The sequence below is a fragment of the uncultured Rhodococcus sp. genome (genome assembly GCF_963525155.1).
Taxonomy (GTDB): domain Bacteria; phylum Actinomycetota; class Actinomycetes; order Mycobacteriales; family Mycobacteriaceae; genus Rhodococcus_F; species Rhodococcus_F qingshengii.
Window position 1 is genome coordinate 1 of the sequence record NZ_CAURKP010000019.1, and the last position, 54,701, is coordinate 54,701.

General features: G+C 61.4%; 42 protein-coding genes, 1 tRNA gene, 1 other RNA gene and 1 pseudogene. 28 read left to right on the forward strand and 17 right to left on the reverse strand.

The window, feature by feature from the left end; translation table 11 throughout:
• A pseudogene (locus tag RWT78_RS06820) lies at positions 1 to 299 on the reverse strand (sensor domain-containing diguanylate cyclase); the annotation flags it as partial.
• A 250-nt stretch (positions 300 to 549) separates the two neighbouring features.
• On the opposite strand from RWT78_RS06820, the gene RWT78_RS06825 reads away from it, so the two are divergent.
• From RWT78_RS06825 to tgt, 6 genes are all read left to right on the forward strand, one after another.
• The gene (locus tag RWT78_RS06825; RefSeq protein WP_003943912.1) at positions 550 to 1,179 is read left to right on the forward strand and encodes a TetR/AcrR family transcriptional regulator; all 630 of its coding nucleotides are present in this window, start codon (positions 550 to 552) and stop codon (positions 1,177 to 1,179) included.
• Between the two features lie 71 nt (positions 1,180 to 1,250).
• Positions 1,251 to 3,572, forward strand: coding sequence for an MMPL family transporter (locus RWT78_RS06830; RefSeq protein ID WP_314674869.1), 2,322 nt, complete (start codon positions 1,251 to 1,253; stop codon positions 3,570 to 3,572).
• A gap of 147 nt (positions 3,573 to 3,719) precedes the next feature.
• Complete coding sequence (locus RWT78_RS06835; RefSeq protein ID WP_208689944.1) at positions 3,720 to 5,453, forward strand: ABC transporter ATP-binding protein; 1,734 nt, start codon at positions 3,720 to 3,722, stop codon at positions 5,451 to 5,453.
• Positions 5,450 to 7,381: an ABC transporter ATP-binding protein gene (locus RWT78_RS06840; protein ID WP_113683486.1), complete on the forward strand. Its 1,932-nt coding sequence runs from the start codon at positions 5,450 to 5,452 to the stop codon at positions 7,379 to 7,381. The genes RWT78_RS06835 and RWT78_RS06840 overlap by 4 nt, the downstream gene beginning before the upstream one ends.
• 22 nt (positions 7,382 to 7,403) lie before the next feature.
• Positions 7,404 to 8,072, forward strand: coding sequence for a GPP34 family phosphoprotein (locus RWT78_RS06845; RefSeq protein WP_314674873.1), 669 nt, complete (start codon positions 7,404 to 7,406; stop codon positions 8,070 to 8,072).
• Between the two features lie 55 nt (positions 8,073 to 8,127).
• The gene (gene tgt / locus RWT78_RS06850) at positions 8,128 to 9,417 is read left to right on the forward strand and encodes a tRNA guanosine(34) transglycosylase Tgt (RefSeq protein ID WP_003943982.1); all 1,290 of its coding nucleotides are present in this window, start codon (positions 8,128 to 8,130) and stop codon (positions 9,415 to 9,417) included.
• On the opposite strand, the gene RWT78_RS06855 is transcribed toward tgt, so the two are convergent.
• From RWT78_RS06855 to RWT78_RS06865, 3 genes are all read right to left on the reverse strand, one after another.
• Positions 9,408 to 10,142 carry a queuosine precursor transporter gene (locus RWT78_RS06855; RefSeq protein ID WP_314674877.1) on the reverse strand — a complete coding sequence of 245 codons (735 nt, stop codon included), beginning with the start codon at positions 10,140 to 10,142 and terminating at the stop codon, positions 9,408 to 9,410. The two genes, tgt and RWT78_RS06855, sit on opposite strands and share 10 nt — an antisense overlap.
• A gap of 117 nt (positions 10,143 to 10,259) precedes the next feature.
• On the reverse strand, positions 10,260 to 11,225 hold the full coding sequence (locus RWT78_RS06860; protein ID WP_223304518.1) for a hypothetical protein: 966 nt from the start codon (positions 11,223 to 11,225) through the stop codon (positions 10,260 to 10,262).
• An 8-nt stretch (positions 11,226 to 11,233) separates the two neighbouring features.
• Positions 11,234 to 11,953, reverse strand: a complete 720-nt coding sequence (locus RWT78_RS06865) for an RDD family protein (protein WP_314674882.1) — start codon at positions 11,951 to 11,953, stop codon at positions 11,234 to 11,236.
• A gap of 130 nt (positions 11,954 to 12,083) precedes the next feature.
• Here RWT78_RS06865 and RWT78_RS06870 point away from each other — a divergent pair, with 130 nt between their 5' ends.
• Positions 12,084 to 12,737 carry a DUF4190 domain-containing protein gene (locus RWT78_RS06870; RefSeq protein WP_047271551.1) on the forward strand — a complete coding sequence of 218 codons (654 nt, stop codon included), beginning with the start codon at positions 12,084 to 12,086 and terminating at the stop codon, positions 12,735 to 12,737.
• A gap of 28 nt (positions 12,738 to 12,765) precedes the next feature.
• On the opposite strand, the gene RWT78_RS06875 is transcribed toward RWT78_RS06870, so the two are convergent.
• The 5 genes from RWT78_RS06875 to RWT78_RS06895 form a co-directional block, all read right to left on the reverse strand.
• Entirely contained in the window at positions 12,766 to 13,506 is a 741-nt protein-coding gene (locus RWT78_RS06875; RefSeq protein ID WP_003943863.1) for an EAL domain-containing protein, read from the reverse strand.
• A gap of 255 nt (positions 13,507 to 13,761) precedes the next feature.
• A complete protein-coding gene (gene gluQRS, locus RWT78_RS06880; RefSeq protein ID WP_042447725.1) occupies positions 13,762 to 14,658 on the reverse strand; it encodes a tRNA glutamyl-Q(34) synthetase GluQRS in 897 nt (298 codons plus the stop codon).
• 1 nt (position 14,659) lies between these two features.
• A complete protein-coding gene (locus tag RWT78_RS06885) occupies positions 14,660 to 15,268 on the reverse strand; it encodes a TetR/AcrR family transcriptional regulator (RefSeq protein ID WP_019746515.1) in 609 nt (202 codons plus the stop codon).
• A gap of 51 nt (positions 15,269 to 15,319) precedes the next feature.
• Entirely contained in the window at positions 15,320 to 15,880 is a 561-nt protein-coding gene (locus RWT78_RS06890) for a TIGR03086 family metal-binding protein (RefSeq protein WP_314674888.1), read from the reverse strand.
• Between the two features lie 51 nt (positions 15,881 to 15,931).
• Complete coding sequence (locus RWT78_RS06895; protein WP_064073653.1) at positions 15,932 to 16,999, reverse strand: Lrp/AsnC family transcriptional regulator; 1,068 nt, start codon at positions 16,997 to 16,999, stop codon at positions 15,932 to 15,934.
• Between the two features lie 111 nt (positions 17,000 to 17,110).
• Here RWT78_RS06895 and argE point away from each other — a divergent pair, with 111 nt between their 5' ends.
• Positions 17,111 to 18,298, forward strand: coding sequence for an acetylornithine deacetylase (argE, locus tag RWT78_RS06900; RefSeq protein ID WP_314674889.1), 1,188 nt, complete (start codon positions 17,111 to 17,113; stop codon positions 18,296 to 18,298).
• Positions 18,299 to 18,322: 24 nt separating this feature from the next.
• Positions 18,323 to 19,612: an MFS transporter gene (locus RWT78_RS06905; RefSeq protein WP_003943831.1), complete on the forward strand. Its 1,290-nt coding sequence runs from the start codon at positions 18,323 to 18,325 to the stop codon at positions 19,610 to 19,612.
• Between the two features lie 22 nt (positions 19,613 to 19,634).
• Here RWT78_RS06905 and RWT78_RS06910 read toward each other — a convergent pair whose 3' ends face one another.
• Positions 19,635 to 20,414: a helix-turn-helix domain-containing protein gene (locus RWT78_RS06910; protein WP_003943809.1), complete on the reverse strand. Its 780-nt coding sequence runs from the start codon at positions 20,412 to 20,414 to the stop codon at positions 19,635 to 19,637.
• A 39-nt stretch (positions 20,415 to 20,453) separates the two neighbouring features.
• Positions 20,454 to 21,125: a response regulator transcription factor gene (locus RWT78_RS06915; RefSeq protein WP_314674893.1), complete on the reverse strand. Its 672-nt coding sequence runs from the start codon at positions 21,123 to 21,125 to the stop codon at positions 20,454 to 20,456.
• Positions 21,126 to 21,261: 136 nt separating this feature from the next.
• On the opposite strand from RWT78_RS06915, the gene RWT78_RS06920 reads away from it, so the two are divergent.
• Positions 21,262 to 21,570 (forward strand): DUF6191 domain-containing protein, encoded by a 309-nt coding sequence (locus tag RWT78_RS06920; RefSeq protein ID WP_314674895.1) that lies wholly within the window; start codon positions 21,262 to 21,264, stop codon positions 21,568 to 21,570.
• 76 nt (positions 21,571 to 21,646) lie between these two features.
• On the opposite strand, the gene RWT78_RS06925 is transcribed toward RWT78_RS06920, so the two are convergent.
• The 3 genes from RWT78_RS06925 to RWT78_RS06935 form a co-directional block, all read right to left on the reverse strand.
• Positions 21,647 to 22,465, reverse strand: coding sequence for a pentapeptide repeat-containing protein (locus RWT78_RS06925; RefSeq protein ID WP_054825630.1), 819 nt, complete (start codon positions 22,463 to 22,465; stop codon positions 21,647 to 21,649).
• 56 nt (positions 22,466 to 22,521) lie between these two features.
• The gene (locus tag RWT78_RS06930; RefSeq protein WP_314674898.1) at positions 22,522 to 22,962 is read right to left on the reverse strand and encodes a hypothetical protein; all 441 of its coding nucleotides are present in this window, start codon (positions 22,960 to 22,962) and stop codon (positions 22,522 to 22,524) included.
• Between the two features lie 77 nt (positions 22,963 to 23,039).
• Positions 23,040 to 23,127: transfer RNA gene (locus RWT78_RS06935), tRNA-Ser, on the reverse strand.
• A 136-nt stretch (positions 23,128 to 23,263) separates the two neighbouring features.
• Between RWT78_RS06935 and ffs the strand changes: the two genes are divergently transcribed.
• The 4 genes from ffs (at position 23,264) to RWT78_RS06955 (ending at position 26,752) form a co-directional block, all read left to right on the forward strand.
• Positions 23,264 to 23,363, forward strand: an RNA gene (ffs, locus tag RWT78_RS06940) — signal recognition particle sRNA small type.
• Between the two features lie 42 nt (positions 23,364 to 23,405).
• The gene (locus RWT78_RS06945) at positions 23,406 to 24,698 is read left to right on the forward strand and encodes an aminotransferase class I/II-fold pyridoxal phosphate-dependent enzyme (RefSeq protein ID WP_003943985.1); all 1,293 of its coding nucleotides are present in this window, start codon (positions 23,406 to 23,408) and stop codon (positions 24,696 to 24,698) included.
• A gap of 98 nt (positions 24,699 to 24,796) precedes the next feature.
• Positions 24,797 to 26,152: a glycosyltransferase 87 family protein gene (locus RWT78_RS06950; RefSeq protein ID WP_073512844.1), complete on the forward strand. Its 1,356-nt coding sequence runs from the start codon at positions 24,797 to 24,799 to the stop codon at positions 26,150 to 26,152.
• Positions 26,153 to 26,170: 18 nt separating this feature from the next.
• The gene (locus tag RWT78_RS06955; RefSeq protein WP_003943868.1) at positions 26,171 to 26,752 is read left to right on the forward strand and encodes an HhH-GPD-type base excision DNA repair protein; all 582 of its coding nucleotides are present in this window, start codon (positions 26,171 to 26,173) and stop codon (positions 26,750 to 26,752) included.
• Positions 26,753 to 26,759: 7 nt separating this feature from the next.
• Here RWT78_RS06955 and RWT78_RS06960 read toward each other — a convergent pair whose 3' ends face one another.
• On the reverse strand, positions 26,760 to 27,668 hold the full coding sequence (locus RWT78_RS06960) for a LysR family transcriptional regulator (protein ID WP_003943906.1): 909 nt from the start codon (positions 27,666 to 27,668) through the stop codon (positions 26,760 to 26,762).
• A gap of 101 nt (positions 27,669 to 27,769) precedes the next feature.
• On the opposite strand from RWT78_RS06960, the gene RWT78_RS06965 reads away from it, so the two are divergent.
• Positions 27,770 to 28,816, forward strand: coding sequence for a YeiH family protein (locus RWT78_RS06965; RefSeq protein WP_007731571.1), 1,047 nt, complete (start codon positions 27,770 to 27,772; stop codon positions 28,814 to 28,816).
• Here the strand turns inward: RWT78_RS06965 and RWT78_RS06970 are convergent.
• Positions 28,809 to 29,813 carry an AraC family transcriptional regulator gene (locus RWT78_RS06970; RefSeq protein WP_007731570.1) on the reverse strand — a complete coding sequence of 335 codons (1,005 nt, stop codon included), beginning with the start codon at positions 29,811 to 29,813 and terminating at the stop codon, positions 28,809 to 28,811. The two genes, RWT78_RS06965 and RWT78_RS06970, sit on opposite strands and share 8 nt — an antisense overlap.
• A 200-nt stretch (positions 29,814 to 30,013) precedes the next feature.
• Here RWT78_RS06970 and RWT78_RS06975 point away from each other — a divergent pair, with 200 nt between their 5' ends.
• The 7 genes from RWT78_RS06975 (at position 30,014) to RWT78_RS07005 (ending at position 37,067) form a co-directional block, all read left to right on the forward strand.
• Entirely contained in the window at positions 30,014 to 30,988 is a 975-nt protein-coding gene (locus RWT78_RS06975) for a quinone oxidoreductase (RefSeq protein ID WP_003943928.1), read from the forward strand.
• A gap of 30 nt (positions 30,989 to 31,018) precedes the next feature.
• A complete protein-coding gene (locus tag RWT78_RS06980; RefSeq protein ID WP_007731564.1) occupies positions 31,019 to 31,918 on the forward strand; it encodes a TauD/TfdA family dioxygenase in 900 nt (299 codons plus the stop codon).
• A 52-nt stretch (positions 31,919 to 31,970) separates the two neighbouring features.
• Complete coding sequence (locus RWT78_RS06985) at positions 31,971 to 33,023, forward strand: 3-keto-5-aminohexanoate cleavage protein (RefSeq protein ID WP_003943988.1); 1,053 nt, start codon at positions 31,971 to 31,973, stop codon at positions 33,021 to 33,023.
• A 97-nt stretch (positions 33,024 to 33,120) separates the two neighbouring features.
• Positions 33,121 to 34,482 carry an MFS transporter gene (locus tag RWT78_RS06990; RefSeq protein WP_003943898.1) on the forward strand — a complete coding sequence of 454 codons (1,362 nt, stop codon included), beginning with the start codon at positions 33,121 to 33,123 and terminating at the stop codon, positions 34,480 to 34,482.
• Positions 34,482 to 35,105, forward strand: a complete 624-nt coding sequence (locus tag RWT78_RS06995; RefSeq protein ID WP_314674909.1) for an alpha/beta hydrolase — start codon at positions 34,482 to 34,484, stop codon at positions 35,103 to 35,105. The genes RWT78_RS06990 and RWT78_RS06995 overlap by 1 nt, the downstream gene beginning before the upstream one ends.
• Positions 35,098 to 36,687: a long-chain fatty acid--CoA ligase gene (locus RWT78_RS07000; RefSeq protein WP_314674911.1), complete on the forward strand. Its 1,590-nt coding sequence runs from the start codon at positions 35,098 to 35,100 to the stop codon at positions 36,685 to 36,687. Before RWT78_RS06995 ends, RWT78_RS07000 begins: the two co-directional genes overlap by 8 nt.
• A gap of 8 nt (positions 36,688 to 36,695) precedes the next feature.
• Positions 36,696 to 37,067 carry a carboxymuconolactone decarboxylase family protein gene (locus tag RWT78_RS07005; RefSeq protein WP_003943892.1) on the forward strand — a complete coding sequence of 124 codons (372 nt, stop codon included), beginning with the start codon at positions 36,696 to 36,698 and terminating at the stop codon, positions 37,065 to 37,067.
• 6 nt (positions 37,068 to 37,073) lie between these two features.
• On the opposite strand, the gene RWT78_RS07010 is transcribed toward RWT78_RS07005, so the two are convergent.
• On the reverse strand, positions 37,074 to 38,387 hold the full coding sequence (locus RWT78_RS07010; RefSeq protein ID WP_003943791.1) for an ammonium transporter: 1,314 nt from the start codon (positions 38,385 to 38,387) through the stop codon (positions 37,074 to 37,076).
• A gap of 162 nt (positions 38,388 to 38,549) precedes the next feature.
• On the opposite strand from RWT78_RS07010, the gene RWT78_RS07015 reads away from it, so the two are divergent.
• From RWT78_RS07015 to RWT78_RS07040, 6 genes are all read left to right on the forward strand, one after another.
• Positions 38,550 to 40,730, forward strand: a complete 2,181-nt coding sequence (locus RWT78_RS07015; RefSeq protein ID WP_314674914.1) for a DNA polymerase III subunit gamma and tau — start codon at positions 38,550 to 38,552, stop codon at positions 40,728 to 40,730.
• A 676-nt stretch (positions 40,731 to 41,406) separates the two neighbouring features.
• Positions 41,407 to 47,526: an SDR family NAD(P)-dependent oxidoreductase gene (locus tag RWT78_RS07020; RefSeq protein WP_314674916.1), complete on the forward strand. Its 6,120-nt coding sequence runs from the start codon at positions 41,407 to 41,409 to the stop codon at positions 47,524 to 47,526.
• Positions 47,523 to 49,079, forward strand: coding sequence for a hypothetical protein (locus tag RWT78_RS07025; protein WP_314674918.1), 1,557 nt, complete (start codon positions 47,523 to 47,525; stop codon positions 49,077 to 49,079). The genes RWT78_RS07020 and RWT78_RS07025 overlap by 4 nt, the downstream gene beginning before the upstream one ends.
• An 88-nt stretch (positions 49,080 to 49,167) precedes the next feature.
• A complete protein-coding gene (locus tag RWT78_RS07030) occupies positions 49,168 to 50,979 on the forward strand; it encodes a multicopper oxidase domain-containing protein (protein ID WP_314674920.1) in 1,812 nt (603 codons plus the stop codon).
• 222 nt (positions 50,980 to 51,201) lie between these two features.
• Positions 51,202 to 52,416 carry an acetyl-CoA C-acetyltransferase gene (locus tag RWT78_RS07035; RefSeq protein WP_003943886.1) on the forward strand — a complete coding sequence of 405 codons (1,215 nt, stop codon included), beginning with the start codon at positions 51,202 to 51,204 and terminating at the stop codon, positions 52,414 to 52,416.
• A gap of 45 nt (positions 52,417 to 52,461) precedes the next feature.
• Positions 52,462 to 54,603 carry a 3-hydroxyacyl-CoA dehydrogenase NAD-binding domain-containing protein gene (locus tag RWT78_RS07040; protein WP_003943799.1) on the forward strand — a complete coding sequence of 714 codons (2,142 nt, stop codon included), beginning with the start codon at positions 52,462 to 52,464 and terminating at the stop codon, positions 54,601 to 54,603.
• Positions 54,604 to 54,701: the final 98 nt, after the last annotated feature.

The window sequence follows — 54,701 nt, forward strand, 5'->3', positions numbered from 1 at the left end:
GTTCCGAGATCCGCCCACAGACCGTAGAGCTTGAGCATGCGTGAACCTCTGATTCGGCCGACAAACCAGAGAATCGTGGGGATCAGGTTGACGGTCGCAATGCCGACGAGCCAACTGCGCGCAAACGGTCCGTCCGGGCCCTCCCCGCTAAGGAGAAACAGGAACGCCACGATCGAGAAATTGAGTGAGCAGAATCCGATGGTGAGACGGACGAGACGTAGTACGGAGCCTCGTCCGGACTTCGATCCCCACAGCATCACCGTGGACGAAACCGGCCAGGTATGCAGGAGCGGGTCCATCAGATTCCTTCGCCGAGCAAATTGCGGTTAATTCACCGCAAAGTATGTCAGGCCATGTTGATTCACGCGTCAACTTGGCAGGGGGCGTCACGCGGTGGAGTTGCCCGCAACTCTCTCTGTCGCACTGTTCAGGCATTTGCCGTGCGTGAGTGTGAGGTACGCCTCGAGTTTCCGTGCCGTGTGTTCGATCGCACAATATTGCAGACCTCTGCAAAGTTGCAGAGCTCTGCAAGTTCGGTACCGTGTTGGGGTGATCATCGAACAAGGCCTTCGTGACCGCAAGAAGGCAGCAACCCGTGCCGCACTCAGCGGCGCGGCAGCACGGCTCGCTCGTGCGCTGGGAATCGAATGCGTCACCGCTGACGCAATCGCCTCCGAGGCCGGAGTGTCGACGAGGACGTTCCACAACTACTTCTCCAGCAAGGAGGAGGCAGTGCTCGCCAGTTTCGAGGAATCGGTGACTTTGTGGATCGAGGCGCTTGCGTCACGGCCCGCGGACGAACCTATTCTCGATGTCCTTGAAGAGCTTGTGGTCGAAATCGTGAACGACTCAGGTCCGAGTGGGAGTGAGAAGGCAAGTATCTGGCTGCTGTCGGATTCGAGTCCCGCGCTCTACCGGGATGCCGCAGACATGCATCAGCGGATCAACCGTGCAGTAGTTCAGGCATTGGCGGAACGCACCGGCACCGACGCCGAGAAGGACCTGTACCCGACGCTCCTCCTGGGAGCGGTGGGCGGAGCCGCTAAATCGGTGATCGACGTCTGGACTGGCGGAAAGTCGGAGGCTTCCAGTCCGGAAGAGTTGGTTCACGACGCTTTTCGGCAGATTCGTGCCGGGTTGCCCGCGCCGCCGCCTGCCCCTGAGATGTCGCGTCCCTGAGATGTCTCGTCTCTGAGCCCCACACGTAATACCTGTCCACGTACACGCACCGAAACAGCAAGGAGCCCGTCGTGGCCACCTATCTTTATCGGATCGGCAAGTTCGCCTACCGGCGAAAAGGCGCGGTCCTCAGCGTTTGGCTGATAATCCTGGTCCTGATGGGCGTCGGGGCAGCGACTCTGTCCGGCCCCACCAAGGATTCGTTCTCCATTCCGGGAACCCCGGCGCAGCAGGCGCAAGACCTGATGGCGGAGCGTTTTCCCGACGCGCCCAATCCTATGGATTCGCTGAGCGCGCGATACGTAGTGCAAGCTCCGGCAGGCACGACGCTGGCCGATCCGGCGAACGTCAAGGCCATGGACGACATGCTCGCGAGTATTCGTGGCATCGACAAGGTCGCCGACTCTGCCAAGGTGGACCCGGCGACTGCCACTCCGGAACAGGCCGCGAAGGCGTTGGTCAATCCGGTTACCGGCAACGACTCCATGGTTGCGATGTTCAAGGAAAAGGCTGCTGCGGCTGGAACTTCCGAGACACAGGCCGTGGACGACGCGCGTGCGTTGTCGCCGCTCAGTGCCGACGGCACAGTCGGGTACGTCGAGGTTCCGTTCAGCGGTGACTTCGCCGATCTCGATCAGGCGTTGCGTGATTCGATCAACTCCGCAGCCGATGTCGGTCGGGCCGAGGGACTCAACGTCCAGGTCAGTGGTTCTGCTGCTCAGGAAGCGGAGATGCCCGGTGGTGTCACCGAGCTGATCGGTATCGCCGTTGCCGCTGTCGTTCTGGCCATCACGTTCGGTTCGCTTGTGGCCGCGGGGCTTCCGCTCCTCACCGCGATCATCGGTATCGCTATCGGCAGCCTCGGAATCACGGTTGCCACCGGATTCATGGATCTCAGTTCGATGACTCCGACGCTGGCGATCATGATCGGTCTGGCCGTGGCGATCGACTACTCGCTGTTCATCATGTCCAGGTTCAGGCATGAGCTCACCCTTACCGACAACCGTGCCGAAGCAGCAGGTCGCGCCGTCGGAACCGCCGGTTCCGCAGTGGTATTCGCTGGTTTGACGGTCATCATCGCGCTGGTTGCCTTGCGAGTCGTCGGCATCCCGTTCCTCTCCGATATGGGTGCGGCAGCGGCCTTTACCGTGCTGATCGCGGTTCTGATCGCCTTGACCTTGCTGCCTGCGATCCTGGGTATGTTCGGACGCAAGGCTTTTGCCGGCAAGATTCCCTTCCTCAGCAAGCGCGCAGAGGAGTCCGAAGACGAAGATTCGGGCAAGCCGAAGTTGGCTCTGCGCTTCATCAGTGCCGTCGTCCGTCGTCCGCTCGTGCCGCTGATCGGTGGAGTAGTGCTTCTGGGCGCATTGGCTCTGCCCGCAACGGGATTGAGCCTGGCACTGCCGTCGGAGGCCACCGGTGACCCGGCGACCAGTGCGCGTCAGGCATACGACCTGATCGACGAGGGCTTCGGTGACGGTCGCAACGGACCGCTCATCGCCGTTGTCGACGCGAAGGGGGCCAGCGTTCCCGCCGGGGAGGCCTTTGCGGAGGTCGTCTCGACCATCTCGGGCTTCGATGACGTCCAGAACGCACAGGTCGTCGGGGTCAACGAGGCCGGCGACACCGCGCAGGTACTGATCACTCCGAAGAGTGGTCCGACCGACCCCGCCACGATGGATCTGGTGTCCAGCCTTCGTGGAGCCGAAGGCGGACTCAACGATTCGATCGGCGTCAGCTACGGCATCACCGGTCAGACCGCACTCGAAGGCGACGTTTCGGACACGCTGAAGGATGCGTTGGTGCCCTACCTGGCCGTCGTCGTCGGCCTTGCATTCATCTTGTTGCTCTTGGTGTTCCGTTCGATCCTGGTTCCGCTGACGGCGACGCTCGGCTTCCTGCTCAGCGTGCTCGCGACATTCGGTGCGACGGTGGCGATCTTCCAGCACGGTTGGTTGGGCATCATCTCGAACCCGCAACCACTCGTGAGTTTCATGCCGATCTTCCTGATCGGTGTGGTGTTCGGACTCGCGATGGACTACCAGGTGTTCCTCGTGACGCGTATGCGTGAGGAGTACGTCCACGGCGCGAGCGCGAAGGAGGCCGTGACCATCGGCTTCAACCATGGCGCCCGGGTCGTCAGTGCGGCCGCGGTCATCATGATCTCCGTGTTCGGTGCCTTCATCGCGGAACCGAACTCGTTCATCAAGTCGATCGGCTTCGCGCTTGCCGCGGCGGTGTTCTTCGACGCCTTCATCGTGCGCATGGTGATCATCCCGTCCGTCATGGCACTGCTCGGCGACAAGGCGTGGTGGTTGCCGAAGTGGCTGGACAAGATTCTGCCGAACGTCGACATCGAGGGTGAGAAGCTCAGCAAGGCCCTCCTTGAATAAAAGGAAGCGCAGCTTCAGTCCGAATCTGCTTGAACTCTGGTGTGCGCATTTATTAACCCCCCGCGTTTAAAAATGGCGCACAGCAGTTTTTGTGTATCGAAATATCCAGCGGCACATGTCGGCCAGGATTGGTAACCTTCGCTCACTATGCTGATCAGGCTGCTGCGCACTTATCTGACGCCGTACCGGGGTGAACTCACGGGCGTTGTCGTCCTGCAGTTTATTTCGACTATGGCGGCCCTTTACCTTCCGAGTCTCAACGCCGACATCATCGACAACGGCGTGACCAAAGGCGACACCGGCTACATCCTCTCCACCGGCGGGATGATGCTGATGGTCACGCTCACGCAGATCCTGTGCTCGGTGGGTGCCGTCTTCTTCGGTGCGCGAGTCGCCATGGGCGTCGGACGCGATCTCCGGGCGTCGGTGCTGCATCAGGTCGGGACGTTTTCGGCCCGAGAGGTCGGGCACTTCGGTGCGCCTTCGCTGATCACCCGCAACACCAACGACGTCCAGCAAGTGCAGATGATGGTCGTGATGAGTTGCACCATCCTCGTCATGGCGCCGATCATGTGCGTCGGCGGCATCATCATGGCTCTGCGCCAGGACCTGAATCTGTCCTGGATCCTGGGGATCAGCGTGCCGCTTCTCGTAGTCTCGATGGGTTTCCTGATTGCCCGGATGGTCCCCGGATTCAGGGTCATGCAGGGCCGCCTCGACGCCGTCAACCGTGTTCTTCGCGAACAGATCACGGGCATCCGTGTCGTCCGAGCGTTTGTACGGGAACCGTACGAGGTAGAGCGTTTCGGCGACGCCAACCGTGAGCTGACGGAGACTGCACTCGGCGTCGGCCGCCTCATGGCACTGATGTTCCCGCTCGTGATGCTGATCAGCAATGTCACCAGCGTCGCGGTCATCTGGTTCGGTGGCCATCAGATCAACGAGGGCTCGATGCAGATCGGCTCGCTCACCGCGATGCTCAGCTACATCATGCAGATCCTGATGGCCGTCATGATGGCCACCTTCATGGCGGTGATGCTGCCGCGTGCGTCGGTGTGCGCCGAACGTATCTCCGAAGTACTCGACACGGATTCGTCGGTGATTCCGCCCGAGAACCCGGTCCGAGAACTGAAGGACCCGGGAGTCGTCGAACTTCGTGGCGCTCAGTTCCAGTTCCCCGGTGCCGAGGAACCTGTATTGCGCGACATCACGTTCCGTGCCGAACCCGGCAAGACGACGGCGATCATCGGCGGCACCGGATCGGGAAAGACCACTCTGCTCAACCTGATTCCGCGATTGATCGACTCCACCTCCGGATCGGTATCGGTGGGAGGAGTCAACGTCCGCGACATCGACACGGAACTGCTCTGCTCGGTGATCGGTCTGGTCCCGCAGAAGCCGTATCTGTTCTCGGGCACTGTCGCCACCAATCTCCGCTACGGAAACCCCGAAGCTACCGACGAATGGCTGTGGGAGTGCCTCGAGATCGCCCAAGCTGCCGACTTCGTCCGCGCCATGCCCGAAGGCCTGGACACACCGGTGGCACAAGGCGGTACGACGGTATCGGGCGGCCAGCGTCAGAGACTCGCCATCGCCAGAGCGTTGGTGCGTAAGCCACAGATCTATCTGTTCGACGATTCCTTCTCGGCACTCGACCTCACTACTGATGCGAGGCTGCGTGCGGCGCTCCGGCCGGTCACGCAAGACGCCTGCATCGTCGTTGTCGCGCAGCGTATTTCCACCATCGTGGAAGCCGATCAGATCATCGTGCTCGACGACGGCGCCATCGTGGGGATCGGCACGCACGACGAACTCGTGGTCAGTTGTCCCACCTACGGCGAAATCGTCGCCTCTCAGCTAGCCGTACAGGACGCATCATGAGCAATCGGCCGACTTCCTCGCCTCCCATCGGCCCGCCCGGCGGCGGTGATCCCACAAAGAAGGCCATGAACTTCGGCCCTTCGCTCAAACGTCTCCTTGGACGCTTGAGCCCCGACAAGCCGATCGTCATCCTGATCTTCGCTTTGGTGACGGCAAGCGTCGTACTTTCCTCGATCGCGCCGAAGATCCTGGGAAACGCCACCAACCTGATCTTCGACGGCATCGTCAGCAAGCAACTCCAGCCGGGGACGACAAAGGAACAGGCTGTCGAAGGATTGCGCGCTTCGGGGCAGGGTCAGCTCGCCGACATGGTGTCCGGCATGGCAGTTGTGCCTGGAACCGGAATCGATTTCGACGCAGTCGGCAAGGTCTTGATGATCGTGCTGCTGCTGTTCGTCTGCGCGTCGCTGTTCAGTTGGCTGCAGGCGTATCTGCTCAACATCGTGGTCCAGCGAACCGTTCGTCGTCTGCGTGAGGACGTCGAGCAGAAGATTCACCGACTTCCCTTGCGGTACTTCGATACCCATGCCCGCGGTGATGTTCTCTCACGCGTGACCAATGACATCGACAACGTCGCGCAGAGCTTGCAGCAGACGCTCAGTCAGTTGGTCATGTCGGTGATGACCGTCCTGGGCATTCTGGTGATGATGCTGTGGATCTCGCCGCTACTCGCCCTGATTGCGGTGGCAACCGTTCCGCTGTCGATCATGGTCACGGCTTTCATCGCGAAGCGTTCACAAAAACACTTCGTCGCCCAGTGGAAGAGCACCGGCGGAATCAACGCGCAGGTCGAGGAAGCATTCAGCGGCCACGAGTTGGTCAAGGTGTTCGGTCGCCAGCAGGAGGTCGAGGAGCGCTTCCGCAAGCAGAACGAGGATCTGTACGAGTCCAGCTTCAAGGCGCAGTTCATCTCCGGTCTGGTCATGCCGGCCGTGATGTTCCTGGGCAACCTCAACTACGTCGCCATCGCAGTGGTGGGTGGCATGCGCGTCGCATCCGGAACGATGACCCTCGGCGACGTGCAAGCGTTCATCCAGTACTCGCGGCAGTTCACCCAGCCGCTCACGCAGATCGCGTCGATGACCAATCTGCTGCAGTCCGGTGTCGCTTCGGCCGAGCGGGTCTTCGCGCTGCTCGACCAAGAGGAGCAGTCGGAGGACCCGAAGAGTGCGAAGTCGCCCACGGTCGACAAGGGTCGCGTCAAGTTCGAAAACGTCACCTTCAGTTACAAGCCGGAACAGCCGCTGATCGAGGACCTGTCCCTGACTGCCGAGCCGGGTCAGATGGTTGCGATCGTCGGACCCACCGGCGCCGGCAAGACCACCCTCGTCAACCTCATCCTGCGGTTCTACGAACTCAATTCGGGCCGAATCACTTTGGACGGCATCGACATCGCCGACATGACGCGAGACGATCTGCGCTCACGGATCGGCATGGTTCTGCAGGACGCATGGCTGTTCGGTGGAACCATCCGCGAGAACATCGCCTACGGCAAGCCTGGTGCCACCGACGAGGAGATTCGTCGTGCGGCCGAGATGAGCTACGTCGACAAGTTCGTGCACTCTCTGCCTGAGGGTTACGACACGGTCATCGACGAGGAAGGCAGCAACGTCAGTGCGGGCGAGAAGCAGCTCATCACTATCGCCCGCGCCTTCATCTCGCAGCCGTCCATCCTGATCCTCGACGAGGCGACCAGTTCGGTGGACACACGCACCGAACTGCTGGTCCAGAGCGCCACCGCGGTTCTGCGCAACGACCGCACCAGCTTTGTCATCGCGCACCGTCTTTCGACAATTCGTGATGCGAACCTGATCGTGGTGATGGAGGAAGGCCGGATCGTGGAGCAGGGGAGCCATGAGGCTCTGCTCGAATCCCGCGGCGCGTACTTCCGTCTGTACAACAGCCAATTCGTGGGCGCGGAGATCTGATCGCACTACTACGGTGGTGAGCATGCTGATTGCCGAGGATCTGCTGTTGCTCGCCACCGACGACGTCAGCGGAAAGCTACTGCGTTCGTCGTCCTACGTCGATGTTGCGCTCGGAGGCGCCTTGTTGGTCGAGCTTGTGCTTGCCGACCGCGTCCACCTCGACGGCGCCGGATGGCGGGCGCGGGCAGTCGTCATCGACAATCGGCCACTCGCGGATCCCACTCTCAACGCTGCATTGGCACGGCTGGCCGAGAAGCCACCGGCCCGGCCGACTGCGGTGGTGAACCGACTTGCGAAGGGCGCAAGGAAGGCGCTCTACGCGGGTATGGGAGCGCGCGGAATTGTGACGGCCGTGGAACATCAAGTGCTCGGGATCTTTCCGAACGTCAGATGGCCGGCGACCAATCCGCGGTACGAGGATCAACTGCGCCTCGTGCTGCGTGAGATTCTGCTGGGGGTCCGCCAACCCACCCCCACCGAAGGTGCATTGGTGTCGATCTTGGCAGGCGCGAACATGCTCAAGGTGGTTGTTCCGGCCGATCAGTTCAAGGCGGCGAAAGCGCGAGCGAAAGTGCTGTCGCAAGGAAACTGGGCGAGCGAGGCAGTGCGGCAGTCGATCGCGGCGACGCAGGCAGCCACCACTGCGGCGCTCACCGCAACGATTGCAGCGTCGGCATCCTCGGGATCGTGAACGTAGCGATACTGCACGACGTGCCCCTTTCTGCGGCTGTGACAGGATTGAACCCGTGACTTCTGCAGTACCGACACCGCCCGCGCCCTCCGTCGACAAGCGTCCCGAGTCGATTTTCACCATTGGGACCAGGCTCGAGGACCGGCTCGGACGCACCGGCACCATCCACACACCGCACGGTGATATCGCGACGCCGTCGTTCGTGGCCGTCGGAACCAAGGCCACGGTCAAGGCCGTGCTGCCCGAGTCCATGAAGGAACTCGGTGCGCAGTCGTTGCTCGCCAATGCTTACCACCTGTACCTGCAGCCGGGCCCCGACATCGTCGACGAGGCCGGCGGGCTGGGCAAGTTCATGAACTGGGACGGGCCCACCTTCACCGACAGCGGTGGCTTCCAGGTGATGTCTCTTGGCGTCGGGTTCAAGAAGGTGCTCGCGATGGAGGCCGTCGGCGTGCAGTCCGACGACGTCATCGCAAAGGGCAAAGAGCGTCTCGCGACGGTCGACGACGAGGGCGTGACCTTCAAATCGCACCTCGACGGCAGCAAGCATCGCTTCACCCCCGAGGTGTCGATGCAGATTCAGCATCAGCTCGGCGCCGACATCATGTTCGCGTTCGACGAGCTCACCACGCTGCTCAACACCCGCGGCTATCAGGAGCGATCGGTCGAGCGCACGCAGGCCTGGGCGATCCGCTGTATCAATGAACACGAGAAGCTCACCGCCGAACGCGCTGGCAAGCCGTATCAGGCTCTCTTCGGCGTGATCCAAGGCGCGCAGTACGAAGATCTGCGACGTCAAGCCTGCCGCGGACTCGAGTCGATCGAAGGCGAGAACGGATACGGCTTCGACGGCTACGGCATCGGCGGCGCCCTCGAGAAGCAGAACCTCGGAACGATCGTGCGTTGGTGTAACGAGGAACTACCCGAGAACAAGCCGCGTCATATGCTCGGCATCAGTGAACCGGACGACTTCTTCGTCGCAATCGAGAACGGCGCGGACACTTTCGACTGCGTCAACCCGTCGCGTGTTGCTCGCAATGCTGCGATTTACGTCCGCTCCGGCAGGTTCAACATCAACACCAGCCGATTCCGTCGTGACTTCACGCCTATCGACGACGAGTGCGACTGCTACACGTGCGCCAATTACACCCGCGCGTACATCCATCACCTCTTCAAGGCGAAGGAAATGCTCGCGTCGACGCTTTGCACCATCCACAACGAGCGATTCACCGTGAAGTTGGTCGACGATATCCGAGCCAGCATCGAAGGTGGGTATTTCCACGACTTCAAGGCAGACATGCTCGGAAAGTTCTACGCGGCGAAGACGCCTGCACCTCAGGCGTAGGTCGGTTCGCGCTTCTTCACGTATGCGATGACGCGGTAGGTGATCGGCATGACCAGTACCTCGACAAGCGTCTTCCACAGGAAGCCGACCAGCACGTAGTTGATGAAGTCTTCCCATGTGCTGATGCCGATGACACCGGCCGCGATGGAACAGAAGATGAGGGTATCGGCGAATTCGCCGACGACGGTCGAGCCGATCAGTCGCGCCCACAGATGCTTCTCCTGCATGCGCTTTTTCATCATGACCAGAACCAGTGAGTTCAGTAGCTGTCCGACGAGGTAGGCGGCCAAGCCTGCGACCAGTAGCCGGGGAATGACACCGACCACGGTTTCGAGGGCGGTCTGGTTCTCGTAGAACTCTGCCGACGGGAGTTGCACTGCAATCCAGAAGCACGCAGCGGCAAGAATCAGTGCGCCGAAGCCCAGGTAGATCGCGCGTCGGGTCGCTTTGAAGCCGTAGACCTCGCTGAGCACGTCACCGAGGACGTAGGCGAGCGGGAACAAGAAGAATCCACCATCGGTGATGATGGGCAGAATCTGCAAGGGACCGAGCGAGAAGTCGGAATCCGCAAAGAAGGCGACCCCCTTGGTCGCCGCCACGTTCGAGATCAGCAGCGTTGCGGTGAAGAGCGCGACGATCGTCGGGTAATAACCCCGGCTGACGTGCGCAAATTTGGTTTCGTGGGTCGATTCGTCTTGCTGATCCTGAGCTGTCACGTCCGTCATCCAAGCACCACAAGGCGCTCGGATGCGAGTTGGCGACCGTCCAGTTGCGCAGAACACACCGAAGGCCCTGCGGTTTCACGTGGAACCGCAGGGCCTTCGGTGATGCAAACGAACGGATCAGGCAGCTACATGGCCGCCGGTCAGCACGCGGTATGCGTAGGTGCTGGCGATCAACGCGACGGGTGCCGTCACCAGAAGACCGATTCCACACAGCAGCGCACCGACGATGTTGATACCGATCAGAGCGAGCGCCAGCAGGACCAACGTTCCGACGTTCGACGAGGTCAACGCGTAACTCGATTTGATGCCCGAAATCGCATCCTGGTTCTTGTCCACGATGAAGGTCAGCGTGTAGTAGAGCAGGAACGCCGCGATGATGCCGGGAATGATGCAGAGAGCCAAACCGACGTAAGTGGCTACGGCTACGAGGAAACCGCCGAGAACAACTGCGCCGATGTTGGTGAATTGGAAGAAGGTGCCGAAGGCCGGCTTGATTCCATCCAATTCGCTCAATGCTCCGCGGAGGAATGCGGCTTGGATGATGTAGCCGACGATAGCGGTGACCAATCCACCCACAATGGACAGCGCGCTGAACTCTGTGTTGGTGTAGTCGAAACCGTTGAAAGCGCCCTGGATCAGTCCGGCGATCAAGAACGCGATGATCGAGATTCCGATCCAAACCAATGCGTTGTCTTTGAACTTGTTCCAGCCGTAGGTAATTGCCGCACCCACGGAAAGCTGCGGTCCACCGAATCCTGCGCCGTAGTCGTTGGCGGGCGGCGGTGGGAAGTTACCGCCTCCGGGAGGTGGCGGGTATCCACCGGGCGGTGGGTAGTTGCCACCGGGAGGGGGATAGCTTCCGCCCTGAGGCGGCGGCGGATATCCACCTGGCGGCGGGTAATTGCCACCTTGAGGAGGTGGGGGGTATCCACCAGGCGGCGGGTAGCTTCCGCCCTGCGGAGGCCCCGCCGGCGGAGGATAGCTCCCAGGAGGAGGCGTTCCCTGCTGGCCGTAGGGATCCTGGGGCGGGAATTGCTTTCCGTCCTCGGGATTCTGGTTGGGGTCGTGCCCACCGGTTGTCATATGCGCACCTAACCCTTGACTACCTGAGTTCCACCAGCGAGCTCGTCATGCTTGCCCTGCTTGGTGGGGCTGTTGTTGATCGTGACCGCGATGACGATGTAGGCGATGAGCGCGAGAAGGCTACCTACGATCGGAATGATCGAGAGCAACGTGAAGGCGTTGCGAATCGCAGACTGCTGGACTGAGGGGCGCGGTGCGCCGCCCGGACCGTGTACGGAAAGGCCCAGAATCATCTTTCCCAGAGTTCGACCCTGCGATACCTCCATTGCGACGAAGTACGCGAAGGTCAGAATTCCGGAGAACAGTCCGGAGATCAGGATCAAACTGTCGGAGTCACTGACCAATAGAGCCAGAATCGTCGCGATGATGCCGACGATGATGCCGTCGATGATGCGGGCGCCGAGTCGAATCCACAGATCGCCCGGCTGAGCACCCGAAGGCAGCCGGTTTCCTCCGCCGTACGCACCTTGGTCGTTGAACTGCGGAGGCGGCGGGAAGTTTCCGCCCTGGGGCGGCGGCGGGTATCCACCGGGAGGCGGGTAGTTGCCACCCTGAGGGGGCGGGAAGTTTCCGCCCTGCGGGGGCGGGTAGCTTCCGCCTTGCGGGGGGCCGGCGGGAGGGGGGTAACTTCCGGGAGGAGGTGTTCCCTGCTGGCCATATGGATCCTGGGGTGGGAATTGCTTCCCGCCTTCTGGATTCTGGTTGGGGTCGTACCCACCGGTTGTCATGTGTTCCCCTCAGTCGTAAATATCGCGCTCGAGTGTGACAGTGGATATGACCCTACTGGGATCAAAGAGCGATGTGGATGACATCTGCTCACTTGGATTCGGAGGTCACCTGTGGTTTAGGCTGCGTTGTATGACGAGTTCCGGGGGCAACAACGACGATTCTTCGAGCGATTACCAGGCAAAACCTGGGTACGGAGAATTTCCGAGCCTGCCTCCTGAGGGGTACGGCGTGTCCCCGTCCGAAACGCAGTCTTCACCTGAAGTTCCCGGATATACCACTCCCAACGAGCAGTACCCGGGTTATCCACCGCCGTCGTACAACCCGCCCGGTAATAACCCCCAGCCGGGCGGAATCGGTGAACCGAACCCGTACCTGCCGCCGCAGAATTTCGGACCGCAGAATCAATATCAGCAGAATCAATATCAGCAATCCGGACAATACGGACAAGCTCAATACGGACAGCCTCAGTACGGCCAACCTCCGAACCCGTACGGTCAACCGAATCAATTCGCGGGTGGGTACGCACCGCCGATGCAGCCGGTCGGCACCAATGGTCTCGCAATTGCATCGCTGGTTGTATCGCTTGCGGGTGGTTGCTTCTACAGTCTCGGCGGAATCGTCGGAATCATTCTGGGAATTGTCGCGCTCAATCAGATCAAGCAGACAGGTCAACAGGGGCGCGGGCTTGCGATAGCCGGAATTGCGGTCGGTGCGGCCTTCTTGGCAATTTTTGCCGTGATTCTCGTGGTCGCACTCATAGCGAGTGCATCGTCGTCGTACTGAAGTGTCGTCGTGCTGAAGTGGCGAGCGCTCACACGGGAGTGACGACGGACGACGCAGGAAGTGGCTTGCCGAAGTAATAGCCCTGGCCCATGTCGCAGCCGGCCCGCAAGACGTTGGCTGCGTGTTCCGCGGTTTCGACGCCCTCTGCGATCGAATCAAGCCCTAGCTTTCGAGCGATGTCGGCGATGGACTCCATGACCATGAAGGCACGGTCTCCAGCACGACCCGCTGCGCTGACGGCCCAGGTCAAGGATTGGTCGATCTTGAGAATGTCGAGCGGCAATTCCGACAATGCGGAGAAAGACGCGAAGCCCGCCCCGAAATCATCCAGCGCGATTCGAATTCCCTCGTTGTGCAAGACGTGAAGAGTCTCGGCGGCATGCCGGCCTACGACGCCGAGTTCGGTGACTTCCACGATTATTCTGCTCAGTGGCGTTTGTGAACTGTCGAGCGCTCCGAGGATCTCGTGAGCGGCGTGCGGGGTAGCGAGTTGGCGAGGCGAAAAGTTGACCGCGACCATCATGTGCTCAGGCCACGACGCTGTTTGGGCACAAATCATTTCCAGAGCTTGTAGCCCGATGGGAATGATGAGCCCAGAGGATTCGGCGGAGCGCATGAAATCTTGAGGTTCGATCAACCCTCGCAGCGGATGGCGCCAACGCAAAAGAGCTTCATAGCTGATAATTGCTGACGAGTTCAGATTGACCTGGGGTTGATACAACACCTCGAATTGATGGTCGTCGAGTGCCTCGCGAAGCTCGCGGACCATGCGTATTCCTTTTCGTCCTGAGTCGCCCGTGCCGCACGTGCGTGTCAGCGTGGATGCTGCAAGTGGGTACTGTGGTCGGATTCCAGGTTCAGATCCCGGGCGTGGTTTTGCAGGAACAACTCGCCCTGAATTTCCTTCGCCAGTCTCGACCGTACTTCACTATTCGAGAATTGCCAACGAATAGCTATTGCGGACGGCTTTGTCATATCGGACAATCGTAGTTTTGTTCCGACGAGGCACCGATTGATACGTCACTTACTTCGCCGGGAAAATCCACGGGGTCCGGGGGATCTTGCGAGAGTCGAATCGATCCGCCAATTGGGGTGGTGTGACAACCTCGCCGGGTTCGGCGAGACCGATGCTCGACGCGATCATCGTCAGAACCTGCTCGGTACTGCGTCCGGCCTCGAGTTGATCTGCCAGAGTCACTGCGCCGTCGCGCTTCGCGAGTCGCTTGCCTTCACTGTTCAAGGCAAGAGGAACGTGGGCGTACGACGGTGGTTCGATGTCGAGCAGCTGGGCAAGGTATGCCTGACGTGGAGCCGAGGTCAGGAGGTCGTCGCCGCGAACCACCTGGTCGATGTTCTGTGCACCGTCGTCGACGACAACGGCAAGGTTGTAAGCGGGCACCCCGTCTCCGCGGAGCAGGACGACGTCGTCGACTGGTCCCGTCACCTCGCCGAACAGTTCGTCATGGACGGTGAACGAGTCGATGCCGGCCCGTAGCCTCAGCGCGGGAGATCGGCCACTTGCCGATTTCTCGGCGCGTTCGGCCTCCGAAAGGTTCCGACACGTGCCGGGGTAGGCGCCGTCTGGAGCATGGGGCGCTGACGGTGCCTGCAGGATCTCCTTGCGTGTGCAGAAGCAGGGATAGGTCAGGTCACGCTCGCGCAATTGGTCGATAGCCTTGTGGTACAAGGGAAGACGGTGTGACTGCAATACGACTGGGCCGTCCCACGTGAGGCCGAGCCTGCGCAGATCGTCGAGTTGTCGTTCCATCGCGCCGGGGCGGACACGGTCGAGATCCTCTACCCGAATGAGGAAGTCGCGCCCGCTGGTGCGGGCGAACAGCCAGGCCAGGAGGGCAGTCCGGAGGTTTCCCAGATGGAGATCGCCGGACGGGCTCGGCGCGAAACGCCCTGCTCCTTCCACGTCAGCTGGCGAGCCCGACGGAGGCGAGCGGGTTCTCGGCGTCGTGCAGGGTGAGGCGGATCTGGGTTTCCAAAGCGTGATCGAGGTACTGCGGCGGATACATGGCGGGGCTTCCGAGTGCGTCGAGTGCCAATCCATTGACGGTTGAAAGCAGAAGTGCCGCTCTGGTTTCCGCTTCCGGAGTTCCGATGCCGATCAGAACTGTCGAGATGCCGGTGCGGATTGTGAACAGGGTTGTCCGGCGAATTTCGGAGAGTGACTCACTGGTTGCGGCGCGCACGGCAAACGCGGCGAGCACATGCGCCTCACGCGTGCGTTGCTCGTCGAGGGGCAGGAGTTGCGAGAGCGCCTGGAACAGGGCGGTATGCGGGTCCGCGTCGGCGGACGATTCGGCCAGTCGCGTCAACAATCGATCGACGAGTGTTCGCAGTGCGAATGCGAACATCTCGTCCTTGGTCGAGAAATGATGTTGCACTGCGCCGATCGAGACACCCGCCCGTTTTGCGACCTCGCGAACGCTGGCATTTTCCAGTCCGGATTCCGCGGCGACATCGAACAATGCCGCCGCAAGCAGGTCTGGACTCGTGGAGGATTTTCGGCGTTCCGGCATACCGCGACATTACATGCGTATGGAAGCAATGCCCACGTCAGGGGTGCTTTTTCACGCCTTCCGGCCGAGGAAGGCAAGGAGTTTCGTCGCTTTGTCAGCGTTGTCCGGAACCTGTATTTCCGGGCCGCACACACCGCTCATGCGGATCGACTCGCCCAGGCCCGCGGCGATCTCCGACACCCACTCCACGTCCGCGTCTCGCATCGTCGTATCGGTGCCGGTTGCGGCCGCGAGGTCCCAACCGTGGATGACCAGATCGAAACACAAGAACCCTTCGACCGTGGCCCCGAGGTTGGTCCTGCCGAAGTGCCCGTCGTATTCCAGGGTGGACTCTGCCGGATCGTCCAGAATTTCCTGCATCGAATCGCGGACGGCCGCCCAGGCTGCCGACGGGTCGTCGTCGACCGACGGGCCGGGTGCCAATTCCAGGCCGACTACCTTGACCATGTCTCGTTCGCTGTCGAGCACGTGTCTCACCACGTCGCGGGCGGTCCAGCCCTCGCAGGGGGAAGCGTCGTCCCAGCGGTCGGCGGGTACGGCGTCGATCCGGGCCGTGAATCCGGCGGCCAGATCCCGATAACGCTGGGCGGGGGAGATCTCTGTTGAAGTCATGACAGCAATCCTTCTCCACCGCGGCGCGTCATGATTGATTATTTCGGACATTCACTCGATCTCCGGGGCTTCCGCCCAGATGTCCATCGGTACAACCCCGGCACTCTTGCCTTCGTCATCGAGAAGTCGGCCCACCCTCTTCATCGATCGCAGCACCACTGACCTGTTCAGCACCACCAGGCCCGGTGCCTCTTGTGCGAGTTGTACTTCGGTAATGGGAGTTTCGCGAAGGGAGTGTGCGGCGATCGCGAGCAGTGTGTTGGCGCGCCCACCGGATATCCGCATGCACACTCGTGTTCCAGGCACTCGTTCCACCAGCGCACGAATCGTCGACCGGTCCGTGGGATCGACATATCCCCACACCCAGGTCACGAGGGGCCAGCCGGACAGCGGTAGAGACACGTCGCAGCGGAACACGATCTGGTTGCGCGACGTCAGTTCGGCAAGTCGCCGCCTGACCGTACTTTCGCTGAGGCCGGTACCGACCGTGAGCTCGGCAATCGAGGATCGACCGTCCTCGCCCAGCTTCAATATCAATTGGCGGTCGACCGCGTCGAAGGTCTTCCCGTGATGGCGCTGATCCGTCGGAGCATATTTGTAGCGCACAGGCCGGTCTGTCATCGTCGCCCGCTGCGCGGCATCGAGTACCTGCAATTTCCAGTCGTCTCCGATCGCGAAGACCTCGGTGACGAGGTGTGCACGCGAACTGACGATCCCGGGCACCGACGCGAGTGAGCGAAGCAGGAAACGCGACAGGAAAGCCATGTCTCTGACCTCGACGAGAAGAGTCAAGTCGCCTGGGCCGCTTGTGTGTTCGACGCTCAGCACGTGCGGCCAGCGGGCAAGTCGTTCTGCAATCGTCAACGCGTTCGAAGTCGTGCAGTCGACTTCGACAAAAGCCAGACACGATTCCGGACGGCCATGGCCGGTTGCCCTGGCAGAGACCCAGGCGGTGCCGGAATCCTGTAACCGCTGCCAGCGGCGAGCCACGGTAACCGGATCTACTTTGAGCGCGTCGCCAACCGTGCGCCACGACGCTCGCGGGTCGAGTTGCAGGCAATTGATCAGGGCGAGGTCGACGTCGTCCAGTACGGCGGAATCCTGCGTTTCTTCGATCATGGTGCAAGTATCGTGCATCTTCATTGTGTCTGGGATCACTTCATTCATGCTCGAAGGGCAGAACGCGGTGGCGAGTGCCCACCGCGTTCATGCTGTGAAAGGAGAAACCAGATGTCATCGACCACGTTGCCCGCTGTTCCGACCGAGAGAAGCCTCGAGTGGGTGCAACGCCTCATCGGAATCGATACGACGAGTGCCGTGAGCAATCGACCGTTGATCGATCTCATTGCGGCGGAACTACGTCGCCATGGGGTCGAGCCGGTACTTGTTGCCGATGACGAGGGAACGAAGCTCAACTTGTTGGCAACGTTCACGCCTCCTGACGGAAGTACTGCCGGCGGTGTGATGTTCTCCGGCCATACAGACGTAGTGCCGGTTGACGATCAAGACTGGAGTAGCGACCCTTTCACGCCCGACGTTCGCGACGGAAGCCTGTACGGACGTGGCACGTGCGACATGAAGTCGTTCATCGGGATCGTCGTCGCTGCGATCCCCGACATCGTTGCTCGGCCGCTGGCGAAGCCGATTCACTTTGCATTCTCCTACGACGAGGAAGTCGGCTGCATCGGTGCGGCCGGGTTGGTCGAGGAGGTTGTTTCCCGGAACCTGTACCCTGATGTGTGCGTCGTCGGAGAGCCGTCGGAGATGCGGGTCATTCGCGCACACAAGTCGATGAACGTCATACGTGTTGATCTGCATGGTGTTTCGGCGCACTCGTCGCTCACTCCGCAAGGAGTCAACGCGATCGAATACGGCGCCGAGTTGATTCGATTCGTCAGAAGCGCGGCCGACGAACTCCGTGCGTCCGGCCCGTACGACGACGCATTCGACGTGGCCTGGACGACGTGTTCGGTCAATCTCGTATCCGGCGGGATCGCAGTGAACACTGTCCCCGAGGATTGCTCCATCACTTTCGAGTTCAGGAGCATCAGCTCAGCTGGCGCCGCAGATTTGCTCGAACGCTTTGCCGCCGAGACGAATCGGATCGAGAACCTGATGCGGGAAGAAAACCCGTCAGCCTCCGTGACGATGCACGTGTCGGCCTCGGTCCCTCCGCTGGAGACGGATGCGAATGCTTCGGCGGCCGCACTGGTCGAACAATGGGGTGGTCGGGCATCGGACGAAAAGGTCGCGTACGCCACCGAGGCCGGGATGTTCGCGAGTATCGGTATCCCCACCGTTGTGTGCGGTCCGGGAAGCATCACTCAGGCGCATGCACCTGACGAGTACGTGACACTTGACCAATTGGCACAGTGCGAGCAGTTCGTTCGGAGCGTCATCGCTCACGCCCACGCCTGACCGCCCTCACCCCTAAGGAAAACCATGTCCACGGCAACTACGCCAACCTCCGGAACAGTCACCCCGGAACGCCTGGCCGCTGCACGCAAGGCGGTGATCAGCAGCTCACTCGGCGCTGCGCTCGAATGGTTCGACGTCATCGTCTACGCATCATTCGCAGTGGTCATCGCCCATAACTTCTTTCCCGGCGGCGACAACACGCTCGGTTTGATTCTGACGTTCGCGACGTTCGCGATCTCGTACGTCATCCGGCCGCTTGGCGGGATGGTTCTCGGAAGCTATGCCGACCGTCGCGGGCGCAAGAACGCCTTGACGTTGACGATGATGCTGATGATGATCGGCACGCTCATCATGGCCGTGGCGCCGACGACCTCGATGATCGGACCGTGGGCCGGCGTCGTCATCCTTGTTTCGCGTCTCATTCAAGGATTCTCCGCCGGCGGTGAATTCGGTACTGCTACAACCTTCCTCGTGGAGACTGCGCCACACAAGAAGGCGTTCTACTCTTCCTGGCAAGTTGCCAGCCAGGGTGCCTCGGTTTTCCTGGCATCGCTGTTCGGATACGTGCTCAACACCCACCTTTCGCATGAAGCGCTCTACTCGTGGGGCTGGCGCGTTCCGTTCTTCTTCGGCATCATCGTCGGGCCGGTCGGACTCTACATCCGTGCCAAGCTTGACGAAACGGACGATTTCAAGACGAGCGTTCCGGAAAAGGCTCCGCTGAAGACGACGCTGACCAGGCATCTCGGCCGGGTGCTGACCGGTGCCGCAGTAGTGGGCGTCGCGACTATCTCGATCTACCTCATCTTGTACATGCCGACGTTTGCCGTGAAGAACCTCGGAGTATCCGCCTCGGCCGGCTATCTCGGCGGCATCGTCGCCGGACTGGTCACCTTGATCACCGTGCCGTTGATCGGTCATCTAGCAGACCGGGTCGGACCGGCGAGAGTTATGACCTGGGCCGCCGTTGCGGCAATCGTCTTGGCCTGGCCGCTCTTCAAATTGATGGTCGATCACCCGTCGACTCTGACCCTCGTCCTGGTTGTTTCGGTCCTGGGTGTCATCATGGCGTTTGCCTTCGGTCCCTTGCCTGCCTTGATGAGTTCGCTGTTCCCGGCAGAGATCCGGGCTACCGGCATGTCATTGTCGTACAACCTCGGAGTGACTTTGCTCGGCGGAATCGCGCCGTTGGTCTTGACCTGGTTGATCAGTACAACAGGCTCGCTCGACGCCCCGAGCTACTACTACATGACGGTCGCAGTGCTCTCCCTCGGCGGGCTGTGGTCTGCCAGGACGCTTTTCAGTCAGAAGTGACGGCGGGGGAGCGCGGTAGCGATCATGCGACCGCGTCTCCCTCCGCCAGCGCGACAACGGTATCCGACCCGTGCCAGTCGGGGGCTTGGGTGCGGAGTAGAGCCGCCGGGGTCAGCGACGAGATTCGGCGGCATTCACGGGTCAAGTGGGCCTGATCGCTGAATCCGCAGTGGGCGGCGGATTCAGCGAGTCCCAGTGCGGGTCGACTGCGAGCGAGCGCCATGAAGCGCTGGAGGCGCAGGATCGAGCGCAGCGTTGCAGGGCCGTATCCGAAGGCGTCGTTGCATCGACGTTGGAGTTGGCGCGAAGTCAGCGCCGCCGCGTCGGCGAGAGAGCTGACATTCCACGAATGTTCGGACAGTGCGGTGCGAACGTGGTTGATCACCGGATCGTGACGGAAACTCGAACTTACCCAACTCCGAACAGCGCTTTCGAGGATGGAGACCTGTTCGTGGTCTTCGGAATTTTCCAAGCGGTTCAACAGTATTCGTTCCGTGCGTGCGTCGGTTACATCGCTGAGGTCAGCGCGAGAATCCCGAAGCTCGGACGCCGAGGTTCGCAACATCGGCGATGCCGATCCAGGGCGGAATCGAACACCCACGGAGCGTGTTCCGGGCGGAAGAGTGAATGACCATGCAGCGGTTTCGGGGCCACAGACGCGTATGCCGACGCCGCGTATCCACAGCACGTCCATGCAAGCATCGGGCACGAGGAGGTGTTCTCCTTCTGCGCACGCCGTCCAGCCACACACCAGGATGTCGGAGAGATCCGGGGCGACCGATTGTGGTGTGTACCAACCCATGACAAGAGCTTATCGAGCGGCACCGACACGAAGGCGACTTCAGTCGACCGGGCCGAAGCGGTATCCGAATCCCCTGATGGTTTTGATGTACTTCGGTTTCGCGGGATCGGATTCGAGTTTGGACCTCAGGCTGAGAATGGTTGCGTCGACCACACGCGTCCTTTCGTGGTCGGAACCCCACACGTTTCGGATCAGGTGATCACGTGAGTACACGCGCCCAGGCTCGGTCGACAGCTCCAGGAGCACCCGCCATTCGGTCCGGCTGAGGACCAGCAGCTTTCCGCCCATCGTCGCCGTCATCGCACGTCGATCGAGGAGCAGGTCACCGTGACGTTGGTGTTTGCCGGGGGCGGGATGTGCGGTTTCACGAAGGATTGCGGTGACCCGAAGATCGAGCGCGTGAGAATCGATCGGGTTCAGCACAAAGTCCGAGACAGCGCGATGTGGTGCTTCGTCGATGTCCTCGTAGGTATCCACCAGCATCATGATCGGCATCGAACTGCGCAAGCGGATCTGCCGTGCGATCTCGTAGCCGTCGATGTCCGGCAGAAGGAGATCGATCACGGCGATATCGAAACTGTCGGTGTCCAGGTCGTCGAGTAGGCGGCGCCCGGTGCCGACGAGCTGTGTTTGATGACCGAAATGTACTAATTCGGTACCGAGTGTCTGGGCAAGCTCCGAACGGTCGGTAGCTGCAAGTATCAAGCTCACGTGAAATCCTCCCCCCGAAGGTGTTACTAGTCGTAACAGCTTGCATTCTGGCAGATCATCGGCCTCGGGGCCAGATATAAGGTGGTTGATCAAAAGTTGCGGGAACGGGGGGGGCGTTCGTCGCTAGACTTCTTTCATGGGCACTCTGTTCGCGTTGACGCTGCCAGGCTTGCTCGTGCTGCTGGTCCTGTTCGCGTTCGCCGAGACTCTCTGGAACCGGCTCACCGGCGGCCGGGCACTGCCGTGGACTCGGGGACGTACGACTCGTCCGGTCTCGGCCGCGGGCTTCGAAGAGGTTGCTGCCCTGCTTCAGGGGTCCAAGCATCATGAATTCGAACAGCGTCAGAGCGCATTGATGCATCGTGAGGACGGAACGGACGGTGACCCGCCGTGGGTGTCCGTCGATCCGGACGCCAACAAGGTCGTTCTCCGTCGACGGAGTTGACAGTCGTCAACAGTCGACGGAGTTGACAGTCGTCAACAGTCGACGGAGTTGACAGTCGGAGATGACGATCGTCGGCTCAGGCCCAGTGGCCGGGGCGGGTCAGTGAATCGGGCAGCGTGGTAGCCGAATCGCCGATCGCCCCGTTGATCTGGAACTGAGTGAGAAAGATACTGCCGCGGAGTTTTGTGCCGCGAATGTCGGTGCCGCGTAAGTCTGCACCGATCAGATCGGCTCGATCGAGTTCGCAGTCGCGGAGGTCTGCACCGATCAGGTAACTCCCGCGAAAGTTGGCCCCACGTAGATCGGAACCACGAAATTTGGCGCCGATGAGGTCTGCGCCGCGGTGGTCGAGTTTGCGACCCTTCTTGCCCGAGACCGGTGAGCGCACAAGGTCACTCGTCTGCAAGAGCAGGGTGTTGACTGCCGCTCGGTGTGCTGAGACGTCGACGGCTCGAATCTGCGAAGGCGTGCCGTTGGTCAGGCTTTCCGTCTCGGCGAGTACTGCGTCGAGTTCCTTCCGAATCGAGTGGGTCTGCTTCAGCGAGCGGGCTTCGGCGAGATACCAGAGGAGTTCGTGCAACTGGCGTACGACAGGGAAGGTTTCGAACATGTCCGACGCGGTCTCCGGGGCATCACGCCAGCTGATGCCGTCGTAGGTCTGCTGTGAAACCTTCTGTCCCGCACCGAAACAGTCGTAGACGGTGCAACCGGTGAAGCCCTTCTTTCGCAATCCGGTGTGAATGCCGCAACCGAAATCCTCCTGCAGGTTCTTGCAGGGGTCGCCGGCATTCTTGTTGGTCGCGAAGTCGGACGACTTGGAAAAGGGGAGTGCGACGCAGCACAGACCGAAGCAACTGCTGCAATCTGCGAGCAGATTGGTCTGGCCGGCAATCACGCGTACTCCCGATGGTTGGGTTGGACGGAAAGTCTGTCCTCGGGTTTGTGAGTCTGTCAAACGAAATTGCGTGGTTCGGCAGCAAGAAGTCCAGCGGTTCCGAGGTCGTATCCCGCGCAAATTGCGGGGTACCAATCCGGCAGACGTGATTCTGGACCACGCTCGTGAAGTAGGTCGAAAATCGGGTGGACGGCCCAGCTCGCTGCAACCAATCGCCGTGCGGTACCCGGCGGCAGAACCAGTGCGCCGACGAAGACCACAAATGTTGCGGCCACTGCACTCCATTCGCGAGTGGGAATGGAGACGTCGGCCATGCGTCCCTGCCGAGCTTGTCCCTGCCGAGCCACGGGATAAACGGCCGCGGCGATCACGAGGCCGGCGGCGTAGGCAGGTGTTCGGCAGTGAGACATCCACTTTTTCACGGGGGCATCGACAAGTGCGCTCAGTATCAGACCGGTACCTGCTGCGATGACCCGGCCCGTTGTCGAGGGAGGCATTCGTCGACAGTATCGCTGCTCGGCGATGCTTCGGGGCAAAGAAAAAGTCCCCGACCAAGACTGGTCGGGGACTTCCCTGGCGGAGGATAGGGGATTTGAACCCCTGAGGGCGTTAACCCAACCCGCGTTCCAGGCGAGCGCCATAGGCCACTAGGCGAATCCTCCGTGGAGCAGCATACCCAATTGCGGGCGCGAAGCGTTAAACGGGTACCTGACCTGCGAAGAACCGGTGGAACTCGAGGTTTGCATCTCGGCCCCGGTAGGTGGTGTGCAGCGGCCGGCGAAAGCCGTCTACACTGTTCATTGGATCCCGCGCGGCGCGCATCCTGTGAACTCCCCCAGGGCCGGAAGGCAGCAAGGGTCAACGGGCTCTGCCGGGTGCGCGGGGTCCTCTATTTTTTTCACATACCCGACCCCGCCTCGTCGGTGAAAGGCCGCTCCGGATGCCTATCCAAACCCAGATCGGGTTGATGAGCCATGAAGAACTCACCTCCGAGCATGAGAGCCAGAGCGCGAAGTACACGCAGCTCCAGGCGCAGAAGCTCGCACTCGATCTGACCCGCGGTAAGCCTTCCCCGGAACAACTCGACCTTTCCGCAGAGCTGCTGACGCTGCCCGGCGACGGTGACTTCCGTGACGGCAGCGGCACCGACTGCCGTAACTACGGCGGACTCACCGGTCTGCCGGAACTGCGCGCCATCTTCGGTGAGCTGCTGGGTATCCCCGTTGCGAACCTTCTCGCCGGAAACAACGCGAGCCTCGAGATCATGCACGACAACGTCGTGTTCTCACTGCTGCACGGCACTCCGGATTCGGCCCGGCCGTGGGCACAGGAAGAGAAGATCAAGTTTCTCTGCCCCGCACCGGGCTACGACCGCCACTTCGCGATCACCGAGTCCCTCGGCATCGAGATGATTGCGGTGCCGATGAACCACGACGGCCCGGATGTCGTCAAGATCGCCGAACTTGTTGCGTCAGATCCGCAGATCAAGGGCATGTGGGCGGTTCCGGTTTACGCGAACCCCACCGGTGCCGTGTACTCCGAAGAAATTGTCCGTACGCTCGCGTCGATGCCGACGGCCGCGCCCGACTTCCGCCTGTACTGGGACAACGCGTACGCCGTACATCCGCTTGTCGGCGAGACTGCGCCTTCCTACGACATTCTCTCGATGGCAGCGGAGGCCGGACACCCCAACCGTCCGCTCGTGTTCGCGTCGACGTCCAAGATCACTTTCGCCGGCGCCGGTGTGAGCTTCTTCGGTAGCTCTGCGGAAAACCTTGCCTGGTACCAGAAGTTCCTGGGCAAGAAGAGCATCGGGCCTGACAAGGTCAATCAGCTTCGCCACCTGCGTTTCTTCGGCAATGCCGACGGCGTTCGTGCGCACATGGAGAAGCATCGCGCGTTCCTCGCGCCCAAGTTCGAGCTCGTACTGCGGATCCTCGAGGATCGTCTCGGTGCATCGAAGGTCGCGTCTTGGACCGAGCCGAAGGGCGGATACTTCATCAGCCTCGACGTGGTCGACGGCACGGCCAAGCGGGTCATCGAACTGGCGAAGAACGCGGGTATCGCGCTCACCGCTGCCGGGTCGGCTTTCCCGTACAGCACGGATCCGGATGACCGGAACATCCGGTTGGCCCCGAGCTTCCCGTCCAAGGCTGAACTCGAAGTTGCCATGGACGGCGTGGCTACGTGTGTTCTGCTCGCAGCTACCGAATCGCGTCTCTCCGAGATCTGAGTTCTCGAAGCGGCGTGCCCGGTCGGTACTTTTCGGTCTTGTCTTGTACCGTTCGGAGCATCAATTCCCGACATAGGGTGTGAATCCCGGAGGTTGTAGTGACGGGCGCGATCAACGCTTCGGATGGGCCTTCTTTCGAGGCGCACACCGCGAACTCGGAGTCGGTCGTCGAAGCTGACATACCGCGACGCACCCTCCGTGTCGGTGTTCTCGGATTCTCTGTACTCGGTGTTCTGGCAGTCGCGTCCGTGCTGATGGTTCTTTTCGCCGTGCCGATGAATACGCGGTACTGGGGCATCTTCGAAAATTTCCTCGATCTCGACGTCTACCGCCACGGCGGCAGCGTTGTGGTTCAGGGCCTTCCGTTGTACGACGGGCCAGTCCTGGAAGGGATGATGTTCACGTACACCCCGTTTGCGGCTTTGCTGTTCACGGTGTGGGCGGTGCTCTCGTTCAAACAGGCGATTGTCGTGTGGACGGGTTTGAACATCGCTGCGCTGTTCGCAGTGATCGTGTTGTGCTGGAAGTACCTCGGTTATCGGCTCGACGTGAAGGCGTACGCCGTCAGTGCGTTGGCCACCACGATCTTTCTGTTCATGGAACCGATACGTACGACGCTCTGGCTCGGGCAGATCAACATCTTCCTGCTGCTCTTGATCGTGTGGGACCTCGGTCGGGACGAGAAGAGTCGGCTCCGAGGAATCGGGGCAGGCATCGCCGCCGGCGTGAAGCTCACTCCGGCCTTCTTCTGGGCGTACCTCTTCATCACTCGTCAATGGCGTGCGTTGGTGACGGCCGTCGTGACGTTCGCTGCGACCGTTGCGATCGGCTTCGTCGTGATCTACAACGATGCGTACAAGTACTGGACCGGCACTCTTGTCGACAGCGAACGCGTCGGACCGACGGATGCTCCGAGCAACCAGTCCGTGTCCGGTCTGATCGCTCAGCTCACTCACACTCCGACGCCGTCGCGGGTCCTGGTCCTAGTCTTCAGTGCGCTGGCGGTATGCCTCGGACTCGGTGCCGCGTGGATTGCTCACCGGCACGGCCAGAAATTGCTCGGCCTCACCATGACGGGGTTGACTGCGACCACTGTCTCGCCGTTCTCGTGGGGCCATCACTGGGTGTGGTTCGTCCCGCTGGTCGTCCTCGCCGCGCACTACGCGATGGTGTCGAAGAAGCGCTGGGCGTGGGTGGCGCCGTTCGTTTTCCTGCTCCCGGTCTTGAACTGGTCTCACACCTGGTGGGACCCGTCGGTCATTCCGGGTACGGATCGCTTCATCGGAATGGGCCTGTTCATGTTCGTGCCGCCCGAGTATCTGCGGATTCCGACCGTCGGCGTCTACCTCTGGGTCTTCACGCTTGCCGCGGTCTCGACGTTGGTTCTGTTCGGCTGGAAGAAGTGGAAGATTCCGGCCCCGGACGCGTCGGCGCCGGTCACAACTGCCGCCTGACGTGGCAGTATCGGACTCATGGCACTTCAACTGAACCTTGTCGGTGACCCCGAAGCTGATGCTCTCCTCGCCGAGGACCCGTTGGCGTTGTTGATCGGAATGCTTCTCGATCAACAGGTTCCGATGGAAACGGCCTTCCTCGGTCCGAAGAAGCTGGCGGATCGGCTCAGCGGTATCGACGTCAGGCGTATCGCCGACATGGACACCGACGAGTTCATCGCCGTCTGTGCCGAGCCTCCGGCTGTGCACCGATTCCCCAAGTCGATGGGCGAGCGTATCCAGCTCATGTGCCAGTTCATCGTCGAGAACTACGACGGCGACACCGCGGCGATCTGGACTTCGGGAAATCCCGACGGCAAGGAAGTACTGAAGCGGCTCAAAGCCCTACCCGGTTACGGGGATCAGAAGGCCCGGATCTTTCTGGCGTTGCTCGGAAAACAGATCGGCGTCGAGCCGAAAGGTTGGCGCCAAGCGGCCGGCGACTACGGGCTCGAAGGTTCGAGGCGCTCGATTGCAGACGTGGTCGACGAACAGTCTTTGCTCGAGGTCCGCGAGTTCAAGAAGGCCGCAAAGGCAGCAGCGAAGGCCGACAAAAAGTAAGCCGCTTTCAGGACTTCCGGGACCCGCTGGCACGCACTACTTTCATCAGGTCGCCTGCGGGGCCCTCGAGCTGACGCGGCGGGCGCCACACTGCGCGCAGGGATCGGTCGAGTTCCAAGCCTTCGACGGCTACGACCCGAAGCTCTCCCTGCTTCACCTGGTCCTCGACGGCCAGCGTGCTCAGTACCGCCGGGCCGACGCCACCGAGCACGCTGGTTCGAATCGCGGCCGAACTACCCAGTTCCAACAACGGTGCACCGCGCTCGTATTCGTGTAACGCCAGGTCGAGAGTCGTTCTGGTTCCCGATCCGGGCTCGCGCACCAGCAGCGGCGTCGCTGCCAGTTCGGCGACGGTCAGCGGCTTTCGTCGACGCGCCCATGGATGATCCGGATGAACGACCACGACCAGCGAGTCACGCGCGACGGTGACGCTGGACAGGCTCTTCGGAACGGTCGGTGACTCGACGAATCCGAGGTCACACATTCCCACCTCTACAGCCTCGAGGACGCGGGTCGAGTTGTAAACCTGAAGGTGGACGGTGACACCAGGATGTAGTGACCGAAAGATACCGAGCCAGGCCGGAATCAGATGTTCGGCGACGGTCATGCTGGCACACACGGTCAATTCCGCGGATCGTTCGGTCCGCATCCCTTCGGCGACGTCGAGAAGCTGCCTCGAGTTGGCGAGGACGCGGCGCGCCCAGTGGACGATGACGGTCCCCTGCGGAGTCAAAGTCGCCCCCGTCGACCTTCGGTGTATGAGTGGCATCCCGAGCTGCCGCTCGAGGGCTTTGACGGCGCGGCTGGCATTCGGCTGCGCAATGTTTGCTGAACGGCTTGCCGCACTGAGACTTCCGTGATCATCGATGCCGATGAGTAGCTCGAGAGTGGTGAGGTCGGGCCACCGTCTGGTCATGCAAACAGGCTATACCGAACTTCACGTTCATATCGATTTGATATGCCGTGATGGTAGAAATCGCCCTACCGGAGCGATGGTGGCTCAAGGACGCTGGATGAGTGAACCGTGATGTGAAGTCCGTGGCCGAGAAACCCGCAGTCGCCCCTTCGTCAGAAGTACGACGGTGGTCCAGTGTGGCTGCATTGGTGCCCGGAGTTGCGTTGTGCGCCTTGGGGGCCACGGTCGCGCTGATAGCCGGTCAGTTCACCTCCGCCGTGAGTCCGTTGCTTATTGCGATCGTGGCGGGTGCGGTGTTGGCGAATACCGTCTCTTTGCCGGCGAAATTCCAACCTGGCCTGGCATTCTCGGCGAAACGGCTACTTCGGGTGGGTATCGCTCTGCTCGGGCTGCAATTGATGTTCTCCGACATCGTCGGTTTGGGCTGGGGAGTGATCGCCGTTGTGGTTGCGATTGTGTTCCTCGGTATCGCCGGGACCATGTATGCCGGAAAACTTCTCGGATTGAGTTGGTCGCAGAGAATTCTGATTGCCTGCGGCTTCTCGATCTGTGGTGCTGCCGCCGTGGCTGCTGCGGACGGTGTGGTGAATGCGCGAGAGGAAGAGTTGCTCACCGCTGTTGCGTTGGTGGTGATCTTCGGAACTCTGATGATTCCGACAATCCCACTGTTGGCCAACGCTTTCGGTATGAACGAGGTCGGTGCAGGCATGTGGGCCGGTGGGTCGATCCACGAAGTGGCGCAAGTGGTGGCTGCCGGCAGCGCTCTCGGCGCCACCGCGTTGGGTGTCGCGACCGTGGTGAAACTTGCGCGCGTGTTGATGTTGGCGCCGGTCATGGCATTTCTGAGCATCCGGCAACGCAGGATGGTCGACAGCACCGCCACCAAGCGTCCTCCGTTGGTTCCGTTTTTCGTCGTGGCGTTCATCGGCTGTACGGGCTTGCGCTCCACGGGCATCTTGCCGGATGAGCTTCTGGGGCTGGCGAAGACGGTGCAGACGGCGCTGTTGGCCGCCGCGATGTTCGCACTCGGGCTGGGGGTGCGGTTGAGCGTCATTCGTGGAGTTGGCGCCCGGCCATTCGTGCTGGCCGCGATTTCCACTGTGTGGGTGGCAACGATCGCCTACGTCGGAGTCGTGCTGGTCAGCTGATCGAGCGCTGAGTCCGCCACGCGCTCGGGCTCATCGAGAACTGAGTGCGAAACCAGCGCGAGAAACTACCCTGCGTCGAAAACCCTAGGTGCACAGCCACTTCGGTCAATGAATAGCGAGGGTTGGAGACAAATCGTTCCGCGAGGGAGCTTCGAACCGAATTGAGAACGGCCGTGAACGTATCTCCGGATTCGGCGAGATGACGGTGCAGTGTCCGCCGGTCGAATCCGAGACTGCGTGCCACCTGCTCGACAGAGCAGCGGCCGGTCGGAAGCAGAACTTCGATCAATTCCTTGGTGCGGCTGAGGGTGTCGGAGGTTTCCGATGCGGGAAGTGAGTCGAGGAACTGGCGAGCGTACGGCCGGAGTAACTCGTCGGAAAGTTGGTTAGCCGCATCCAGGTCGGCGGCGAAGAAAACGATACCGGTGAACTCGTGATCGAATTCCACCGTCTCGCCGAGGATTCGCCGATGCGTGCTCGTGTCTTTCGGGGCATTGTGCGTGAATCCCACGCTGACCGGTTGCCATCGAGAACCCAGGAAACTCCGCAGGATCTGCAGTGTCGCGCCGACTGCGAGTTCGACGCTCTGTCTGGTGTCGACCGGTTCGCCGACCTCGAGCGAGATTCGCAGGGTGGCGAGTCCGTTGACCTCGTTCAATCGAATGCGTAATGACTCGTTGTACGTGTGCTCGTATCGCATCAATACGTCGAGCGCGCTCCTGACGTCTGGTTCTTCCCTGATGACCAAGCTGAGGGGACCGAGATTGGACAGTCGACGCAGGCCGGCGAGTAGAAGCCCGAAGTCTTCGTGTCCGGACTCCGCTGCCGATCGCTCCAGGAGCGATGCGATGGAGGCGGCCGGTACCCATTGGTCGGGGTTCGCCAGGCTTGCCGGGCTCAGGCCGACACTTCTCATGAGGGCCACAGCGTCCACGTCCACTGTTCGGCACAGGTCGACGTATCGGTTCAGTGACGCGTAGCGGGCGAGTGGCTTCATAGGGCCCCCTTTACTCGATGTCCCGAAATGTTGTGTTGTGTGTCTCGTCAAGTTAAGCATGTGAGCCGGATCTCACATAGTTTTGTTCACATCAGTTCGGCACGACCACGAAGTCGAGCACCGACTTCTGGAAGTTGTTGCGTACGAATACAGCTCGACCGTAATCGAGTCGAGCCCGCCCACAGAATTGGAGAGCATTGATGGCAAACGCCATTCGGTTCCACGAGATCGGCACACCGTCCGTCATGCGTTGGGAAGAGATCGAGGTAGGACGACCGGGCGCCGGAGAGGTTCGGGTTCGTCATGAAGCGGTGGGGTTGAACTTCGCCGACACCTACTTTCGAAGTGGCCTCTATCCTGCGCAATTGCCTGCCGGGATGGGCGTCGAGGGCGCCGGTGTGGTCGAAGAGATCGGCGAGGGAGTAGTCGATTTTGCAGTGGGGGACCGTGTGACCTACACCGGCAGTCCGCTGGGTGCGTACGCCACCGAGCGGATCATGGCGTCGTCCGACCTGATCGCGCTACCCGACGGCATCGCCTTCGACACCGCGGCCGCCATGACCATGCGAGGACTGACTGCCGCCTACCTTCTGCGTCGCATCTACCCGTTGAAAGCGGGAGACACCGTGTTGCTACATGCTGCGGCGGGCGGGGTTGGACTGATCTTCACCCAGTGGGCAAAACTGTTGGGAATCAAAGTGATCGGAACGGTGTCGAGCGACGAGAAGGCGAGCGTTGCCCGAGCTCACGGGTGCGATGAAGTCGTCATCTACACCCGCGAGGACGTCGTCGCGCGTGTCAAGGAGATCACCGGGGGCGTCGGCGTGCCGGTTGTCTACGACAGTATCGGGCAATCCACGTTCGACATCTCTCTCGATTGCCTTGCCAGGCGGGGGCTGCTGGTGTGCTTCGGAACGGCGTCCGGACCGACTCCGCCGATTCAGGCAATGCAGTTGGCAGTCAAGGGATCACTCTTCCTCACACGTCCGGCTCTCGCCGATTACATCGCGGATCCCGAAGAACGTGCCGAACTGGCGGGCGAACTGTTCTCACACGTCGAGTCCGGGCGAATCAAGATCGAGATCAACCAGCGATACCCCCTCGAAGATGCGGTGCGTGCGCACCACGACATGGAGTCCGGTCGCAGTATCGGTTCCTCCGTCTTCTCCGTCTGAACCGAAACAGCACTTCCCAGAGGAATTGTCATGACCAACACCGCAACGCTGACAGAAAACCTTCCCTCGTCGAGGAATACGATCCGCGTCGAGAAATTGACCTGTTCGATCGGGGCAGAGTTGTCCGGGGTGGATCTCGGCGAGGTCGCGCGAGATGATGCACTCTTCGCCGAAATCAAGGCATTGCTGCTCGAACACAAGGTTCTGTTCTTTCGCGACCAGACCTTCTCCAAAGCCGAGCACGTAGAACTTGCCCAGCGATTCGGTGAACTCGAGGATCATCCGGCTCTGGGCAGCGACCCCGACCACCCGGGCCTCGTCCGCATCTACAAGGATCTGGACAGCCCGCCGGAGCATTTCGAGAATGCATATCACTGCGACGCCACCTGGCGCGTTAACCCGCCCATGGGATGTGTATTGCGTTGTGTGGAAACACCTCCTGTCGGCGGCGACACGATTTGGGTGAACATGGCACTCGCCTACGAGAATCTGCCGGCGCGGGTCAAGGAGCAGATCAAGGATCTGCGTGCCAGGCACAGTATCGAGTCGACCTTCGGCGCTCGGATGCCGATCGAACAGCGGCACCAGCTGAAGGAACGCTTTCCCGACGCCGAACATCCCGTGGTACGAACACATCCGGAGACTGGCGAGAAGATTCTCTTCGTCAATTCGTTCGCCACACACCTTGTGAACTATCACACGCCCGAGAACGTCCGCTATGGAATCGATTACGCCCCCGGCGCCGGGAATCTGCTCACTTACCTGGCGAGCCAGGCTCAGATTCCCGAGTACCAGGTTCGGTGGCGTTGGACCGAAAACAGCGTCGCGATCTGGGACAACCGTTCGACACAGCATTACGCGGTGCAGGACTACTGGCCCGCGGTTCGAAAGATGGAGCGCGCCGGAATCATCGGCGACGCACCGTTCTGATCTCTCTTCCCAGCCCCGAAGATAAATTCATTCACTCGATCGGAGTCACGCTATGCATTTCCACGACGATTCACTGTTCCCCGAAACCCAGGACAAGCTTGTCATCACCGTTGCTCCCTACGGACCGGAGTGGGAGCCGGACGATTTTGCAGAAGACCTCCCTCTGTCGATGGACGAGCACGTCCAGCAAGCCGTCGACTGTTTCAACGCCGGTGCCACAGTTCTCCACATCCACGTGCGTGAACTCGACGGCAAGGGCTCGAAGCGTCTGTCGAAGTTCAACGAGCTTCTCGGTCGCTTGCGTGAGGCCGTTCCCGAGATGATTCTGCAGGTCGGCGGGTCGATTTCGTTTGCCCCGGAGGGGGAAGGTGCCGATGCGAAGTGGTTGTCCGACGACGTGCGTCACATGCTGGCGGAATTGGAGCCGGCTCCCGATCAGGTGACGATCGCGATCAATACCAGCCAGATGAACATCATGGAACTGATGACCGACGACGACATCGCGGGTACGTCGATGCAGCGTCCGGAATTGGCCGATACGTATCGGGAAATGACTGTGCCCGCCGGTCCGGAGTGGGTGGCAGAGCACCTGCGCCGGTTGCAGGCCGCCGGAATCCAGCCGCATTTCCAGTTGTCCAGTATTCCGCAGCTCGAAACGGTGGAGCGGTTGATCCGACGCGGCATCTACACGGGTCCGGTCAACCTCACGTGGGTCGCAATCGGCGGCGGCTTCGACGGACCCAACCCGTACAACATGATGAACTTCGTCCAGCGTGTTCCCGACGGTGCGTGCCTGACGCTGGAAACGCTGATGCGTAGCGTCCTGCCGGTGAACACGATGGCCATCGCGATGGGCTTGCACGCTCGCTGCGGCAACGAGGACACCATCTGGGGCCGCAAGGGCGAGAAGATGACGTCGGTGCAGCAGATCGAGCAGTTGGTGCGCATTGCAGGCGAATTGGGCCGCGAGGTGGCTACGGCGAAGGAAGCTCGGGACATCTACCGGATCGGTGAGACGTATGCCGACACCGACGAGACGTTGGCGAAGCTGGGTTACGCGCCCAACCGCCGGATCGGCCAGCTGGGATTCACGCAGCACGCCTGAGTTCGCACCCTCTCGTACAACAGTTCCGGGGGTACGAACCGCGACGGTTCGTACCCCCGAATCCCCCCGTCTACCTCGAGTACTTCCTAGGAGAGTCATGGGACTGCAAGCTCCCGCCACGCCACGTGTGGACACCGCGCTCGGAATCGGCGGACGACGAAAGTTATACCCGTGGATCGTTTTCGCCCTGGCTTTCGGTCTTCTGCTCTCGGACTACATGTCGAGGCAGGTGCTCAGTGCAGTCTTCCCGATCCTGAAAGCGGACTGGGATCTCTCCGATTCGCACCTCGCCTCCCTGAGCAGCGTGGTGGCATTGATGGTCGGGCTGTTGACGTTCCCGTTGTCGCTGCTCGCGGACCGCTGGGGCCGCGTCAAGAGCTTGATCTTGATGGCGGTGTTGTGGAGTGTCGCGACGTTGCTGTGCGCAATCGCTCAGACCTACGAACAGATGTTGGGCGCCCGGTTCCTGGTCGGTGTCGGTGAAGCGGCGTACGGCAGCGTGGGTATCGCCGTGGTCCTCAGTGTGTTTGCGCCCCGCGTGCACGCAGCTCTTGCCGGTGCTTTCATGGCCGGTGGATCGTTCGGTTCGGTCATCGGTGTGGCAATCGGTGGGTTCATCGCAGTCCAGTTCAGTTGGCGGTGGTCTTTTGCCGCCATGGCGATCTTCGGTCTGATTCTGGTTGCGCTGTTCCGTGCCCTCGTCACCGAGAAGAAGCTCACCGCTTACGCCGTCGAGGCCGCGCCGGATGCCGCCGGGGAAGCGGTGAGACACGACGGTTTTCGTGCGCCGGTGTCCTCGCTGTTCACCAATCCCGCCGTGTTGTTCGCCTACATCGGTGGTGGTCTCCAGATGTTCACCGCCGCTGTACTTCTGGCGTGGTTGCCGAGCTTCTTCAATCGCTACTACGATTTGGCCCCGGACAAAGCCGGCGTCACAGCTTCCGTATTCGTCCTCCTGGTCGGAAGCGGGATGGTGGTGTGCGGGTTCATCACAGATCGATTCAGCCGCGACGATTCGGCGCGGAAATGGACCACCGCCATCGTCTACTGCGCCATCTCGTTGGTGACGCTGAGTATCGGGCTCCGATTGGGCACGGGGACAGCGCAACTCGTATTGCTCGGTATCGGTGCATTCTTCTCCGCCGGTTCGTCGGGGCCGACGGCAGCGATGGTCGCGAACCTTACCCATCACTCGATTCGAGCGTCGGCCATGGGAACGCTCACCGTCGCCAACAACCTTCTCGGGCTGGCGCTCGGTCCCTTCGTGGTCGGCATCCTCGCCGATCACCTGGGTCTTCTCGGTGCTCTACAGCTTTCGCCCTTCGTCTATGTCGTCGCGGCCCTCGCGTTGGTAGCCGGCAAGCGTGCCTATCCCGCCGGGATGAGGCGGTTGGCGACGTTGCAGAATCGGCCCGAGATATCCGGCGCCACTGAAGTAGCAGAAGTTCGGAGTTCCTGATGGATGAATCACCCACGGTAGTAATAGTTCCCGGTCTGCGCGATCATGTCGAGGATCATTGGCAGACTCACCTCGCGCGCAGGCTCGACAACGTTCTGACGGTTCCTCCCCTCGAGAACGACAAGCTCAGTCGCGATGCCAGGGTTGCGGCATTGGACGAGGTGTTGACAAGTGTTTCCAGCCCGGTGGTCCTGGTCGCGCACAGCGCCGGAGTTATGACCGTTGCCCACTGGGCGAGGGCGCATCATCGAGATGTTGCCGGCGCACTTCTGGTCACGCCGGCGGATCTCGAACTTCCTCTACCCGAGTCCTATCCGTCTCTCGAAGATCTCGACCGACACGGGTGGCTACCGATACCGCGTCAGCGTCTGCCTTTTCCGAGCACGGTCGCGGCGAGTCGGAACGATCCGCTCGCCGGGTATCGCCGAGTTGTGGGTTTGGCTGAAGGATGGGGGAGTCGGTTGCTGGATCTGGGTGAGGTCGGACACCTCAATCCGGCGTCCGGATACGGGTATTGGCCGCGGGCGGAATCGTTGGTGTTGGAACTGCTCGAGTCGGTGTCGCACGCCGCCTCGTCTCATGCCACGGATTCCGGGGCGCAGGAGGAACACAGTCGTGCTTGATCTTGCTGCTCTGCTGGAAGATTCGGCCCGGCGATACCCGGAACGGGATGCGCTGGTTCTCGGGGAAGCGAGGCTGACGTATGCGCAGTTCGACGCCTACGCGAATCGCATCGCCCATCTGCTCGTCTCGCGGGGTGTCGAGCCAGGTGACAAGGTGGCGTTGTCCTGCCCGAACGTTCTCGAGTTCCCGATCGTCTACTACGGCATTCTCAAGGCCGGCGGCGTCGTCGTTCCTCTGAACATTCTGCTCAAGGGGCGCGAAATCGCCTATCACCTGGCTGATTCGGAAGCAAAGCTGTACTTCTGTTTCGAGGGAAGTCCCGAATTGCCGATCGCTGAGTACGCCATCGCCGGGTTCGAGCAGAGCGAGACCTGTTCGGCCCTGATCGTGATCAGCGCCGAGTCGGGTGCACCGTCGTCGATCCTCGGAGTCGAGACTCTAGGCGAAGCACTGGCATCCGTGTCCGGCACGGAAACGCCTGCAGTCGCGGTTGTTCGTGAACCGACGGACACCGCGGTCATCCTCTACACCAGCGGCACTACCGGAAAGCCCAAGGGCGCCGAACTCACTCACTGCAACATGGTCTTGAATGCACTGTCGACCAACCGGTTGTTCGAGAGCGTTCCGTCCATGCATGAGCGTTATCTCCTGACTTTGCCGTTGTTCCACTCGTTCGGCCAGACAGTGACCATGAATGCGGGAATCTGCGTCGGTGCCACCTTGGTGTTGATGCCGCGCTTCGATGCGACCGCGGCACTCGAGATCATGGAACGCGAAAAGATCTCGGTCTTCGCGGGCGTCCCGACCATGTATTGGGGACTGCTCGGCGTGCTGGACGAGGTAGTGAAATCCGGGGTGGATATCGAGACCGTTGCACAGAACATGCGGTGCGCGATCTCCGGTGGCGCAGCGCTTCCCGTGGAAATATTGACACAGTTCAGGGAACGCTTCGGTGTTCAGATCCTCGAAGGGTACGGGTTGTCCGAGACCTCTCCGCTGGCCTTGTTCAGTGACCCGGAGAGCGACCCCCGGCCCGGTTCGATCGGCGTGCCGATCTGGGGCGTCGAAGCGCGGCTTGTCGACGGCTCTTGGCACACGATCGCCGGCCCCGATGAAGTGGGAGAGTTGGCCATTCGCGGGCACAACGTCATGAAGGGCTATTTCAACCGACCAGAGGCGACGGCGGAAGTCATGCGCGACGGATGGTTTCGCACCGGGGATTTGGCACGGGTCGATACCGACGGAAATTACTACATCGTCGATCGCGCGAAGGACATGATCGTGCGGGGCGGATTCAACGTCTACCCACGCGAAATCGAAGAGGTTCTGCTCACCCACCCAGCCGTCTCACTCGTCGCCGTCGTCGGGGTGCCGGACACGAGCCTCGGCGAAGAAGTTGTCGCGTTCGTGATCCGAGAGCCGAGTGAAGAGATCTCCGAATCGGATCTCGTGGAATGGTCGCGGGAACAGATGGCCGCCTACAAATATCCGCGTCGCATCGAGTTCGTGCCGTCGCTGCCGATGACGGCAACCGGAAAGATTCTCAAACGTGAACTGAATCAAACATTTTCGATGGTCTGAGGAGATCGATGACTGACGTTCGAGCAAATGAAGCATTTCCCGTCACCCAGGCCATGAAGGATTCGGGTGGCTGGAATCCGTTGTGGGACGGCCTTTCGGAGCTGGATCCCGAGTGGACCGAGCTGTACATGAAGACAGCAATGCAGCCCTGGAACAGTGGGGTGCTGTCACCCCAGGTGATCCAGTTGCTGTGCATAGCCGTCGATGCGGCGAGCACACACATGTACGCACCCGGCGTACGACGCCATATTCGCGCCGCGCTCGACATGGGAGTGACCCCGAAGGAGATTCTCGAGGTGCTGAAACTGACCACCGTCGTCGGGATTCATTCCTGCAATGTCGGCGTTCCGATCCTGATGGAGGAAATCGCGAACCGGTGAGGGCGGTCAGTCCCGCTCGCGGTTCTCCCGTTCCTCACGCTGACGCTGGAGGAACGGGCTCGGGTTCTGTCCGCCGATCGGACCGTGGCCGAGGACTCCGTGCTCGTAGGCCGACTCCGCGTGCAGGGCAACGTCGATTCCGCGGGCCTCGTCTTCACGCGAAATGCGGAACCCGAAGGTCTTGTCGATGAGCTTCCCGAGACCGTAGGTCACACCGAAGGCATAGAGCGCGACCACGACGACGCCGACGAACTGCTTGCCCAACTGCGCGAATCCACCGCCGAAGAACAAACCTTCCGGACCGCCCGTCATCACGGCCGTCGCGAGGAGTCCGATCAGCAACGAGCCGACGATTCCACCGACGAGGTGCACGCCGACGACGTCGAGGGAGTCGTCGTAGCCGAGCTTGTGCTTCCATCCCACGGCGTACGAGCAGACGATGCCGGCGATCAGACCGATGACGAGCGCACCGAACATGTTCACCGTTCCGCACGACGGGGTGATCGCGACCAGACCGGCGACGACGCCCGAAGCTGCGCCGAACGTCGTGGGGTGTCCGTCACGATTCTGCTCGACGAACAGCCAGCCGAGTAGTCCGGTGCAACCGGCGACGAGTGTGTTGAGGAAGATCTGCGAGGCCATACCGTCGGCCGCAAGGGCCGAGCCGGCGTTGAATCCGAACCAACCGAACCAGAGCAGGCCTACGCCGAGCAGGACGAACGGCAGATTGTGCGGACGCATCGACTCGGCCTTGAAACCCATCCGCTGGCCGAGGACCAGTGCCAATGCCAGACCCGACGCTCCGGACACGATTTCGACCACGAGGCCACCGGCGTAGTCGAGTGCGCCCATCTGGGCGAGCCATCCCTGCGGATTCCACACCCAGTGAGCGACGGGGACATAGACGAGCAAGGACCAGATGGGGACGAAGATCATCCAGGCGGAGAACTTCGCGCGGTCGGCGATCGCACCACTGATGAGCGCTGCAGTAAGAATTGCGAACGTCAATTGGAAGGTTGCGAACAACACTTCCGGGACATTCCCGTGCACCGTCGACGGGTCGATGCCCGCCATGCCGATGTGCTCGAGTCCGCCGATGATGCCACCGTGATCGTCGCCGAACACGAGGCTGTAGCCCACGAACAACCACGCAACCGTGACGAGTGCGATCGAGACGAAACTCATCATGATCATGTTGAGTACGCCCGTCGAGCGGACCATGCCGCCGTAGAACAGTGCGAGTCCTGGCGTCATCAGAAGTACGAGTGCAGTACTGACGAGCAACCAGGCAGTCGCTCCGGCATCGATGGTGGCGGGCACAGTTTTCTCCTCACGCACGCGGACCAGCCCGCGTGCACGGAACCCACGATGAGTGCGTGCGGTTTCCTCCGCACTGCGATTGTGTTGCGAACATGTTTCGGGAGAAGTCGGCGTTGCACCCGCACCGGACCACCTGTCGTGGGTCGCCGGTAGTCTTTGCGCGTGGCCCTGTACCGGAAGTATCGACCCGCGTCCTTCGCCGAGGTGGTGGGGCAGGAGCATGTCACCGCACCGCTCAGCACGGCCCTCGACACCGGACGCATCAACCATGCCTACCTGTTTTCCGGCCCGCGCGGCTGCGGAAAGACGTCGTCGGCGCGAATCCTGGCGCGTTCGCTGAACTGTGAGCAGGGACCGACGTCGACGCCGTGCAACGTGTGCGACTCGTGCGTTTCGCTGGGCCCGGGCGGCACAGGCAACCTGGATGTGACGGAACTCGACGCCGCAAGTCACGGTGGCGTCGACGACACCCGAGAACTCCGAGACAAGGCGTTCCACGCACCCGCCGCATCTCGCTACCGCGTCTTCATCATCGACGAGGCACACATGGTGACGGCGGCGGGTTTCAATGCGCTGCTCAAAATCGTCGAAGAGCCGCCGGAACACCTCATCTTCATCTTTGCGACGACGGAACCGGAAAAGGTTCTCCCGACCATCCGTTCGCGTACACACCATTACCCGTTCCGCCTGTTGGCGCCGTCGACCATGCGCGGACTCCTGGAAAAGATCTGCGCCCAGGAGGGCGTACCGGTCGAGCCTGCGGTGTATCCACTGGTCATCAAGGCCGGCGGCGGTTCCCCTCGTGACTCGTTGAGTGTCCTCGATCAGCTGCTCGCGGGCGCAGGAGAAGAAGGTGTCACGTATCCGCGCGCGCTCTCTCTTCTCGGAGTCACCGACGTCGCGCTCATCGACGAAGCAGTAGACGCCCTGTCTGCCAGTGACGGGGCCGCGTTGTTCGGCACTGTCGATCGCGTGATGGACGCCGGTCACGATCCACGCCGATTCGCGCTCGATCTTCTCGAGCGCCTGCGTGATCTCATCTTGATGCAGGCTGTTTCCGACGCCAGCGAACGAGGATTGGTCGACGCTCCGGAAGCGGAGCTGGTCACGATGCGTGAGCAGATTCAACGAGTCGGCCCGGCCACGCTCACCCGCTTCGCCGAAACTGTCCATGCCGGACTCAGCGAAATGCGTGGGGCGACGGCGCCGCGGCTGCTGCTCGAAGTGATGTGCGCGCGAATGCTGCTGCCGTCGGCCTCGGACACCGAGTCAGCTGTATTGCAGCGGCTGGAGCGCCTGGAACAAGGTATTCCGGCTGCCGGAGTCGCGGCTGCCCCTCGCGCGGCAGCAACGCCGGCACCGACCGTGCCGCCGCTCGAACCGGAGATTGCTTCCAAGTTCCAACGGCCCTCTCAACGCAAGGCCGAGCCTGAGGCACGGCCGGAACCAGCCGCGCCTGCTCCGGCGGCGCCGCCGGTTGTCGAAGCTCCTGTCGTAGAACCTCCCACTGTCGAGATCGTGGAACCGCCGGTTGCCGAAGCTCCGGTGGTTGAAGCTCCGGTTGCCGAAGCTCCAATAGTTGAAGCTCCTGTGGTTGAACCACCGGTTACTGCTCCTGTCGAAGCGGAAGAGCTGATCGGGCTTGCCGAGCCGGAACCCGACTACGAGCCCGAGCCCGAGTTCGACGAGCCGGCGGTTGCCGAAGCTGCGCCGGTCTCGGCAGGCCCCACAGTCGAGACTCTCCGTGAATCGTGGAACACCTTGCGCAACAAGGTCGGTGAACGAAACAAGGTTCTTCCGGCCATGCTGTCCGCTGCGACGGTTCACGACGTGCGTGGACATGTCGTTGTCATCGCTCACGGCTCACCGGTCCTGGGTGCTCGTGTGACGCAACCGCACAACGCGGCGGTCATTTGCGAGGTCCTTGCCGAAATGTTCGGTGGCACTTGGCAAGTCGAGTATCAAGAAGGTGCGCCTACAGCGCCGACAGTATCGAGCGCAACCAAGGCGACGGAAGCTCCGAGCCGCCCTGCCGCTGCGCCCCGCTTCTCGCGCCCCAGCCAGGAGCGCGCAGCGCAGCAGCCCAAGGCCCCGCAGCCCCAGCGCGGAGATTCGGACGACATTCCGCCGCCCGAGGCCCCCGACTATCCGGAAGACCCTGGACCGGCCCCTGCTCCTGAGGTCGACTACGAGGCAACTCCTCCGCCTGCAACGCCGGAGGACGAGGACGAGATGTTTGCGGAGGCGGCTGAGCCCGCTGATCCGACTGCCAGACGTGATCCCGAGGATGTTGCAAAGGAACTCCTCAAGGACGTCCTCGGAGCTCGCCGCCTCGAAAGCTGAGTTGCCGTCTCGGTCCGTGTGCGTGAAACAGCTGTCGGAATCCAGCTGCACCACTGTGTGATCGAATTGTTATAAGTGCCGTTCCCTTTGTGCGCGCGCGTGTCGAAAGCGCACCGGCTCGGCCTCGCAAGCTGATTTGTATGTGGCTGGTTTGCTGGCACATTCGTTCGCTCAGTTCCGGTGTAACGAAACGTCGATTCGGACGATGGTCGCCGAAGAATATCTGGAAGTTCTCGTTGTCTGATGGGCATTCGAGTGCTGCTGTTAAATTTCGGTGTGTCACGAATGTTCAGATTGATAGTTGTCGGATGTTTGTTTTGCGGGGATCGACCAATTTGGGACATTCGGCGAATTGGCCACATATTCGGCATTGCGGCATTTCGGTGCATATTGAACTGAATATTTGCCGATCTCGAGTAAATGGCGGCCGTGAAACCGGGATCCGGTACGGATGTTCAAGCAGGAGCTTGACCGGTTGCGAAGCAAATAAGTAACTCCGAGTGACAGCTAACTACCGATTGCTGTCAAATTGCTGAAACACGTTCATTGCGCCGAACGACCTTTGTTATTTGTTTATGCCTTGAGGTGAAACTGCGTTTTACACACCGATGAGGGCGTGGTTAGTCTTCGGTCGATTGAGTCTCCCGTGGATGCGCGCGAAAATAGGAAGTGTAAGATGACTGAAGATTCAACTAATCCTGCGATTGCGATAGTCGGGATGAGCATGTGGTCCCCCGGTGCACATGATCTGCAAGGATTTTGGGAGAACGTCCTCGCGCGTCGGATGCAATTCCGAAAGTTTCCGGAGTCACGGATGTCCCTCGACGACTACTGGAGCGCGAGCCCTGACGACGTCGACAAGACATACGCCGATCGCGGCGCGTTCATGGATGGTTTCGAATTCGACTGGGTCGGTCGCCGGATACCGGAGCGGACCTTCAAGTCGACAGATCTCACACACTGGTTGGCTCTGGAAACAGCACTCGGGGCTTTGACGGACGCGGGCTACAGCCGAGGATCGGTACCCACTGGACGCAGCGCAGCAATCGTCGGCAACTCCCTCACCGGTGAAGAATCCCGGATGTGGTCGATGCGTTTGCGTTGGCCTTACGTCAAGCGCGCACTCGCTGTGGCAGCCGAAGCGCGCCAGTTGGACAGTTCCGTCGCCGATGCTCTCGCCGAGACGATGGAAGAGGTCTACAAGGGCCCATTGGTGGAGCCGAGTGAAGACACTCTCGCCGGCATGTTGTCGAATACGATTGCCGGCCGGATCTGCAATTATCTCGACTTCAACGGCGGCGGGTACGTCGTGGACGGTGCGTGCGCGTCCGGAATGCTCGCGGTGGCGACTGCAGCCGAAAAGCTGGCGTCCGGCGCGGCCGACTTCGTCTTGGCGGGTGGAGTCGACGTCAGCCTGGATCCTTTGGAACTGGTGGGATTCGCCCGTTTGGGTGCACTGACACGCGGCGACATGAACGTGTACGACGCAAGCCGAAGCGGATTCATCCCGGGTGAAGGTTGCGGATTCGTGGCCTTGAAACGACTCGAGGACGCCAGGGCGGACGGCGACTACGTGTACGCGACGATTCGCGGCTGGGGCATCTCCACCGATGGCAAGGGTGGAATCACCAAGCCCCGCGCCGAAACTCAGGCCGAGATGATCCGTCGCGCATACTCGCGAGCGGGATTCGCGGCCAGCGAGGTTGCCTTCGTCGAAGGACACGGAACTGGTACTCCCGTCGGAGACCCCGTCGAACTGGCCGGCGTCCAGCAGGCCGCTCAGACGGACGGGCCCGTCGAGGCTCGTAGCATCGGCATGACGTCACTGAAGTCGTTGATCGGGCACACGAAGGCGGCGTCGGGCATCCTTGCGCTGATCAAGGCGACCATGGCCGTCAATCAACGAATCCTTCCGCCGCTCGCCGGTTGCACCGACCCGAACCCGGCGTTCGGAACCGAAGCGCCGGCACTCTTTCCGCTCGTCAACGGTGAGATCAGAGATCCGTCTGAGAAGATGCGTGCTGGTGCGCAAGCCATGGGTTTCGGCGGTATCAACTGCCACGTCGCCATTGAATCGGCTGATGCACCGTCCAGCAAGCTGACACCTTCGCGAGACGTCCGCACGATGATGGCGTCGTACCAGGACACCGAGGTATTTGTACTCTCTGCAGATTCCGCGGTGGACTTGGCGACCCGAGCGCGGGATGTTGCAGATCTGGCGGTTCCGTTGAGTGTTGCCGAGCTGCTGGACTTTTCGGCGAAACTCTCGCGAGTGATCTCGCCGACCGCGCCCTTCCGTGCCGCAGTGGTGGCCGGACGTCCCGGGCAGTTGGCCGAACGCATGCGTCAGCTTGCCGTGATCTGCGAGAACTCCGCTCCTGCATCCGGCCAGGTGAAGGTCGTGAGCAACGAGATCTCGATCTCGAACGCCGTCCACCACGACATCGGATTCCTGTTCCCTGGACAGGGATCCCAACAACTCGAGATGGCGCGCGTGCTGATCGAGCGCTTCGAGTGGGCACGCGAACTGGCGACCGAGGCGGACGGCTGGTTGGAGGGAGTTGGAGCGGAGGCGATCACGCCTCGAATTCTGCGGAACCCGGTCAAGAGCGCTGACGCTGCAGAATTGGCGAAGTGGAAGCGGGATCTCGCCCAGACGCAGTTCACCCAGCCTGCCGTCGCTTTGGCTTCGCTGCTCTGGTTCGAGTACCTCCGCCGATTGGGTGTCACACCCAGTGCTGTCGCCGGCCACAGTCTCGGCGAGTTGACCGCGCTCTACGCGGCAGGAGCTTACGACCAGAAGACGCTGATCACCTTGGCTGCGGCGAAGGGTGCGGCCATGGCTGTCAGTGGTGGTGGAAACGGCGCGATGGCGAGCCTGACCTGCGACCGATCGACGGCTGAGGCGATCATCGCGGAAACAAAGGGTTACGCGACCGTCGCGAATCTGAATACGCCTACACAGACCGTGGTTTCGGGCACCAAAGACGCGGTCGACGATGTGGTTGCCATCGCGAAGACGCGCGGAGTGTCGGCTCAGGCGCTTGCCGTGTCGAATGCTTTCCACTCCGAGATGATGAACGAGGCCGAGCGGGAGCTGAAGTCCACTGCGCCCGTTGACGAGCAAGTCGATTCGCTGACTTGCCCCGTGTATTCCTGCGTCGAAGGGAAACGCGTACAGACGCCACTGGCACTTCGCGAATTGGTCACCAAACAGGTTGTCTCACCGGTCGACTGGGTCAAGACGGTAAGTGAAATCTCGCAGGACGTGGACCTGCTCGTCGAGGTCGGACCCGGCCGTGTGCTGACCGGGCTCACCAAGGCGATCAATGGGACCGACGGCGTGCGCTGCTTCCCCGTTGCGTCCAAGTCCGGACGCGACGAGGACTTCAACGTCGCGCTGGCCGCGATGTACGTACATGGCGCTCAGGTCCGATGGAACGAACTTTTCGACGGCCGGTTCGTGCGCGAATTCGTTCCTGCCGATCAGAAGGTGTTCATCGAGAACCTGGCCGAGGCGAAGCTGACGGTTACCTCTGCTCCCGAACCGCTCGCACTTGGTACGTCCGGCGGGGATCCGGCTGCGGCGCTGGCCGATTACCTGAGTCGACGCGGGACCTTCCTCGTCGACGTCATTCGTGCTGATGTAGGCAGTGGAGCGACTTCTCCGTCTTCTCCGTCTTCTCCATCTGCTCCGACTTCGCGGGCAGTCACCAACGGCCACGAATCCGTAGCAGCGAAAGCTCCTTCGCCGGTTTCGGCTCCGGTAGTCGAAGAGCCGGCTGACGCGGGCGCTGGGTCCGTGGAAAGTGAGCTGATCAGGATCCTCGCCGATACGACGGGATTCCCCGCCGAGTCGATCACGACGGATCTGCGTCTGCTCGATGATCTGAATCTCGACTCGATCAGTGCGGCAGAGGCTATTTCGAAGGTTGCGCATCAGTTCGAGGTTGTCGACCTCGACCCTGCCGAGTTGGCCAATGCCACGATCGGAGAAGCAGCATCGCTGATCCTTGCGGCATCAACGAATCCCGGTTCTGCCGTTCCAGCAGCGAGTTCGGTGCAGTCGGACGTGTCGCGAATACTGCTCGAGGTAATCGCGGAGGACACCGGATTTCCGGTGGAGTCTCTCGATGTGGATCTCCACCTGCTCGACGACCTGAACATGGACTCGATCAAGGCTGCCGATGCGATAGCAACTGTGGCAACGCGATTGGGTGTTCAGGGTGATCTGGATCCGGCCGAACTCGTCAACGTCAGCCTGGGTGAACTGATCGAAGTGCTCGATCGATCCGCGAAAGAGAAGTCGGGGCAGCAGCAGCCGGTTGCGCGGGCGCTGCCGGTGAAGGCAAAGGGTATATCAGCCGACAGCTTCACCTGGGTTCGCGATTACACCCTGGAAAAGGTTCGGAGCGAGACAGCGTTGCACGGAGTCCGAGACCTCACGGACACGACGTTTGTCGTCATCGGTGACGACGCCGGTTTGGTCGGAAGGTTGGAATCCGAACTACGAGGGCGTGGTGCTCAGGTCGACATTCGCACATTCTCCGACGGCGCTCCTGCGAATGCGCAGCACGTGGTTGCCGTAATGCCACGCATGACCGATGATTCCGTCACCGAAATCGGCTTGCGCAGTGGGATCGAACACATGCACAAGATGGTTCCGGCACAGCAAAGTGCAGGCGCACGAACCACATTGGCAGTGATTCAGTTCACCGATGTCGAGTTGGGCAATCCGGCGCCGGTACCGAGTGCGGCGGCTTTTGCCGCTTCGGTGCATCACGAGCGCCCCGAACTGGATGTCCGCGTCATAGGATTCGACGGCTCGACTGCGGACGCGGTGGTGGCAACCACCGTCGTCTCCGAGTTGGATTCGGTTGCATCCTATGTTTTCGCGACTTACGACACCGAGATGGGACGCACGGCACTGCAACCGCGGGTTCTCGCCTCGAGCGACTACACCGTCCGCGAGAGCGGGTTGGGAAGTTCGGATGTAGTGGTCGTGACCGGTGGCGCGAAAGGCATCATGGCGCAATGCGCTCTGGCTCTCGGCCGAAAGACAGGCGCCGAACTAGTGCTGATCGGAAGCTCTCAGCGACAAGCGGGTGACGAAATCGCTTCCACTCTTGCGGACTTCACGTCTGCCGGTTTGAGCGCTCACTACTATCGCTGCAACGTCACGGATGCTGCGGCGGTGGCCGGCGTCGTCGCCCAGATCGAGGTCGAGGTTGGGCCGATCACCGGGTTTGTCCACGGTGCGGGGGCGAATGTTCCGCGGCGGTTCGAGAGAGTCGACAGCGCTGCGGCTTTCAAGGAGGTTGCACCTAAGGTCCTGGGCGCAGCCAACTTCGTCGAAGCGCTCGCTGATCGCGACTTGAAGCTGTTCGTGGGCTTCTCCTCCATCATCGGATTCACAGGTATGCCCGGAAACAGCTGGTATGCATACGGAAACGAGCTTCTCGACGAAATGGTGATGCGGTATGCCGCCGGGCACCCGAAGACTCGGACGTTCTCGCTCGCGTACAGCGTGTGGGGAGAGACCGGAATGGGCGCCCGCATGGGCAGTGTCAACCACCTCGCGAAGATGGGTGTCATGCCGATTTCCACGGCTGCGGGAGTGGATCATTTCCTTCGCCTGGTCGACAGCGGACCCGAGGCGAGTCGTATCGTCGTGACCAGTCGACTCGGCGGTCTGGACACCTGGGCGCCGGCAGCACCGGCTCTGCCGGCGGTGTCGCGGTACATCGACCAAGTGGTGACCTTCGAGCCGCAGGTAGAACTGGTTACCCGGACGACGTTGTCCACCTCGGCAGATCCTTTTGTCCTCGACCATGTCTGGAAAGGATCGGCGCTGCTTCCGACGGTGTTCGGACTCGAGGCGATGTCGCAGGCGGCGGCCTATGTCACCGGACGCGTGACTCTGGGCCGCGTCCGCATCGACGACATCAAGCTGGATCGACCGATCGTCGTCGACACGGTCGAGGGCACCAGAGTCGAGATCAAGGCAAGCGTCGTGGAGCAGGATCGTGATGCTGCAGGAACGCGGGTGCATGTCACGATCGGCACCGAACGGACCGGGTACGGACGGCCCCATTTCTCGGCCGACTTCATCTTCGGGCTGGACGAAACACTGCCGGAGTTCGAGAAGGAGTTGCCGCGACCGGTGCTCGACATCGATCCGTTGGACGATCTCTACTCGTGGTTGCTGTTCCAGGAGGGAGATTTCCGCCGACTCGAAGAGATCTCGAGCCTCGATTCCGAGCACATCCTCTTCAGCGCTATTTCGCGAGCCGACCGTAGGCAGCACCTCCTCGGTGATCCCTACTTCCTCGATTCCCTGCTCCAATCGGGCCAGATCATGGTTCCGCGGGAGATCTGCCTTCCGGTCAACATTGCGCGAATCGACATGTACGACGGACGATTCGAGGCTCGTTCGTTCACCGCGTACGCCTACGACAAGGTGCAGACAGAGACCGACATGCAAGCCGACGTGGCGGTGGTGAAGGACGGCCGAGTAGTGATGCAGCTCGAGGGATATCGCTCCCAGATTCTCTCCCACGACGAAAGCCGTCCTACGGCTGAGGAAATCGCGGATCCGACTGCGCGCGACGCACAGATCATTCTCGACAAGCTCGCGCAACACAGCCGGGCGTTGGGAGTGAAGAGCCCGCGGGTTGTGGTCGCGCATACCCCGGGGATTCACGAGTTGACCAAGTCGGAACGTCACGAGCAGGAGAAACCGATCGCCGAGGCGGCCGTGAACATTCATCTCGATGAGGATGTGGTGATCAAATGAGTAATGCCTTTGCCATCGAATGGCAGGAAACCGGAAAGCCCGTCGTCGTCGGTGATATTCCACCCTCTGTGGATGTCTCGCTCTCGCACGACGGCAATAAGTCACTCAGTTCGGCCGGCGACTGGCCTCAGGGGTGTGACATCGAACCGATTCGCGCCCGAACCGTCATGCAGTGGAAGGCGCTTCTGGGTTCGGCGCGGATTCCGCTGCTGGACGAGTTGATCGCGGGCGGCGAATCACTCGATCGTGCGGGAACCAGGCTGTGGGCGGCGGCCGAGGCGATCCGAAAGGCCACGGGGCAGATGTCGGTTTCTCTGGCGATGGGCGCCAGGGAGGACGACGCAGTAACCTTCCGCGGCGGCGCAGAGGGAAGCGTGGTGGTTCTGACTTTTCCAGCTCTGTTGACGGACAACGAGGAGCGGATTCTCGCGTTTGTGACTCATGAGGAGGATGCGGAGGAACCGGCGCAGGACCCGGCACCGCAGTTCGACTCCGGCCCGTTGTCGGCGAAGTCTCTCGCGCAGTTCGATCCGATGGCCTACGGCTCCGACGTGCATGTGGTGGCCCGGAGCGGCTATCCGGCGGTGTCGATCCGGTTCCCCGTCGGGTTCCGGGACGCGTGCAACGTCGGTGGATCAGTGGGGTTCGCGAGCTTCGCGCTGTGGTTGGGCGCTTTGCGAGAGAGGGGAACCGGACCGATCTCGAAGCAGATCGTGGAGGACATGGCGACGGGTCGTTGGGGCATGGTGACCAACAACTCCGAGGTGTTCATCGATGCGAACCTGTACACCGACGACATTGTCGAGGGGACGATCTGGATCACCGAGCTCACCGGTCCGGATCGGGCAACCACCAATCTGCATGTCGAATGGTGCCGGGTCGACGGCGAGACGTGCACTCACATCGGGTGGAGTGCGATGCAGACGACGTGGGTGGAAATCCTCTCCCACGGTGTGGTGGCGGCACGGCCGATGCCGCAGTACTTCCACGATTTCATCGAGCCGATGACGATTCCGACGGGGACGAAGAACATCGCTGTTCCCACCGAACCGAAGAACGTCGATCGTGGTTCCGTGATCCGCTCGGCTCCGATGGTGCCGCGCAATCCGTACCTGCTCGAATCCGAGGTGTTCTCGACGACGTTGCAGGACGGAAACGTCGTGGGCAACATCTACTTCGGCAACTATTACATCTGGCAGTCGAGGGTTCGGGACAAGTTCCTGGTCCGTTCTCAGCGTGAGGCCATGGCGGCCAGAGGCGCTCTCGGGGAACTTCGTTGTGTGCACACCAGGGTTGAGCATCTGCGCGAGGTCATGCCGTTCGACGACGTCCTGGTCACGATGTCCTTGTCTGCCCTCTACGAGAGGGGGATCGACCTCGAGTTCGAGTACTTCAAGGTCAATGAGGACGGATCACGGGAGAAGCTCGCGATCGCTCGGCACAGAACTGTCTGGACGATGCCGGGCGCTCCGGGAGAACTGGAAATCTCTCCGCCGTCGAAACTTCCACAGTCGCTGATCGATTCGGTGCTGGAGGCGATCGACGGAAAGTAGACGGGGGATTTTCCGAGATCGAAGTGGAGAGACGGGTTGCGTTTTCCTTGCCGGAGAACGCAACCCGTTTCGATGGGGAGGGGTATGTATGGGTATCGGGGTTTCCAGAAGATCGGTTCTGAAAGGGTCGGTAGTCGGCACAGCGGCTGTTGCATTGGGTACAAAGGCAAGTGCTGTTCCAACCGGGAGCGTGGATATCGAGTCTCCGTTGATTTTTCATTCGCCGGAGTTCGAGCCGTTTTGTGACGAACTACCGTCGTTGTCAACGCTTTCCGGAAACGAGATCACACTGACAGCGCAAGTGGGGCAACATGCCTTTCATCGGGATTTTCCCTCGTCCCCAGCACTGTCGTACCGCAGCGGAGAGATCGGTGGCGGTTATCTGGGCCCCACCGTCGAGGCGCATTCCGGCGAGCCGATCATGTTGACGTTCGAGAACGATCTGACCGGACATCCGTTGGCAGCGGACATGGATATGACGCTGCACGGAATGCAGGCAGACTTTCGCGCTAACCCGCCGACGTCGTTGCACTTGCACGGGGGAGTCACTTCACCTGAGAGCGACGGCCATCCGGAGCTGCTGGTGATGCCGGGACAGGCTGCGATGCATCACTTTTCGCACGGTCAGGAAGCCGCCCACCTCTGGTATCACGATCATGCGATGGGCATCACCCGGCTCAACGTCTATGCCGGTCTGATCGGCAACTATCTGATCAGGGATGAATTCGACACCGGCGAACTGGGAAATCCGTTGGGGTTGCCGGCCGAGGAATTCGAGATCCCGTTGATCCTGCAGGAGAAGATATTCACCCCGACAGGCGCCCAGAACGGCCGATCCACCATCTTGATCCCGGAAGGATCGTGGGAAGGCGGCGCGGTGGGCGACGTCGGCTTGGTCAACGGCAAGGTGTGGCCGGAACTGTCCGTGGCTCGGGGCCTTTACCGCCTCCGCATCGTCAATGCGTCGTCGGCAAGTGTGTGGAATCTTCACTTCTCGAACATGATGACGTTCTGGGTCATCGGCAACGACGCCGGAATGCTCGACGCGCCCGTCGCGGTCAATGCCTTCCGCTGCGCACCGGGGGAGCGGTACGACCTCCTCGTCGATTTCACCGGACTGTCGGAGGGTTCGACGGTGGAGCTTCGCAACGACGAGGCGCCCCCGCTGCCCGCCGCTGTCATCGGTGAAGTGACTATGCCGCTGTTCTGCCGGTTCCGCGGCGACTCCAGGCGCGGATTCACCGGTGGTGTTCCGTCGCAACTGCGCGGTGGGCGCCGACAACGTGACGTTCTCGCCCCGTGGGAGCAGCCGACGGTAATTCGCACGGTGACGGTGAGCCAGCAACTGGAACTGCGGAATCCACCGGCTCAGATGACGCTGAACAACCTGACGTTCAGCACCACGGACGTCGAGAGGCCGCGGCAAGGCACCGTCGAGCAGTGGAACATCGTCAACACCACGCCGGACCCGCATCCGATACACCTGCACCTGGTGAATTTCCGGATTCTCGGCAGGACACCGATGCGGACGCTGGAGTACTTGATCCGCCATCCGCAGCCGGTGATCGGCAACAAGTGGACTCCGTCGCCCGACGGGTTCGAGGCGGGGCCGATGATCGCGCCGGCGCCGTGGGAAGCGGGGATGAAGGACACCGTCAGGGTGGACGGCGGCACTGTCACCCGGATCATCGTGCGATTCCCCACTGCGGATGAGCTGGGTTTCGATCCCGACGCGATGTTCGATCGTCTTCCGAGCGGTGGGATGACGGGCGGTGGGATGACGGGCGGTGGGCGCCACGATATGGCTGATTCTGGTCGACTCCAGGGATACGTGTGGCATTGCCATCTACTCGATCACGAAGATCACGACATGATGTTGCCGTATCGCATCGTGCCGTGAGTGCTTCTGGGGGCGCACCCGAAATGAACCGAAGCGGGCAGGCGTTCGCGCACCTGATCACCTCGGTCACCTAGCAGGATCGCTTCGGTCCTTCCCATGAATTTGGAACACGTTCTACAGTGAAAGGGCTGAGGTCTGTACCTCGGCCATGCGCCACCACCGAAGGCGGCGCGGACGATCTGCAGACCGGTTCGACGAATTACACGGAAGGAACACCTCACAGTGACCACAGAGGCATTCATTTATGAAGCCATCCGTACCCCGCGAGGCCGCGGCAAGAAGACCGGGTCGTTGCACTCGGTCAAGCCGATCTCGCTGGTCACGGGTCTGATCCAGGAACTGCGCGTGCGCTTTCCCGACCTCGACGAGGATCGGATCTCCGACCTCATCCTGGGCGTCGTCACCCCCGTTGGCGATCAGGGAATGGACATCGCCCGCGTTGCAGTCAACGATGCGGGACTGCCCGACACCGTCGGTGGCGTTCAGCTCAACCGTTTTTGCGCTTCCGGCCTCGAGGCCGTGAACATGGCTGCTCAGAAGGTTCGGTCCGGCTGGGACGAACTGGTGATCGCCGGTGGCGTCGAGTCGATGTCCCGCGTTCCGATGGGATCCGACGGTGGACCGTGGGCACTCGACCCCGCCACCAACTACGACAACTACTTCGTGCCGCAGGGCGTCGGCGCAGACCTCATCGCCACCATCGAGGGCTTCTCGCGTGACGACGTCGACGCATACGCCGTGCGCTCGCAGGACCTCGCCGCCAAGGCGTGGACCGGCGGATACTTCGCCAAGTCGGTAGTGCCGGTCAAGGACATCAACGGCATCACCATCCTCGACAACGACGAGCACATGCGTCCGGGCACCACGGCAGAGAACCTTGCCGGCCTGGCTTCCGCGTTCGGTGTGATCGGTGAAATCGGCGGATTCGACGCCGTGTCGCTGCAGAAGTACCACTGGGTCGAGAAGATCAACCACGTTCACCACGGCGGCAACAGCTCGGGAATCGTCGACGGCGCTGCCCTCGTGCTCGTCGGTAGTGAGCAGGCCGGCAAGGACATGGGTCTGACGCCGCGCGCTCGCGTCGTCGCCACCGCCACCAGCGGCGCCGACTCCACCATCATGCTCACCGGCCCGACGCCGGCGTCGAAGAAGGTTCTGGCAGCTGCCGGCCTGACGGTCGACGACATCGACCTCTTCGAGATCAACGAGGCATTCGCTTCCGTCGTCCTGAAGTTCCAGAAGGACCTGAACATCCCGGACGAGAAGCTCAACGTCAACGGCGGCGCTATCGCCATGGGCCACCCCCTCGGTGCAACCGGCGCGATGATCACCGGAACGATGGTCGACGAGCTCGAGCGTCGTGGCGGCAAGCGCGCCCTCATCACCCTGTGCATCGGCGGCGGTATGGGCGTTGCCACCATCATCGAGCGCGTCTGACGCGGCGTCCGTCCTTCCAACGAGGCTTACCAGGAGTCAAGCAAAGTGACTGATCAGAACATCATCAACTGGGACCAGGACGCCGACGGCATCGTCGTGCTCACCATCAACGATCCCAACCAGGGCGCAAACACCATGAACGACGCGTACATCGCGTCGATGAAGGCCACCGTCGACCGTCTGGTCGCCGAGAAGGACTCCATCACCGGTGCCGTCATCACTTCCGGCAAGAAGACCTTCTTCGCCGGTGGCGACCTCAAGAACATGATCAAGGTCGGCCCTGAGCAGGCCGAGGAGATCTACAACCACAGCGTCGAGATCAAGGCAGACCTGCGTCGTCTCGAAACTCTCGGCAAGCCGGTCGTCGCCGCCATCAACGGCGCGGCACTCGGCGGCGGCCTCGAGATCGCTCTCGCGACCCACCACCGCATCGCGGCAGACGTCAAGGGCGTCAAGATCGGCCTGCCCGAGGTCACCCTCGGCCTGCTGCCCGGCGGCGGCGGCGTCGTGCGCACCGTGCGGATGCTCGGCCTGCAGAACGCGCTCATGGGCGTCCTGCTCCAGGGGCAGCAGCGTGGACCCGTTCAGGCCAAGGAAGTCGGCCTCATCGACGAGGTTGTCGGCTCGGTAGAAGAACTGGTTCCGGCTGCGAAGGCATGGATCAAGGCCAACCCCGAAGGCGGCGTTCAGCCGTGGGATGTCAAGGGCTACAAGATCCCTGGCGGAACTCCGTCCACTCCGGCATTCGCTGCCAACCTTCCGGCGTTCCCCGCGAACCTGCGTAAGCAGCTCAAGGGCGCTCCGATGCCGGCTCCGCGCGCCATCATGGCCGCAGCCGTCGAAGGCTCGCAGGTCGACATCGACAACGCGCTGCTCATCGAGGCTCGCTACTTCACCTCGCTGGTGACCGGCCGCGTCGCGAAGAACATGATCCAGGCGTTCTTCTTCGACCTGCAGTCGATCAACGGCGGCGGTTCACGTCCGGCAGGCATCGAGAAGTCCACCATCAAGAAGGTCGGCGTCCTCGGCGCGGGCATGATGGGCGCGGGCATCGCGTACGTCTCCGCGAAGGCCGGCTTCGACGTCGTCCTCAAGGACGTCAGCATCGAGGCTGCAAACAAGGGCAAGGCGTACGCCGAAGGCATTGAGGCCAAGGCACTCTCGCGCGGCAAGACCACACAGGAGAAGTCCGACGCACTCCTCGCCAAGATCACCCCGACGGCTGACCCGGCAGATTTCGCCGGCGTCGACTTCGTCATCGAAGCAGTCTTCGAGAGCCAGGAACTCAAGCACAAGGTGTTCCAGGAGATCGAGGACATCGTCGATCCCAAGGCACTGCTGGGCTCGAACACCTCGACGCTGCCCATCACGGGTCTCGCCACCGGCGTGAAGCGTCAGGAAGACTTCATCGGCATCCACTTCTTCTCGCCCGTCGACAAGATGCCGCTGGTGGAGATCATCCGCGGTGAGAAGACCTCCGACGAGACTCTGGCTCGCGTGTTCGACTACGTCCAGGCGATCCGCAAGACGCCGATCGTGGTCAACGACTCGCGTGGCTTCTTCACCTCGCGTGTCATCGGAACCTTCATCAACGAGGCCATCGGCATGCTCGCCGAGGGCGTCGAGCCTGCCACCATCGAGCAGGCCGGTATGCAGGCCGGTTACCCGGCTGCGCCGCTTCAGCTTTCGGATGAGCTCAACCTCACCCTCATGCAGAAGATCCGCAAGGAATCTGCCGACGCCGCCAAGGCCGAAGGCAAGGAACTGCCGGCAGATCCGGCCGGCGAGGTCATCAACACCCTCGTCGAGAAGTTCGATCGTAAGGGCAAGCTCGGTGGAGCCGGCTTCTACGATTACGCCGAGGGCAAGCGCACCGGCCTGTGGTCCGGACTCCGCGAGAACTTCAACTCCGGAACCTCCGACGCCCCGATCCAGGACCTCATCGACCGCATGCTGTTCATCGAGGCGATCGAGACGCAGAAGTGCTTCGACGAGAACGTCCTGATCACCACGGCGGACGCCAACATCGGCTCCATCATGGGCATCGGATTCCCGGCCTGGACCGGTGGCGTTCACCAGTTCATCGTCGGTTACGAGGGCGGCACGGCTGGCTTCGTCGCTCGCGCAAAGGAACTCGCTGCGCAGTACGGCCCGCGGTTCACCCCGCCGGCTTCGCTAGGGGCATAGCCCCCGTGGGGCGGGATTTTTTGTACGGGTACCAAGACCGAGCCCCAGGGGTGATTACCGGGGAGGTAGGTTTGGACCAAAGAACACCGACCGCCAAG

Coding starts and splice junctions, on each gene's coding strand:
- argE (WP_314674889.1), top strand. CDS start 17,111: ATGTCATCGACCACGTTGCCCGCTGTTCCGACCGAGAGAAGCCTCGAG.
- RWT78_RS06865 (WP_314674882.1), bottom strand. CDS start 11,953: ATGACAACCGGTGGGTACGACCCCAACCAGAATCCAGAAGGCGGGAAG.
- RWT78_RS07005 (WP_003943892.1), top strand. CDS start 36,696: ATGACTGACGTTCGAGCAAATGAAGCATTTCCCGTCACCCAGGCCATG.
- RWT78_RS06985 (WP_003943988.1), top strand. CDS start 31,971: ATGCATTTCCACGACGATTCACTGTTCCCCGAAACCCAGGACAAGCTT.
- RWT78_RS07025 (WP_314674918.1), top strand. CDS start 47,523: ATGAGTAATGCCTTTGCCATCGAATGGCAGGAAACCGGAAAGCCCGTC.
- RWT78_RS06920 (WP_314674895.1), top strand. CDS start 21,262: ATGGGCACTCTGTTCGCGTTGACGCTGCCAGGCTTGCTCGTGCTGCTG.
- RWT78_RS06975 (WP_003943928.1), top strand. CDS start 30,014: ATGGCAAACGCCATTCGGTTCCACGAGATCGGCACACCGTCCGTCATG.
- RWT78_RS06835 (WP_208689944.1), top strand. CDS start 3,720: ATGCTGATCAGGCTGCTGCGCACTTATCTGACGCCGTACCGGGGTGAA.
- RWT78_RS06855 (WP_314674877.1), bottom strand. CDS start 10,142: ATGACGGACGTGACAGCTCAGGATCAGCAAGACGAATCGACCCACGAA.
- RWT78_RS06955 (WP_003943868.1), top strand. CDS start 26,171: ATGGCACTTCAACTGAACCTTGTCGGTGACCCCGAAGCTGATGCTCTC.
- RWT78_RS06895 (WP_064073653.1), bottom strand. CDS start 16,999: ATGATCGAAGAAACGCAGGATTCCGCCGTACTGGACGACGTCGACCTC.
- RWT78_RS06885 (WP_019746515.1), bottom strand. CDS start 15,268: ATGCCGGAACGCCGAAAATCCTCCACGAGTCCAGACCTGCTTGCGGCG.
- RWT78_RS06845 (WP_314674873.1), top strand. CDS start 7,404: ATGCTGATTGCCGAGGATCTGCTGTTGCTCGCCACCGACGACGTCAGC.
- RWT78_RS06995 (WP_314674909.1), top strand. CDS start 34,482: ATGGATGAATCACCCACGGTAGTAATAGTTCCCGGTCTGCGCGATCAT.
- RWT78_RS07030 (WP_314674920.1), top strand. CDS start 49,168: ATGGGTATCGGGGTTTCCAGAAGATCGGTTCTGAAAGGGTCGGTAGTC.
- RWT78_RS06970 (WP_007731570.1), bottom strand. CDS start 29,813: ATGAAGCCACTCGCCCGCTACGCGTCACTGAACCGATACGTCGACCTG.
- RWT78_RS06960 (WP_003943906.1), bottom strand. CDS start 27,668: ATGACCAGACGGTGGCCCGACCTCACCACTCTCGAGCTACTCATCGGC.
- RWT78_RS06910 (WP_003943809.1), bottom strand. CDS start 20,414: ATGGGTTGGTACACACCACAATCGGTCGCCCCGGATCTCTCCGACATC.
- RWT78_RS06945 (WP_003943985.1), top strand. CDS start 23,406: ATGCCTATCCAAACCCAGATCGGGTTGATGAGCCATGAAGAACTCACC.
- RWT78_RS06890 (WP_314674888.1), bottom strand. CDS start 15,880: ATGACTTCAACAGAGATCTCCCCCGCCCAGCGTTATCGGGATCTGGCC.
- RWT78_RS06870 (WP_047271551.1), top strand. CDS start 12,084: ATGACGAGTTCCGGGGGCAACAACGACGATTCTTCGAGCGATTACCAG.
- RWT78_RS07020 (WP_314674916.1), top strand. CDS start 41,407: ATGACTGAAGATTCAACTAATCCTGCGATTGCGATAGTCGGGATGAGC.
- RWT78_RS06860 (WP_223304518.1), bottom strand. CDS start 11,225: ATGACAACCGGTGGGCACGACCCCAACCAGAATCCCGAGGACGGAAAG.
- RWT78_RS06905 (WP_003943831.1), top strand. CDS start 18,323: ATGTCCACGGCAACTACGCCAACCTCCGGAACAGTCACCCCGGAACGC.
- RWT78_RS06875 (WP_003943863.1), bottom strand. CDS start 13,506: ATGGTCCGCGAGCTTCGCGAGGCACTCGACGACCATCAATTCGAGGTG.
- RWT78_RS06990 (WP_003943898.1), top strand. CDS start 33,121: ATGGGACTGCAAGCTCCCGCCACGCCACGTGTGGACACCGCGCTCGGA.
- RWT78_RS06930 (WP_314674898.1), bottom strand. CDS start 22,962: ATGCCTCCCTCGACAACGGGCCGGGTCATCGCAGCAGGTACCGGTCTG.
- RWT78_RS06980 (WP_007731564.1), top strand. CDS start 31,019: ATGACCAACACCGCAACGCTGACAGAAAACCTTCCCTCGTCGAGGAAT.
- RWT78_RS06840 (WP_113683486.1), top strand. CDS start 5,450: ATGAGCAATCGGCCGACTTCCTCGCCTCCCATCGGCCCGCCCGGCGGC.